At 66.0% G+C, this 57,671-nt stretch carries 38 protein-coding genes and 2 pseudogenes (2 of these 40 only partly in view); 14 read left to right on the forward strand and 26 right to left on the reverse strand.

Annotated elements, in window-relative coordinates; all coding sequences use genetic code 11:
• Positions 1 to 34, reverse strand: partial view of a tryptophan 2,3-dioxygenase family protein gene (locus J7360_RS00820; RefSeq protein WP_209033047.1) — the beginning only. Its footprint begins 863 nt before the window's first position; only the first 34 of its 897 coding nucleotides appear in the window; its start codon is at positions 32 to 34; its stop codon lies beyond the left edge, outside the window.
• Between the two features lie 488 nt (positions 35 to 522).
• Between J7360_RS00820 and J7360_RS00825 the strand changes: the two genes are divergently transcribed.
• The 6 genes from J7360_RS00825 to J7360_RS00850 all read left to right on the forward strand — a co-directional run bounded on the left by J7360_RS00825 (position 523) and on the right by J7360_RS00850 (position 10,077).
• Positions 523 to 4,104: a lamin tail domain-containing protein gene (locus J7360_RS00825; RefSeq protein ID WP_209033049.1), complete on the forward strand. Its 3,582-nt coding sequence runs from the start codon at positions 523 to 525 to the stop codon at positions 4,102 to 4,104.
• 177 nt (positions 4,105 to 4,281) lie between these two features.
• Positions 4,282 to 5,370, forward strand: a complete 1,089-nt coding sequence (gene pdhA / locus J7360_RS00830) for a pyruvate dehydrogenase (acetyl-transferring) E1 component subunit alpha (RefSeq protein ID WP_209033051.1) — start codon at positions 4,282 to 4,284, stop codon at positions 5,368 to 5,370.
• Positions 5,363 to 6,433 carry an alpha-ketoacid dehydrogenase subunit beta gene (locus J7360_RS00835; protein ID WP_057658773.1) on the forward strand — a complete coding sequence of 357 codons (1,071 nt, stop codon included), beginning with the start codon at positions 5,363 to 5,365 and terminating at the stop codon, positions 6,431 to 6,433. Before pdhA ends, J7360_RS00835 begins: the two co-directional genes overlap by 8 nt.
• A 1-nt stretch (position 6,434) precedes the next feature.
• Complete coding sequence (locus J7360_RS00840; RefSeq protein WP_003486396.1) at positions 6,435 to 6,818, forward strand: SH3 domain-containing protein; 384 nt, start codon at positions 6,435 to 6,437, stop codon at positions 6,816 to 6,818.
• The gene (locus J7360_RS00845; RefSeq protein ID WP_057658774.1) at positions 6,815 to 8,332 is read left to right on the forward strand and encodes a dihydrolipoamide acetyltransferase family protein; all 1,518 of its coding nucleotides are present in this window, start codon (positions 6,815 to 6,817) and stop codon (positions 8,330 to 8,332) included. Before J7360_RS00840 ends, J7360_RS00845 begins: the two co-directional genes overlap by 4 nt.
• A 452-nt stretch (positions 8,333 to 8,784) precedes the next feature.
• Entirely contained in the window at positions 8,785 to 10,077 is a 1,293-nt protein-coding gene (locus J7360_RS00850) for a DEAD/DEAH box helicase (RefSeq protein ID WP_209033053.1), read from the forward strand.
• 361 nt (positions 10,078 to 10,438) lie between these two features.
• On the opposite strand, the gene J7360_RS00855 is transcribed toward J7360_RS00850, so the two are convergent.
• The 5 genes and pseudogenes from J7360_RS00855 to J7360_RS00875 all read right to left on the reverse strand — a co-directional run bounded on the left by J7360_RS00855 (position 10,439) and on the right by J7360_RS00875 (position 16,839).
• Complete coding sequence (locus J7360_RS00855; RefSeq protein WP_007967804.1) at positions 10,439 to 10,774, reverse strand: DUF6172 family protein; 336 nt, start codon at positions 10,772 to 10,774, stop codon at positions 10,439 to 10,441.
• A gap of 169 nt (positions 10,775 to 10,943) precedes the next feature.
• Positions 10,944 to 11,884: pseudogene (locus J7360_RS00860) on the reverse strand (oxidoreductase).
• Between the two features lie 15 nt (positions 11,885 to 11,899).
• Positions 11,900 to 14,998 (reverse strand): efflux RND transporter permease subunit, encoded by a 3,099-nt coding sequence (locus J7360_RS00865; protein ID WP_057658779.1) that lies wholly within the window; start codon positions 14,996 to 14,998, stop codon positions 11,900 to 11,902.
• Positions 14,995 to 16,144 (reverse strand): annotated as a pseudogene (locus J7360_RS00870) (efflux RND transporter periplasmic adaptor subunit). Before J7360_RS00870 ends, J7360_RS00865 begins: the two are co-directional and overlap by 4 nt.
• 77 nt (positions 16,145 to 16,221) lie before the next feature.
• The gene (locus J7360_RS00875; RefSeq protein WP_057658784.1) at positions 16,222 to 16,839 is read right to left on the reverse strand and encodes a TetR/AcrR family transcriptional regulator; all 618 of its coding nucleotides are present in this window, start codon (positions 16,837 to 16,839) and stop codon (positions 16,222 to 16,224) included.
• An 86-nt stretch (positions 16,840 to 16,925) separates the two neighbouring features.
• On the opposite strand from J7360_RS00875, the gene J7360_RS00880 reads away from it, so the two are divergent.
• Entirely contained in the window at positions 16,926 to 18,440 is a 1,515-nt protein-coding gene (locus J7360_RS00880) for an efflux transporter outer membrane subunit (RefSeq protein ID WP_057658786.1), read from the forward strand.
• A 123-nt stretch (positions 18,441 to 18,563) separates the two neighbouring features.
• On the opposite strand, the gene J7360_RS00885 is transcribed toward J7360_RS00880, so the two are convergent.
• The gene (locus tag J7360_RS00885; RefSeq protein WP_017156537.1) at positions 18,564 to 18,995 is read right to left on the reverse strand and encodes a VirK family protein; all 432 of its coding nucleotides are present in this window, start codon (positions 18,993 to 18,995) and stop codon (positions 18,564 to 18,566) included.
• A 227-nt stretch (positions 18,996 to 19,222) separates the two neighbouring features.
• Positions 19,223 to 20,632 (reverse strand): FAD/NAD(P)-binding protein, encoded by a 1,410-nt coding sequence (locus tag J7360_RS00890; protein WP_057658787.1) that lies wholly within the window; start codon positions 20,630 to 20,632, stop codon positions 19,223 to 19,225.
• A 383-nt stretch (positions 20,633 to 21,015) separates the two neighbouring features.
• On the opposite strand from J7360_RS00890, the gene J7360_RS00895 reads away from it, so the two are divergent.
• A complete protein-coding gene (locus J7360_RS00895) occupies positions 21,016 to 21,774 on the forward strand; it encodes an SDR family oxidoreductase (RefSeq protein ID WP_022558072.1) in 759 nt (252 codons plus the stop codon).
• A gap of 371 nt (positions 21,775 to 22,145) precedes the next feature.
• Here the strand turns inward: J7360_RS00895 and J7360_RS00900 are convergent, their stop codons facing one another.
• The 8 genes from J7360_RS00900 to glgA all read right to left on the reverse strand — a co-directional run bounded on the left by J7360_RS00900 (position 22,146) and on the right by glgA (position 35,405).
• Positions 22,146 to 22,778, reverse strand: a complete 633-nt coding sequence (locus tag J7360_RS00900) for an NAD(P)H-binding protein (RefSeq protein ID WP_007974855.1) — start codon at positions 22,776 to 22,778, stop codon at positions 22,146 to 22,148.
• A 16-nt stretch (positions 22,779 to 22,794) separates the two neighbouring features.
• The gene (gene glgX / locus J7360_RS00905; protein WP_057658791.1) at positions 22,795 to 24,957 is read right to left on the reverse strand and encodes a glycogen debranching protein GlgX; all 2,163 of its coding nucleotides are present in this window, start codon (positions 24,955 to 24,957) and stop codon (positions 22,795 to 22,797) included.
• Between the two features lie 117 nt (positions 24,958 to 25,074).
• Entirely contained in the window at positions 25,075 to 25,260 is a 186-nt protein-coding gene (locus J7360_RS00910; RefSeq protein WP_008575499.1) for a DUF2934 domain-containing protein, read from the reverse strand.
• Between the two features lie 21 nt (positions 25,261 to 25,281).
• Positions 25,282 to 27,891, reverse strand: a complete 2,610-nt coding sequence (treY, locus tag J7360_RS00915; RefSeq protein ID WP_209033055.1) for a malto-oligosyltrehalose synthase — start codon at positions 27,889 to 27,891, stop codon at positions 25,282 to 25,284.
• Positions 27,888 to 29,837, reverse strand: coding sequence for a 4-alpha-glucanotransferase (locus J7360_RS00920; protein ID WP_209033057.1), 1,950 nt, complete (start codon positions 29,835 to 29,837; stop codon positions 27,888 to 27,890). The genes treY and J7360_RS00920 overlap by 4 nt, the downstream gene beginning before the upstream one ends.
• A complete protein-coding gene (gene treZ / locus J7360_RS00925) occupies positions 29,834 to 31,591 on the reverse strand; it encodes a malto-oligosyltrehalose trehalohydrolase (RefSeq protein ID WP_057658795.1) in 1,758 nt (585 codons plus the stop codon). The genes J7360_RS00920 and treZ overlap by 4 nt, the downstream gene beginning before the upstream one ends.
• A 2-nt stretch (positions 31,592 to 31,593) precedes the next feature.
• Positions 31,594 to 33,825: a 1,4-alpha-glucan branching enzyme gene (locus J7360_RS00930; protein ID WP_209033059.1), complete on the reverse strand. Its 2,232-nt coding sequence runs from the start codon at positions 33,823 to 33,825 to the stop codon at positions 31,594 to 31,596.
• On the reverse strand, positions 33,822 to 35,405 hold the full coding sequence (glgA, locus tag J7360_RS00935) for a glycogen synthase GlgA (RefSeq protein WP_209033061.1): 1,584 nt from the start codon (positions 35,403 to 35,405) through the stop codon (positions 33,822 to 33,824). Before glgA ends, J7360_RS00930 begins: the two co-directional genes overlap by 4 nt.
• Positions 35,406 to 35,892: 487 nt before the next feature.
• On the opposite strand from glgA, the gene J7360_RS00940 reads away from it, so the two are divergent.
• Positions 35,893 to 37,521: a GGDEF domain-containing protein gene (locus J7360_RS00940; protein WP_007974842.1), complete on the forward strand. Its 1,629-nt coding sequence runs from the start codon at positions 35,893 to 35,895 to the stop codon at positions 37,519 to 37,521.
• A 79-nt stretch (positions 37,522 to 37,600) separates the two neighbouring features.
• On the opposite strand, the gene J7360_RS00945 is transcribed toward J7360_RS00940, so the two are convergent.
• Positions 37,601 to 38,542 (reverse strand): DUF808 domain-containing protein, encoded by a 942-nt coding sequence (locus J7360_RS00945; RefSeq protein ID WP_057658805.1) that lies wholly within the window; start codon positions 38,540 to 38,542, stop codon positions 37,601 to 37,603.
• Positions 38,543 to 38,784: 242 nt separating this feature from the next.
• On the opposite strand from J7360_RS00945, the gene J7360_RS00950 reads away from it, so the two are divergent.
• Positions 38,785 to 40,503: an AarF/UbiB family protein gene (locus tag J7360_RS00950; protein WP_057658913.1), complete on the forward strand. Its 1,719-nt coding sequence runs from the start codon at positions 38,785 to 38,787 to the stop codon at positions 40,501 to 40,503.
• Between the two features lie 426 nt (positions 40,504 to 40,929).
• Positions 40,930 to 43,038 (forward strand): phosphoglycerol transferase I, encoded by a 2,109-nt coding sequence (locus J7360_RS00955; protein WP_209033063.1) that lies wholly within the window; start codon positions 40,930 to 40,932, stop codon positions 43,036 to 43,038.
• 96 nt (positions 43,039 to 43,134) lie between these two features.
• Here the strand turns inward: J7360_RS00955 and J7360_RS00960 are convergent, their stop codons facing one another.
• Positions 43,135 to 45,525: a DUF3772 domain-containing protein gene (locus tag J7360_RS00960; protein WP_244667734.1), complete on the reverse strand. Its 2,391-nt coding sequence runs from the start codon at positions 45,523 to 45,525 to the stop codon at positions 43,135 to 43,137.
• Between the two features lie 351 nt (positions 45,526 to 45,876).
• Here J7360_RS00960 and J7360_RS00965 point away from each other — a divergent pair, with 351 nt between their 5' ends.
• On the forward strand, positions 45,877 to 46,218 hold the full coding sequence (locus tag J7360_RS00965; protein ID WP_057658809.1) for an HPF/RaiA family ribosome-associated protein: 342 nt from the start codon (positions 45,877 to 45,879) through the stop codon (positions 46,216 to 46,218).
• 1,110 nt (positions 46,219 to 47,328) lie between these two features.
• Entirely contained in the window at positions 47,329 to 48,888 is a 1,560-nt protein-coding gene (locus J7360_RS00970) for a hypothetical protein (RefSeq protein ID WP_209033065.1), read from the forward strand.
• A gap of 464 nt (positions 48,889 to 49,352) precedes the next feature.
• Here J7360_RS00970 and J7360_RS00975 read toward each other — a convergent pair whose 3' ends face one another.
• The gene (locus J7360_RS00975) at positions 49,353 to 49,916 is read right to left on the reverse strand and encodes a lytic transglycosylase domain-containing protein (RefSeq protein ID WP_057658816.1); all 564 of its coding nucleotides are present in this window, start codon (positions 49,914 to 49,916) and stop codon (positions 49,353 to 49,355) included.
• Between the two features lie 381 nt (positions 49,917 to 50,297).
• On the opposite strand from J7360_RS00975, the gene xopA reads away from it, so the two are divergent.
• Positions 50,298 to 50,657, forward strand: coding sequence for a XopA/Hpa1 family type III secretion system protein (gene xopA, locus J7360_RS00980; protein WP_209033093.1), 360 nt, complete (start codon positions 50,298 to 50,300; stop codon positions 50,655 to 50,657).
• 727 nt (positions 50,658 to 51,384) lie between these two features.
• Here xopA and sctC read toward each other — a convergent pair.
• The 7 genes from sctC to sctJ form a co-directional block, all read right to left on the reverse strand.
• Positions 51,385 to 53,208: a type III secretion system outer membrane ring subunit SctC gene (gene sctC / locus J7360_RS00985; protein ID WP_057658820.1), complete on the reverse strand. Its 1,824-nt coding sequence runs from the start codon at positions 53,206 to 53,208 to the stop codon at positions 51,385 to 51,387.
• An 81-nt stretch (positions 53,209 to 53,289) separates the two neighbouring features.
• On the reverse strand, positions 53,290 to 54,120 hold the full coding sequence (sctT, locus tag J7360_RS00990; protein ID WP_057658823.1) for a type III secretion system export apparatus subunit SctT: 831 nt from the start codon (positions 54,118 to 54,120) through the stop codon (positions 53,290 to 53,292).
• The gene (locus J7360_RS00995) at positions 54,117 to 54,626 is read right to left on the reverse strand and encodes a type III secretion protein HrpB7 (protein WP_057658825.1); all 510 of its coding nucleotides are present in this window, start codon (positions 54,624 to 54,626) and stop codon (positions 54,117 to 54,119) included. Before J7360_RS00995 ends, sctT begins: the two co-directional genes overlap by 4 nt.
• Complete coding sequence (gene sctN / locus J7360_RS01000) at positions 54,619 to 55,947, reverse strand: type III secretion system ATPase SctN (RefSeq protein ID WP_057658827.1); 1,329 nt, start codon at positions 55,945 to 55,947, stop codon at positions 54,619 to 54,621. Before sctN ends, J7360_RS00995 begins: the two co-directional genes overlap by 8 nt.
• The gene (gene sctL / locus J7360_RS01005) at positions 55,937 to 56,638 is read right to left on the reverse strand and encodes a type III secretion system stator protein SctL (protein WP_057658828.1); all 702 of its coding nucleotides are present in this window, start codon (positions 56,636 to 56,638) and stop codon (positions 55,937 to 55,939) included. Before sctL ends, sctN begins: the two co-directional genes overlap by 11 nt.
• Positions 56,623 to 57,252 carry a type III secretion protein HrpB4 gene (locus tag J7360_RS01010; protein ID WP_057658832.1) on the reverse strand — a complete coding sequence of 210 codons (630 nt, stop codon included), beginning with the start codon at positions 57,250 to 57,252 and terminating at the stop codon, positions 56,623 to 56,625. The genes sctL and J7360_RS01010 overlap by 16 nt, the downstream gene beginning before the upstream one ends.
• Before the next feature lie 7 nt (positions 57,253 to 57,259).
• Positions 57,260 to 57,671: the 3' portion of a type III secretion inner membrane ring lipoprotein SctJ gene (sctJ, locus tag J7360_RS01015; protein WP_057658833.1), read on the reverse strand. 350 nt of this gene lie beyond the right edge of the window; 412 of the gene's 762 nt are visible here — the last part of the coding sequence; the start codon falls outside the window, past its right edge — the gene reads right to left on this strand; the stop codon is at positions 57,260 to 57,262.

Genomic DNA, 57,671 nt, shown 5'->3' on the forward strand with positions numbered 1-57,671 from the left:
GTTCCAGGTCACGCAGGTTCTTGTCGACGGGCATGGCATCGCGCTGAAGATCGGGCCACGCAGGGTAGCGCAGCGGCGGGGATTCGGGATTCGGGATTCGGGATTCGGGATTCGGGATTCGGGATTCGGGATTCGGGATTGGCGGATGGCGGATGGCGGATGGCGGATGGCGGATGGCGGATGGCGAAGCGTATTCGGCCACGCCATCGCCGGCCCTGCCTGGCTGCTTGCAGCCCCGGCGGGATTGCCTGAGGGGATCGGGGCCCGCGAGATACCTGCGCAGGTGCCTCGTAGAAAATCCGCATGCACCAGCGGCCCACCCAGGTCCCAGCGTCGGGCCCGCTTCTTTCACCTCTGAACCACTCAGCAGGCGCGCGCTGCGGTCTCAACCACTGCGCAGCTGTCACCATATCGTCAACCTAGGTCTGCAAATTCATGCAGAATCGAACGGCGCTGCCGGCCAGGGACGTGGCCGGACCAGGGGAGCGTTTCACGTCTCAAGGATCAGGGGACTCTCATCTCATGCATGTGTTGCAGCGTCGTGCAGCCGTATTTTTGTGTGCGCTGGCCATGGCCGGCCACGCCAATGCCCAGGTCGTCATCAGCCAGGTCTACGGCGGTGGCGGCAATAGTGGCGCCACCCTCCGCAGCGATTTCATCGAGCTGCACAACATTGGCAGCACCCCGGTCAGCCTGGATGGCTGGTCGGTGCAATACGCCTCGGCCGCCGGCAGCAGCTGGCAGGTCACTGCGTTGGCGGGCACTGTGCCGGCCGGCGGCTATTACCTGATCAAGCAGGCCGATGGCAGCGGCGGCAGCGTGGCGCTGCCCACACCCGATGCCACCGGCACGCTGGCCATGAGCGGCACCGCCGGCAAGGTGGCGCTGAGCAATAGCACCTCCGCGCTGAGCGGCACCTGCCCCACCGGCAATGCCGACCTGGTCGGCTACGGCAGCACCGCCAGCTGCGCCGAAGGCAATGCGCCCACGCCCGCCCCCAGCAACACGCTGGCGGTGCTGCGCGGCAACGACGGGTGCACCGATACCGACAACAACGCGGCCGATTTCGCCACCGGCGCGCCGGCCCCGCGCAATGCCGCCAGCCCCGCGCGCCTGTGCAGCGGCGGCAGCCAGCCGGTCGCCACGCTGGCCGATGTCAGCCAGGCCGAAGGCAATACCGGCACCCGTAGCTTCGTGTTCACGCTGAGCCTGAGCCAGCCGGCCGGTGCGGACGGGGTGAGCTTCACCGCCGCCACTGTCGATGGCACCGCCACCGCCGGCAGCGACTACATCGCCCTGCCCGCCACCACCCTGCGCATCGCCGCTGGCGAACGCAGCGCCACCATCTCCGTCGATGTCCTGGGCGACACCACGCCCGAGCCGGATGAAAGCTTCAGCCTGCAGATCAGCGGGGTCACCGGCGCACTGCCGGCCACGCTGAGTGCGACCGCCACCATCCTCAACGACGACTTCAGCCTGCTGCCGATCCACGCCATCCAGGGCAAGGGCGCACGTTCGCCGCTGGAGGGCCAGGTGGTCGCCACGTCGGGCATCGTGACCGCTCGCCGCAGCGCCGGGTTCTTCCTGCAGGCGCCCGATAGCGAAGCCGACGCCGACCCGTCCACCTCCGAAGGCGTGTACGTCTACACCGGCAGCGCACCGCCGGAGGCGGCCGCCATCGGCAACCGGGTGCGCGTGCAGGGCACGGTCATCGAATACGTGCCCACCGCCGACCCGACCCAGCCACCGCTGACCGAGATCGGCGGCAGCGTCAGCGTGCTGGCCGATTCCACCGGCAACCCGTTGCCGATGCCGGTGGCGTTGAGCGCGAACTTCCCCAACCCCAACGGTGCCTACGACCAACTCGAAGCGCTGGAAGGCATGCGCGTGGCCGCCGCCAGCCTCACCGTCAATACCCCCACCGGCGGCAGCGTCAACGAGACCAATGCCACGGCGACCAGCAATGGCGTGTTCCATGCCGTGGTCACCGGCGTGCCACGCGCCTTCCGCGAGCCGGGCGTGCAATTGCCCGACCCGCTGCCGGCCGGCTCGCCTGCCGGGGTACCGCGCTGGAATACCAACCCCGAAGTGATCGCGGTCGGCAGCGCCGGCGTCGGCGCCGAGCGGCTGGACCTGGCCTCCGGCTGCCAGGTCCTCAACGTGGTCGGCCCACTGGATTACAGCTTCCGCCGCTACACGCTTTACCCGGAACGTACCCCGCAGGTGAGCTGCAACGGTGCCGACCAACCACGCCCCGCACCGATGCCGCAGGCCGACGATGTGGCCGTGGCGACCTACAACATGGAGCGCTTCTTCGACGACCAGAACGACCCGGCCATCGGCGAACCGGTGCTGACGCCGGCCGCCTTCCAGGCCCGCCTCAACAAGGCCTCGCTGGCGATCCGCAACTACCTGCACACGCCCGACATCCTGGGCACGGTGGAGGTGGAAAACCTCAGCGTGCTGCAGACCCTGGCCGCGCGCGTCAACGCCGATGCGGTGGCCGCCGGCCAGCAGGATCCCAGGTACGTGGCGTACCTGCAGGAAGGCAATGACGTTGGCGGTATCGACGTCGGCTTCCTGGTCAAGACCGCAGACATCGCTGGCGGCGTGCCGCGGGTGGAAGTGCTCTCGATCGCCCAGGAAGGCAAGACCGCGACCTGGACCGAGCCGGCCGGCGGCGTGAGTCTGCTCAACGACCGCCCGCCGCTGGTGCTCACCGCCAACGTGCATCAGGCCGATGGCCGCACGCTGCCGCTGACCGCCATCGTGGTGCACCAGCGTTCGCTCAACGGCGCCGAGACCGACGATGCCGCCGGCACCCGCATCCGCGCCAAACGTCAGGCGCAGGCCGAGTATCTGGCGCGTCTGCTGCAGACCCGTCAGCAACTGAATCCTGACGAAAAAGTGCTGGTGATGGGCGACTTCAACGCCTTCGAATTCAACGACGGCTATGTGGATGCAATGGGCACGGTCACCGGCAAACCGGCGCCGGATGCGCAGACCGTGGTGAGCGGCGATGGCGCCGATCTGGTCAACCCGGATTACACCGACCTGACCTGGTTCAACACGCCCGATCAGAGCTACTCGTACGCGTTCGACGGCAACGTGCAGTCGCTGGATCACATCCTGGCCAACGAGGCACTGATGCGCGCGCCGCAGATCGCCTCGTTGTCGGTGGGCCATGCGCGCATCAATGCCGACTTCCCCGGCACCGCGCGCAACGATGCCAATACACCGACGCGGTTGTCCGACCACGATCCCACCGTGGTGCTGTTGCGCATGCGCAAGCAGGTCAATGCGGACCTGGGTGTGGCAGTGACTGCTGCGCGTGATCAGGTCGTCGAAGGCGAGCGCATCGACTTCAGTGTGGACGTCGAAAACCGCGGCCCCGACAGTGCGGCGTTCGCTGCGGTTGCCTTGGCGTTCGATGCCGCCGTGAGCCCACGCGTCACCGCAGCACCTGGCTGGGTCTGCCAACCGCCGCAGACCGGCACCCAGACGGTGGTCACCTGCACCATTGCATCGTTGGCAGCCGGTAACGCGCAGAATTTCTCAGCGCAGGTGGAGGCTGGTGCGGCGTTGGCCGGACGGACGTTGACCCTGGCCGCATCGGTGGCTTCGCAAACGCCCGATCCGCAGTCGAGCAACGACACCGATGCGGCCAGCGTGGCCGTACAGGCGCAACCCCGCAGCGACCTGGCGGTACGTTTGGACGGCCCAAGCAGCCTGCCGACCACCGCCTTCAACGCCACCTACCGCGTGCTGGTGGGCAATGTCGGCGCCGCACCGGCGCAGCGTCCCAGCCTGGTGATCGAAGGCAACACGGTGTCGGCGTTGTCGCTGCTGGTGCCACCGCCGGGCTGGCGCTGCGACAAGCAGGTGCAGTCGCTGCGTCGTGCCCGCTTCGTGTGCAGCACGGCTGCGGTGGTACTGCCCGGCGCGCAGGCTGCCTTCCAGCTGACCGTCGCTGCCAAGCCGATCCCGGCCGAAGGCGCGGTGCGGGTACAGGCCACGGCGACGTCCAGTTCGCCCGATGCCAATCCGGCCGACAACACTGCGCTGATCGTGACGCCGATCGGCGGAGGTGATGGGCGCCGCTAATCGCAGTGCAACACGTCGCAGTTCTCTACTGCGACAAAGGGCGCGGCTCGGTCCGCGCCTTTTTTTTTGTGCAAGCCAGCATGATCGTCTGCTGCGGTGCAGGACAGCGTTTTGCTTCGCCGTCCTTAACATGGCAACTCATATCATTTGAAACTTCTTGATGAAGGTGTCGTCGCAATGAGCGTAGCCGCGCAGTTCCAGATCGACTATCTGCACTACATGGACGCGGACGGCCAATGGGTCCGCGACGACCTTCCGGCCGACGCCGCCAACCCGCAACAGCTGCTCGCCCTGTTCAAGCGCATGTTGTTCGTGCGCACCTTCGACAGCAAATCGGTGGCCCTGCAGCGCACCGGCAAGCTGGGCACCTACGCGGCCTGCATCGGCCACGAGGCCACGCATGTGGGGATCGGCGCTTCGATGCGCAGCGGCGATGTGTTCGCACCCAGCTATCGCGAATACGGCACCATGTTCGAACGCGGCGTGCGCCCGCGCGATGTGCTGCTGTACTGGGGCGGCGACGAGCGCGGCAGCGACTATCCGCGCGATGCCGATGCGGCGATCGACTTCCCGATCTGCGTCCCGATTTCCACCCAATGCCTGCACGCAGCCGGCTCGGCGCTGTCGTTCAAGCTGCAGGGCAAGCAGCACGTTGCGGTGGCCTGCTGCGGCGACGGTGGCAGCTCCAAGACCGACTTCTATGCCGCGCTCAATTCGGCCGGCGCCTACAAGCTGCCGCTGATCCTGTGCGTGATCAACAATGGCTGGGCGATCTCGGTGCCGCGCTCGGCGCAGACCGGCGCGCAGACGCTTGCGCAGAAGGGCCTGGCCGGCGGCCTGCATTGCCTGCAGGTGGACGGCAACGACCTGGTTGCCGTGCTCGAAGCCATGCGTCAGGCACGCGTGCGTGCGCTGGCCGGCGAGGGCGGCACGGTGATCGAGTTTTTGACCTATCGCCTGTCCGACCACACCACCGCCGACGATGCGCGGCGCTACCGCGGCGAAGAAGAGGTCAAGCAGGGCTGGGCGCGCGAACCGCTGCTGCGCCTGCGCCGCTATCTCACCGCGCAGGGCCTGTGGGACGAGGCGCAGGAAGACGCCTGGAAGGCCGAATGCAGCGCGCGCGTGGACAAGGAGGTCAACGCCTATCTCAACACGCCGGTGCAGCCGGTCGAAGCGATGTTCGATTATCTCTACGGCGACCCGCCGGCCGAGTTGCTGGCACAGCGCGCCGAAGTGATGGCACTGGAGTCGCGCCATGGATGAGCTCAAGCATGTGTCCGCAGACACCTCGCAGCACGCCAGTGCCCCTTACAACGCTGCGGCAACGCGCGGAGAGATCGCCATGAGTTCGCCCATCACCCTGATCGAAGCCATCACCCAGGCCTTGGCCTGGGAGCTGGAACACGACCCTGCGGTACTGGTGCTGGGCGAGGATGTCGGCGTAAACGGCGGGGTGTTCCGCGCCACCGCCGGCCTGCAGCAACGCTTCGGCAGCGACCGCGTGCTGGATACGCCGCTGGACGAAACCACCATCGCCGGGCTGAGCGTCGGGCTGGCCGCGCAAGGCATGAAGCCGGTCGCCGAAGCGCAGTTCGACGGCTTCGTGTATCCGATGGTCGACCATCTGATCTGCCACGCCGCCCGCCTGCGCAACCGCACCCGCGGCCGCCTGCATTGCCCGATGGTGCTGCGCGTGCCGTGGGGCGGCGGCATCCGCGCGCCGGAACATCACAGCGAAGCCAACGAAGCCATCTTCACCAACGTGCCGGGCCTGCGCGTGGTGTTGCCGTCCTCGCCGCAGCGCGCCTACGGCCTGCTGCTGGCCGCGATCCGCGACCCGGATCCGGTGATCTACATGGAGCCCAAGCGCATCTACCGCCAGTACAAGGAAGTGGTGGCCAACGATGGGCAAGCGCTGCCGCTGGATGTGTGCTTCGTGTTGCGCGATGGCACCGATGTCACCCTGGTGACCTGGGGCGCGCAGGTGAAAGAAGCGCTGGAAGCGGCCGACAAACTCGCCGGCGAAGGCATCAGTGCCGAAGTCATCGACGTGGCCACGTTGCGCCCGCTGGACTTCGACAGCATCGCCGAATCGGTCGCAAAGACCGGCCGCTGCGTGATCGTGCAGGAAGCTCCGCGCACCGCCGGTTTCGGCGCGGAAATCGCCGCGCGCCTGGCCGAGCAGTCGATGTACGACCTGGTGGCGCCGGTCGAACGCGTTACCGGTTACGACACGCATATCCCGCTGTTCCGGCTGGAAATGAAGTTCCTGCCGAGCGTGGAGCGCATCGTCAGCGCGGCACGTCGCGCGGTGGCTGCCGGCTGATATGCGCGCCCGTCTGCTTTGCGACCATCGCGCCGCCTACGCCAACCCGGTCCGCTTCCAGGCAGGCCAGCAGGTCGGCTTAGGGGTGCGCGACGAAGAATGGCCGGCGTTTGCCTGGGTCACGACCGATAGCGGCCGCGCCGGTTGGGCACCGTTGGCATGGTTGCGCCCGTTGGGGGACGGCCGCGCCGAAGCCCTGCGCGACTACGACGCACGCGAACTCGATGCCCAGACAGGCGAGGACGTGTTGCTGCATCACGAACACGGTGGCTGGTGGTGGTCCGAGCGTGCCGACGGCACGCAGGGCTGGCTGCCGGCCGCCGACCTTGAACTCCTCGACGACACCACGCCGCAGCTGCCTGCCGCGCAAGAGAATCTGCCATGAGCGACAACAAGAATTTCCACCTGCCCGACCTGGGCGAAGGCCTGCCCGACGCCACCATCGTTGAATGGTTCGTCAAGGAGGGCGACACCGTGCGCCTGGACGACCCGCTGGTGTCGATGGAAACCGCCAAGGCGGTGGTCGAAGTGCCCTCGCCGTTTTCCGGCACCGTGGTCAAGCTCGCCGGCGCTGCCGGGGATGTGATCGTGACCGGCTCGGTGCTGGCGCAGTTCGCGCTGGATGCCTCGCAGCCGCAGCGTGCCGATGGCCAGGACACCGGTCACGCACACGGTCCGGCGCCGACGCACTCCCCCACACCCAGCACCGGCGACAGTGCGGCCGGCCCCACTGCGCGCGTGGTCGCCTCCGACAACGGCGGCGAGATTGCCGATGCCGATGCTGGCGACAGCCAAGGCAATGGCGATCGCGACGATGCCGGCACCGTGGTCGGCGCAATGCAGAGCTCCAACGCCGTGCAGAGCGAGCAGGCCATCGCCGTCGGCGGCGTGCGCGCCATGCCGGTGGTGCGCGCGCTGGCGCGCAAGTTGCGCGTGGAGCTGGCACAGGTGCGCGCCACCGGGCCGGACGGCACGGTCACGCTGGCAGACGTCAAGCAGGCAGCGGCCGCCGGCACCGCGCAGCCCTCACCCGGCGTGCAGGGCGCGCCGACCTCTCCCGCCAGCGGGAGAGGTGGTCCGATCGGTGACGGTGCGAGAGCCGCGGGGATCACTGCCGACGGCAGGGATCGCCACGCAACAGCGGCCCTTCTCCCGCCGGCGGGAGAAGGTGCCCGCAAGGCGGATGATGGCGCCACTGCCCGCTCGCCGCTCTCGGCCAGCGGCAAGCCGATGCGCACCCAGTCGCCCGGCATCACCGCCAAAGGCCAACCCGAACAGCTCAGGGGCGTGCGTCGCAACATGGCACGCGTGATGGCCGATGCACACACCAAGGTGGTGCCGACCACGCTCAACGACGATGCCGATCTGCACGCCTGGCAGCCCGGCAACGATGTCACCGTGCGTCTGGTGCGTGGCATCGTGCGCGCTTGCCAGGCGGTGCCCGCACTCAATGCCTGGTTCGACGGCGATGCCCTCAGCCGCACCCTGCACCACCAGGTCGACATCGGCATTGCCGTGGATACCGAGGAAGGCTTGTTCGTGCCGGCGTTGCGCAACGCCGACATGCTGGACGCGCATGGCATCCGCGAAGGCGTCAACCGGCTGCGCCAGCAGGTGGAAAGCCGCAGCATCGCCGCGTCCGAACTGAGCGGCTACACCATCTCATTGTCCAACTTCGGCATGTTTGCCGGCCGCTACGCCACCCCGGTGGTGGTGCCGCCCTGCGTGGCGATCGTGGCCGCCGGCCGCGCGCGCTACCAGCTCACCCCGGTGATGGGCGGGGTGGAAACCCACAAGGTGATGCCGCTGTCGCTGACCTTCGATCATCGCGCCGCCACCGGCGGTGAAGCAGCGCGCTTCCTGCGCGCCTTGCTGGACGATCTGGCGTTGGCGAATTAAGCGGCGCGGCTCACGAACGACTGCGCTCACCGCCAGGTGGGCGCAGCCGGCCTTGTATTTCCATCGCCACACGAACACCTTGGCGGGTGCGGTGCCCTCGCCGATGATGTGGTCGTAGGGCGGCATGGATACGCCATCGAGCCCCATGGACGGGTTCATGGCATGTCCCGCGGGCGGTGAGAGCATCGCCCCCTCGACCAGCTCAGCGTAGGTGCGCAAGGGCCTGTCGAGATGGTCGGTACTTGTTTATGGGCAGTACACGACGCCCTGGCGCCCAATGACGCACTGATTCGCTCTTTTCGATTTACCCGCCCATCGATCAATGTCGCCGTGCTTCCCGACATGGCGGCGGGTGCCACCGTGCCGCCGCGGATGATCAACGCGATGCTGGGCAGCAGCCTCGCGTGACGTACCACCGATCATTGCAGTACGAATGCCTGGATAATCGGTGCATGTCATTTTCCGATCTCTCGCTGTCGCCGCAGCTGCAGCCGTTCTTCGATACCGCGCTGGCCAAGGCCGGTCTGCGCACACCCACACCCATCCAGCAGCAGGCGATCCCGCCGATGCTGGCTGGGCGCGATCTGATTGCGATGGCGCAGACCGGCTCGGGCAAGACCCTGGCCTATGCGCTGCCGCTGCTGCAGCAGCGCTGCCTGGCGCCCGACACCGCCCCGCGCGTACTCGGCACGCTGGTGCTGGTGCCCACGCGCGAACTCGCCGCGCAGGTGGAGGACACGCTGCGCCAGCTGGCCGCGCATCTGCCGCGTCGCCTGAAGAGCGTGGTCGTCACCGGCGGCAGTTCGATCAATCCACAGCTGCTGGCGCTACGCGGTGGCGCCGACATCGTGGTGGCCACGCCCGGCCGGCTGCTGGATCTGGTCGAGCACAACGCGCTGCGCCTGAGCGAGGTGACCACGCTGGTGCTGGACGAAGCCGACCGCCTGCTCGAGCTGGGCTTCGGTGCCGAACTCGATCGCATCCTGGCCTTGCTGCCCGCGCAGCGGCAGACCGTGCTGTTTTCAGCCACCTTTCCGCCCGCCATCGCGTCGCTGGCCAAGCGTCGCCTGCGCGACCCGTTGCGCATCACCATCGACGCCACGCCCGAACAGGCACCGGCGATCGCGCAACGCGCCATCGCAGTGGATGCCGGCCAGCGCACGCAGCTGCTACGTCACCTGCTACTGGAACACGCGTGGCCGCAACTGCTGGTCTTCGTCGCCAGCCGCCACAGCGCCGAGAAGGTTGCCGAGAAATTGAGCAAGACCGGCATCGCCGCCTTGCCGCTGCACGGCGAATTGAGCCAGGGCCGCCGCGAACGCACGCTACGCGCCTTCAAACAGGCGGACGTGCAGGTGCTGGTCGCCACCGACCTGGCCGGACGCGGCATCGATATCGACGCCTTGCCGGCGGTGCTCAATTACGATCTGCCCCGTTCCACTGTCGACTACACCCACCGCATCGGCCGCACCGCACGCGCCGGTGCCAGCGGCGTGGCGATCAGCTTCGTCACGGCAGACAGCGCCCAGCAGTGGCGGTTGATCGAGAAACGCCAGGGTCTGCGCGTGCCGACCAGTGTGATCGAAGGTTTCGAGCCGATCCCGGTCGAAGCGCCTGCCTCCGACACTGCGCCCGGCGCAGCGATGCGTGCACCGAATGACAACGGCGGCATCAAGGGCAAGCGACCGAGCAAGAAGGACAAACTGCGCGCCGCGGCGCAGGCGCAGGCTGACAGACCGCACTGAGCACGGCCACAACACGGCACAAGCACACCATCAACCGGTTGTGCACGGCTCACCCGGGCCGATGCGTGCTCGCGGCACTGGCCGCCATCTCGCGCAAGCAGGCGGGCGGCTGCGCACGCGATCGCCAGCGGCCCGAGCGCATGCCCAAGATCGCGACACTGCAGCCGACGTGCGCGCCGTACCATAACCGGCACAGCAAGCGCTTCATCCGTCCGATACAGCGCAGATCACGCGCTACGCGTCGTCGGCCGGTAACGGTCTGGACGGTGGTGGAGGGTCAGGTGGCTGCGGCAACGGCTCGCAGCCACGAGATGAAACGCGTCGCCATCGGGCGGTATGCCGCGCGGTGGCGACGAAAGCCTCAATCCTGCTCGAAATCCAGCTCGCCATCACCGAGCGCATGATCGCTCTCTGCGCGTGGCGTGCGCTTGCCCGGCTTGCGCAGGATTTCGACGAAGAACTGCTCGCCACCGTCGGCAACAAGCGCGTTGATCGAGCGGATCAGCTCGGCCGGCGGCAGTGCCACGGCATTGGCCTCATCCACACCGAAGCGCATGTCGAAGTCCCAATAGTCCGCGCCGGCCGGCAGCTCCTTGCGGCGCTCGCGGCGGATGTACTTGCGGATATCGTGCTTGCTGGATTCCAGCAGACGATCGCGGTTCTTGCCTTCGAGGTTGAGCTGGTAGGTCTTGCGCATGGCGACATCGGTGGTGGGGACTGGCCGCCTATTGTGAGGCCAAGGCGGCATCCTCGGTGAATCCAGCATCGAGTGGCGCTGCAGAACAGCCAAATGGCGGCATGCGCGCCTGCACTGACGCAATCACGCGGCACAGCCCAATCGCCGCGTTCTCGGCCGCATCGGCGCCCTACCCGTCCCGCCGCATCTCACCGCAGCCGAGCTGCTTGCGCAGGCTGCCGTCCACCGCGCTGGCGGGCAGGAACCGGCGCAGCTTGCTCAGCAGCGAAGCCTGCCCGGCGGGTGTGCGGCGCATGCGCCACCTGCCCAGCGCCGCCTCCACCACGGTGGCGGCCACACCATGCGGTTACGGCGCGGTGTCGATGCTGTGGGTGACTGCCCGCGCCACCACGCCGCGCTCGCGGTCGTAATCGGCAATGGTGGCCTGCGCCGCCGGCGAATTGCTGCCCAGGCTGGTTTTCGTATACGCAGGCTCCACCAGCGTCACGCGAATGCCGAATTGACGCAGCTCGTGATCCAGCGTTTCCGACAGCCCTTCCACCGCATGTTTGGAGGCGGCATACACGCCCATGTACGGCGCCGGCAGGAACCCCAGCACCGAGCTGAGATTGACGATGCGGCCCTGGCCGCGTGCACGCATGTGCGGCAGCACGGCCTGCACGGTGCGCAGGATGCCGAGTACGTTGACGTCGAATAATGCGGCCGCTTCGTCGACGCTGGTTTCTTCGATGGCACCGACAAGATTGGCGCCTGCGTTGTTGACCAGCACATCGATGCGGCCCGCGCGGGCGATGATGCCATCGACCGCACGCTGTACCGATGTGGCATCGCGGATATCCATTTCCACCAGCTCCACAGCCGTCAACGGTGTGGCGCCGGCCAGGCAACGCACGCTGCCGTAAACGATGCAGCCGGTTCGGGCGAAATGTTCTGCGGCGGCACGGCCAATGCCGGACGACACGCCAGTGATCAGCACAACGGTCTGCTGTTGCATTGCGGTTCCTTCAATCAAGACAAAGACATCGGCGATACGCGTGCGGCTGCAGGGCATGCGTCTGGAAGGCGGTGACGATGGAGCGCGACATTGCGCTGCGACGGCACCGTGGCCACCGTCACAGAAGTGCTTCATGCCAGCCGGGCAATTGCCGGCGCGTTATTCCCTTTGCCGGGATCGGGCCGGATCTTGAACCAGATCGAATACATCGCCGGCAGGAACACCAGGGTCAACACGGTGCCGGCCAACGTGCCGCCGATCAGCGTGTAGGCCAAGGTGCCCCAGAACACGGAATGGGTGAGTGGAATGAATGCCAGGATCGCCGCCAGTGCCGTCAGAATCACCGGACGCGCACGCTGCACGGTGGCTTCCACCAACGCATGGAAGGGATCCAGACCCTCGGCTTCGTTGTGATGGATCTGTCCGATCAGGATCAGCGTGTTGCGCATCAGGATGCCCGACAGTGCAATCAATCCCACCAGCGCATTGATGCCGAACGGCTGCTGGAACAGGATCAAGGTCGGCACCACACCGATCAGGCCGAGCGGGCTGGTGAGAAACACCATCACCATCGCCGAGATCGAACGCACCTGCAGGATGATGATGAGCAACGTGGCCGCCAGCATGATCGGGAACAGCGGCAGCATCGCAGTGGTGGCCTTGCCGGATTCCTCGATGGCACCTGCTTGGGTAATTTGATAACCGCTGGGCAGTGTGGCGATAAGCGGCTGCAGCTGTTTGCTGATCGCCGCCGATACGTCCGGCGGCTGCAGTTGGTCGTCGACATCGCCGCCCACCGTGATGGTCGGCACGCGGTCGCGGCGCCGCATGATCGGCTCTTCCATGCGGATATCCACCTTGCCCACCTGCGCCAATGGCACGCGTTGGCCATTGGCGCCGGCCAGGGTGAAATCGGCGATGCGTGCCGGATCCAGGCGGGTATCGCCGGCCGAGCGTGCCACCACCTGCACGCTGCGGATATCCTCGCGCACCAGCGTGATCGGCACGCCGCTGAGCAGGAACTGCAACTGCTGGGCGACCGCGGTCGAACTCAGCCCCACCGCCTGCAGGCGGTCTTGATCCAGGCTGAAATGCAGCGTTGGCGTGCGGACACCCCAATCGGTGTTGACGGTGCGCAGCATCGGGCTGCCGCGCATGACCTGTTCCACCTTGCCGGCGATGCCACGCACGACCTGCGGCTCGGGGCCGCTGACGCGGTACGCCACCGGAAAGCGCGAGTACGGACCGAAGGTGAGCTGGGTCACGCGCACGCGCGCTTCGGAGGCCAGGCCTTCGGCGACGGCCTGACGCAGCCGCAACTTCAAGATGTCGCGTTGGTGCTGGTCGTCGGTACGCACCACGATCTTGGCGAACGACGGGTCCGGCAACTCCGGCCCCATCGCCAGGAAGAAGCGCGGCGCACCCTGCCCGATGTAGGCGGTGACGATCCTGGCTTCGTCCTGCTTGGCCAGCCACGCTTCCACCTTGGCCGTGGCCGCGCTGGTCTGGTTGATCGAGGTGCCGTACGGCAGTTGCACTTCGACCAGCACTTCGGGGCGGTCGGAGATCGGGAAGAACTGCTTCTTGACGATGCCCATGCCAAGGATCGCCAGCACGAACAGGCCCACCACCGAGCCTGCCACCAGCCACTTGCGCGCAATGACCCGCGCCAGCGCATCGCGGAAGCGGTTGTAGCGCGGGGTGTCGTACATCGCGGCGTGGCCGCCTTCGATCTTCTTCATCTCCGGCAGCATCTTCACGCCCAGGTACGGCGTGAACACGACCGCCACCACCCAGGACACGATCAACGCAATGCCCACGATCCAGAACATGTTGCTGGTGTATTCGCCGGCAGTGGAAGCGGCAAAGCCGTTCGGCATGAAGCCCACCGCAGTGACCAGCGTGCCGGACAACATCGGTGCGGCGGTATGGCTCCACGCATACGCCGAGGCGGCAACCCGGCTATAGCCTTCTTCCATCTTCACCACCATCATCTCGATGGCGATGATGGCGTCGTCCACCAACAGGCCCAGCGCCAGGATCAAGGAGCCAAGCGTGATGCGGTCGAAGTTCTTTCCCGTCGCCAGCATCACCACGAATACCGCGGCCAACGTCAGCGGCACCGCGGCGGCCACCACGATGCCCACGCGCCAGCCCATGCTGACGAAGCACACCAGCATCACCACCAGCAACGCGACGAAGAACTTGGTCATGAATTCGCCGACCGATGCATCGATGTTGACGGCCTGGTCGGTGACCTTGCTCAGGCTCATGCCCAGCGGCAGCTCGGCATTGATCGCGCCCACTTCGGCGTCGAACGATTTGCCCAGGTCCAGGCCATTCCAGCCATCGCGCATGATGATGCCCAGCAACAACGCCGGTTCGCCGCCGCTGCGGATCATGAAGGTGGACGGATCTTCGTAGCCGCGTTCGACGGTGGCGATATCGGACAATTTCATCGTGCGGCCCTGCACCACCAACGGGGTGTCGCGGATCTTCTGCAGGCTGTCGAGCGCGCCATCCAGGCGAATGAACACCTGTGGCCCGCGCGTTTCCACCGAGCCGGCCGCATTCAACGCGTTTTGCGCGTTGAGGGCGGCAAACACGTCCTGCGGGCTGACGCCCAGCGTGGCCAGACGCTCGTGCGAGAACTCGACAAAGATGCGCTCGGGCTGCTCGCCGATGATGTTGACCTTCTTGACGCCTGGCACGTGCAGGATGCGCTGGCGCAGGGTCTCGGCATCGCGTGCCAGCAAGCGCTGCGGCTCGCCCTTGGCCTTGAGCGCGAACAGCGCGAAGGTGACGTCGGCATATTCGTCGTTGATCAGCGGCCCGATCACGCCTGCCGGCAGGTTGGCCACTTCATCGCCAGCCTTCTTGCGCGCTTGGTAGAACTGCTCCTGCACCTTACCAGGCGGGGTGCTGTCCATCAAGGTCAGCGTCGTGAACGCAAGACCCGGGCGCGTGTAGGTTTCGGTACGGTCGTACCAGCGCAGCTCCTGCATGCGCTTTTCGAGTTTCTCGGCCACCTGGTCCTGCATTTCCTGCGGCGTGGCGCCCGGCCAGGCGGTCACGATCGTCATCACCTTGATGGTGAATGCCGGATCTTCGGCGCGACCGAGCTTGAGAAACGCGACCAGGCCGGCCAGCGAAATCAGGAAGATCAGAAACAGCGTGATGGAGCGCTCGCGCACGGCAAGCGCCGACAGATTGAATCGGCCCTCGCTCACGGTTGCGCTCCTGTCGCCTTGACGGTGCTGCCAGCACTCGGCCGTGCTGCGACCGGCCGCGCTTTCGCCGGCAATGCGGACCTGCTCGCCTTCGCGCAACAGATGCGCCCCCAACGCCACGATGCGCTCGCCGCGTGCCAGCTTGCCGGTAACGTTGGCGTGGTCATCGTCCAGGCCCAGCACCGTGACCGGCCGCCAGCTCACCTTGGTCGGGTTGCCGGCAATCACCCACACGCCCGGCCCCTTGCCGGCGCCGAACAGCGCGGCCAGCGGTACCTGCAGGCCGGCCTGGTTCGCCGAGGCGGTGCCGCCGGGTACGCGCACGCTGACCGTGGTGCCGAGCGGCGCCTGCGCCAGCGCGCAGTCCAGCACGTAGCGTGCCTCGAAGGTGCGCGTGAGCCGGTCGGCACTCTCGGACAGCTGGCGCAAGGTGGCCGGCACGCTGACGGCGGCGTTGCCGAACAGCGTGGCCTGGGCCACCGAGCCGACCTGCGGGCGCAGGGTTTCCGGCAGCTGGATCACCGCCTCGCGCGGGCCGGCGTGCGCCAGCCGCACCACGGTCTGCCCGGCCGCGACCACCTGGCCCGGCTCGACCAGCGTTTCCATCACCACGCCATCGGCATCGGCCAGCAGGTCGGTGTAGCGGTTGGCGTTGCGCGCCACGTCGGCCTGAGCCTGGGCGGCGCTCAGCTGCGCCTTGGCCGCATCGGCGGCGGCCTTGATCTGGTCGTAGGCCGAGGCCGAGATGGCGCCGGTGCCGCGCAGGTCGCGGTAGCGGGCCTCATCTTCGGCGGTCTGCTGCGCGCGGGCGCGCGCGGCGGCCACCGCGTCCTGCTGCGCACGGGCAGCCAGCTGCAGATCCACCGGGTCGATGCGCATCAGCGCTTGCCCGCGCTTGACGCGCTGCCCGGCATCGACCAGCCGCTCGGACACCTTGCCGGCCACACGGAAGCCCAGATCGCTCTGGACCCGCGCCGCGACCGTGCCGGAGAAGCTGCGCGCCGCACTGCTGGCGTCGCCCACCGTGGCCGCCCGTACCAGCGGTGCGGCGGTGCGTGGATCGGTCTGCGCCTTGCCACCGCAGGCGCTCAGCGCCAGCGGCAGGACACAAAGGAGGGTAGAGGCGACAAGGCGGCGGCGACGCATGGCAATCCCGGAGCGATCGGATGAAGGCTCGCATCCTGAGACTTGTGACTAAATCAGTCAATAGTCACAAGCGGTTTTTATGGCGACAGGCTCCGCAATACCAGGCTGGACAACAGCAGCGGCACGTCGCCGGCATGATCCAGGCTGTGCTGCAGCAGCACCGGGTTGATGTAAGGACGCATCACCAGATAGGTGGCCTGGGTCAGTTCGTCCAGCGGCGTCTTGCGCTCGAAATCACCGTTCTGGCGCCCTTGCACCAGGATCTCCTGCAGCAGTGCCTGGATGTGGCCCTCGTACGCGATGACTGGCGGCCAGCGCTCGGTCGCGGCCGAGGTGGCGATCTCGTACAACTTGCGCTCGCGCGAGTACAGTCGCAGGCTCGCCTCGATAATGGTCTTGAAAAGGCTACGCAATTTCTCTGGCGGCGACGCCGCAGCAGACACCGCGGCCAGTACTTCGGCCTCGATCTCCCCCAGGCAGTGCGAGCAGATCATCTCGCCGATGGCCTGCTTGGACTCGAAGAACTTGTAGATGTAGGCCTTGGAAAAACCGATCTCCCTTGCCAGGTCGGACACGGCCGTCTTTTCGTAGCCATAGCGGCTGAAATGCTCGGTGGCGGCCACGACGATCTGGTCGCGGACATCATGGTCGGCCGGGCCGCGGCCCGACACGGGATAGTTGGATGCTTTGCTCATCGCGACAGCTTAGCGCCGTCGTGTGCGACTTACAAAAGTGACTATTTCGTACTATAGTCACTCACCATCCGTCACTCGGCCCCGCCATGTCGTCACTCCGCACCCTCGCAGCGCTCGTTGCCGCCAGCCTCGTCACAGGCTGCGCGGTTGGTCCCGACTACGCCCGGCCGGAAGCGCCACTGCCGGACCGCTATATCGGCCAGGCAGACATCACACAGCGCCAGGCCGCAGTGCCCACCAACCTGCCGACCTGGTGGGACGGCTTCAACGATCCGGACCTGAGCCGCTACGTCAACGCGGCGCTGGCGCAAAACCTGGACCTGGCCCAAGCCGGGGCGCGCGTTGCCCAGGCGCGCGCCGGGCTGAGTGCCGCCACCGCCGCGCTGCTGCCGGCCGGCAACATCAGCGGCAGCGCCACGCGCGCCTACCAGTCGCTGGAAACACCGCTGGGCCAGGTGCTCGACAGCACCCCCAGCTTCGATCGCTACGCCAGCATCTACGAAGCCAACCTGGGTGCCAGCTGGGAGCTGGACCTGTTCGGGGGGCTGCGCCGCGGCCGCCAGGCGGCCTTGGCCGACTACCAGGCCACCGAAGCAGGTGCTGCCGCCACCCGTCTGGCAGTTGCCGCGCAGACCGCCGATATCTACATCAGCGTCCGCGGCTTGCAGGCGCGACTGGACGTGGCCCGGCGCCAGGTGACCACCCAGCAGGGCCTGCTCTCGATGGTGACGCTGCTGCACGGCAAGGGCCTGGCCGCCGAACTGCAACTGCAGCAGGCCCAGGGCGCGCTCGCGCAGGCGCAAGCCGGCGTGCCGCCTCTGGAAGCAGGCCTGGCTGCGGCAATGAACGCGCTGGACGTGATGCTTGGCGTGCCGCCCGGCACGCACCGCACCGAGCTGTCGGCGACCAGACCCATTCCGCCGGCCCCGCAGATCGCCGACAGCGGTACCCCCGGCGACTTGTTACGGCACCGGCCCGACCTGATCGTGGCCGAGCGCCGGCTGGCCGCCTCCAACGCGCGCATCGGCGTGGCGATGGCCGAGTACTACCCCAAATTTTCGCTCAGCGGCCTGCTTGGCAGCGCCACGGCCATCTCCGGTGCGAACCTGTTTACCAGCGACGCCGCGCAATCGACCGGCGTGCTCGGCCTGCGCTGGCGGCTGTTCGACTTCGGCCGCATCAATGCGCAGATCGCGCAGGCCAAGGGCCAGCAAGCCGAACAACTGGCGGCCTACCGCCTGGCGGTGCTGCGCGCCACCGAAGACGTCGAAAATGCGTTCACCGCACTGATCAAACGCGAGCAGCAAGCAGCGGTGCTGACGCAGGGCGTGGATGCACTCGGCAATGCGCGCAGCGCCTCTGCGCTGGCCTACGAAAAAGGGACCGTCAGCCTGATCGAAGTGCTCAATGCCGATGACAGCCTGCTACGCGCCTCCGACGCGCAGGCGCAGGCGCGCACCGAGGCTGCGCGCAGTGCGGTTGCGACCTTCAAGGCGCTGGGCGGCGGTTGGCAGGTCGGCCGTGCGGGTGAGGGTGAAGGTCCAATTGCTGTCGCCGTGGACAGCAACCGGCGCCACGACGACACGACAGCACCCGAGTGAATGACGCGCCACGCCGACGTTGATGGCGTCTGCGCAGGTCGCACCCACTGCTGCCGATGTTGCCGGGTGCACGCAACCGCAAGCGCTGGCCAACCGCCTCAGCGGATGGCTTGCCAGCCGTGCTCAATCGGCATGGAAGCGCACACCTGCATTGATCTTGCACTGATATGCCAACACCGGCCCGCGTTGCTGCAGTCCCGGCAAGTCGTACATGTAGGTGGTGAAGCGCAGCGTGTCATCCGGGCGCAATTGGTAGCGCATGAATTGCTGGATCGGCTTGCCGTCGTTGGCCACGGTGAAATGCGCATCGGAAAAGGCCAGGGTGCCGTCTGCGGTGATGCGATAGGCATCGATGTGGCGGCCGCCGCGGGTCTGGGTGGCCGGCGTGCCTTCTTCGGGCGTGCACCGTGCAAGGTCGGTGCTCACACTGACGTCGTAGCCGGCGTCCAGGGCAGCGACAACTTCGGCACGGTTATTCAGCGATTCGGTGGCCAGCGCAGGCAATGCACACGCGCACAGCGTGGCGAACAGCGCGGCAGGAACAAGACGTGGCATGGTGGACTCCAGGCAGAGAGGGATGCGATGGCTCGGGCGTGCATGCGCCCAGGACCGCCAACATGCCCCAGTTCGGCCTACGTGCGCGCGCGACACTACGCATCGCGCGGCATGAGTGCGCTTGCCGGCGGACGCCGCGCACAGATCCAGATGTCGGCCATCACGGCGCACGCGCAGGCGGCGCGATACGCGGTCGAGATCGTCAAGGATCTCGTCAATTGCCACACCTACAAACGCGCATTGACCTCGCGCGGCACGTGCTCGGGCGTGGGCTGTAATGCTGGCGTTGCGCCCAGCAACAAGCGGTCGGCCAATGCGCGCGTGGCCGCGCGCAGCTCGGGCACGGCGGTGATTTCCCAGTAACGCCCCCGCAAAAGTGGCCCGACGCAATACAGTCCCGGCACGATCTGACCGGCGCTATCGCGCACACGCAGTTGCGCATCGGTGTCCACGCCCAGGCCCAAGGGATCGGCACGCAACAGACCGGCTTCGCGCATGCCGGCGATCAAGGGATCGCTGGTGCGATCGATGTCGGTATCCAGTCCGGTGGCGCGAATCACTGCATCGTAATGACCGGTCTGCGCGTCGGCAGCACCACGCGGGCGGATCACCGCCTCCACGCCATCTGGCACCCAGCGCGCCCGCAGCAAGCGCGCAGAGACGATCTGCAACTGGCCCGATGCCTGCAGTTGCGCCAGCTGTTCGGCCGCACCGGGCGCCACGCGATGGCGCGCCACTTCCCAGTACGGGCGCAGATGGCGCAAAAAGCGTGCACGCTGGGGAAGTTCCAGGCGCTGCCACAGCGGCTGCAAATGCGGGCGCAGCGCATCCACCACGCGACGCCAATCGTCGACCACCGCACTGAGCTGACGCACCCCGCGCAGCAGGCCGCGCAGGTCGGCGTCCTTGAGCGCACGCTGCAGATGCGGCGGCAATTCCAATGCAGCGCCGGGCTGGCGCAGATGCGCCTGCGGTGCCAGCCCGCGCCGCGAAATCGCCAGCAGGCGGCCGCGATGACCGCGCGTGTGCAAGGTCAGCGCCACGTCCACCATGGTCAACCCGGTACCGACGATCAACACATCGTCGTCTGGCGACAACCGCGCCAACGCATCGCCCTGCCACGGCCACCCGATGTAACGTGGATGCACGCTCAAGCGCGGGCCGATACCCGCCAGCGCCTGCGGTTGCAGTGCGCCCACCGCCAGCACCACGCGATCGCTCTGGAAGGCATCGCCATTGGCCAGAAACACGCGGAACCCCTTGCGCACGCGCTCCACCGCTACCGCTTCCTGCGACAGCCGCATGATCGAGGCCTGCGCGCCGCTCACCGCCGCATCCAGCTCGCTACGCAGATAGTCGCCATAGGCCAGCCGTGGCAGGAACTCCAACCGGCCGCTCTCGCCCAGATGCAGGGTGTCGGCGAAGGCACCGGGCGCCTGCGCGTCGATACCCAGATCCTTGGCACGCACGTTGAGCAGATGCTCCGGCCGCGCTGCGCCGTAGGCGATCCCGCTACCGAAGGTCTCGGCCACGCCGACCAGCGTGATGCGTACCTGCGCATCGGCCGTCTGCGCCAGTGCACGGACCAGCGCGGTGCCGCAGAAGCCGGCGCCGATCACGGTGATATGGGTTTCCATGTGCAAATTCCGCTTGATGACTCGCACGTTGTGCCCGCAGCGCGCCGCCGGTGTGTAAACGTTTGGTTAGCGCCAAGCAATCAAAAACGCATGAGCTGATCGCCGGCAGTGATGAGGCAGGCGGGGCAGGCAATGCCGATCGCACGTGGCAGCGATATGACAGCGGTCGCCACCGTACGCGGTGTTGCTGCGTGCGTTTGTGCATGCCTGTTTTCTGCGGCGCTGCGCAATGTGGCAATGCGGCAATGCAAACCGCTGCAGCCAATGCCGATACAGCGCAAGCGTGCAGAGCGATCGTCGTCCGTGCCGCACTGGCGATACGCGTGGCGACCCCGTGGCGCGCGGCTATCGGATAATGCGGCTTTCCAAACCGAGCAGCCGCCATGTCCAACACCGCACTTCGTCCGCAACGCGTGTTGATTGCTGGCGGCAGCCGTGGCATCGGCCTGGCGATCGCCGAGGCGTTCGTGCGTAATGGCGCGCAGGTTTCGATCTGCGCGCGCAATGCCGCCGGTCTTGCACAAGCTGCAGACGCACTGGCGGCGCAGGGCGACGCGGTGCATACACTGCCTTGCGACCTGGCAGACGCCACGCAGATCGATGCCTATGTGCACGCCGCAGCACAAGCGCTGGATGGGCTGGACGTGGTCATCAACAACGCTTCCGGCTTCGGACATGGCAACGACGATGCAAGCTGGCAGGCCGGCCTGGAGATCGACCTGATGGCCGCGGTGCGCTGCAACCGCGCCGCGCTGCCGTATTTGCGCCGCAGCGCGGCTGCGGTGATCCTCAACATCAGCTCGATCAATGCGCAACGCCCTACCCCACGCGCGATTGCCTATTCCACCGCCAAGGCGGCACTCAACTACTACACCACCACCCTGGCTGCAGAACTGGCGCGCGAGCGCATCCGCGTCAATGCAATCTCGCCTGGATCGATCGAATTTCCCGATGGACTATGGGACACGCGCAGCCGCGAGGAGCCGGAACTATATGCGCGCATCCGCGACAGCATCCCGTTCGGTGGCTTCGGACAGGTGCAGCATGTTGCCGATGCGGCCTTCTTTCTGGCATCGCCGCAGGCGAGTTGGATCACCGGGCAAGTGCTTGCAGTGGATGGCGGGCAATCCCTGGGGGTGTAAGCACGATCTGCTGGCGGAGATACCAATCGGCTGTACGCCGATTCGTAGGAGCGTGCCTGCGCGCGATAAAGCGTCATCGGTAACCCCTCGTCGCGCAGGCACGTTCCTACATACAGCAGGCAATCAGTTCTTCCATGCGCAACGTCCTTGCGACGAACGCAGGTGCTGATGGATAGTGGCTAGTCGTTGGGAAAGCGAGCACGTATTAGGGCTGGCGCGACGATGCCCGTCGACTGCACGCGGATCCGTAGGAGCGTGCCTGCGCGTGGTCAGGCTCCCTCGGCAACCCGTCGTCGCGCATAAGTACGCTCCACGACACGGCGGCTTGTCGCCTGGATCCGACGCCCTTGCGATAAAGGGGCGAGACAGCCTTAGCCAGCCAACTCCGCCGCCTCGACGTTGTGCTCACCCCGCGCCGGTGCCAGCGCAGCAGACACCATCGCCGCCGCAATCCGCTCGGCCGGATTGATGCGGAACCGGCGCGGCAGGACCGGGCCGAGTGCGCCAAGGACGAGACTGCCGATGTGCTCGCCGGTGCGAGGTTCTTCGCGTTCGCCGCCAATCAGCCCGGGCCGCACGAAGGTGAGCGAGGGGAAGCCGATCTCGCGCAGATCGCGTTCCAACTCGCCCTTGACGCGGCTGTAGAAGATGCGCGACTGCGCGTTGGCGCCTGCGGCCGAGTTCAGCACGAAGACCGAGGTGCCTTGCGCGCAGGCGGCGCGTGCGATGGCGAGCGGGTAATCGTGGTCGATACGATAGAACGCATCGCGCGAGCCGGCCTGTTTCATCGTGCTGCCCAACGCACAGATGGCCGCTTCCATGCGCGGTGCCGTCCAGTGATCGAGCCGTTCGAAATCGACCACCTGGTTGCGCAACTTGGGGTGGATCTGCGCCAACGGCCGCCGCGTGATCGCAACCACGCCGGTGCAACGCGTATCGCCCAGCAATTGCTGCAGCACGTGCTTGCCGACCAAGCCGGTCGCCCCTGCCAACAGGACATCCATCAGGCCATCCTCGCCATCAGCGCGCTCCTTCGGAGACGATCCGCGCACTGCTGACGATGCGGTCGCGCTCCACGGCCAGCAGCGTCAGCGAATGCGCCGGGGCCTTCCATTCGCTGCCACCGGCCACCACGCGGCCGCCGTGGCGTGCGGTGTCCACCAGCACGCGCCAATGTTCGTCGTGCATGGCCGGCAGCGTAAACGACACGGCAGTGGAGGCGGCATTGATCAGCATCAACAGCGTCACGTTGGCGGCAATCTCGCGCAGGCCGGTAGTCGGCGAGCGGCCATCCAGACGTAGCATCAGCGCGCGCGCTTCCGGGTCGTGCCAGCCGGCTTCATCCATCTCGGTGCCGTTGGGCGCGAGCCAGGTCAGATCCTTCAGGCCCAGCGCTTCATCGAACTTGCCGTCGAAGAAACGCGCGCGATGCAGCAGCGGGTAGCGCTGCCGAATACGAATCAATCGGCGCACGAGTGCGGCCTGGTCGGCGGCGGCCGCCTTGGTGGCGGCGGTCCAGTCGATCCAGGTCAGCTCGTTGTCCTGGCAATAGGCGTTGTTGTTGCCGTTCTGGCTATGGCCGAACTCATCGCCGGCCAGCAGCATCGGCGTGCCCTGCGACAACAGCAAGGTGGCGAGCAGGTTGCGCATCTGCTGGCGCCGCAGCTGCTTGATCGCCGGGTCGTTGGTCTCGCCTTCCACGCCATAGTTGGACGAAATGTTGTGGTCGCTGCCGTCCCTGCCGTCTTCGCCATTGGCGAGATTGTGCTTGCCTTCGTAGCTAACCAGATCGCGCAGGGTGAAGCCGTCATGCGCGGTAACGAAATTGACCGATGCGGTTGGGCGGCGGCCGCTGTGATCGAACAGGTCCGCAGAACCGGTGAGGCGCGTGGCCAACTCGGCCAGCTGGCCGCCGTCGCCGCGCCAGAACGCGCGCACGTTGTCACGGAACTTGTCGTTCCATTCCACCCAGCCCGGCGGAAAGTTGCCCACCTGATAACCGCCGGGTCCGATATCCCACGGCTCGGCGATCAACTTGGTCTGGCTGAGCACCGGGTCCTGGCGCACCGCATCCAGGAAACTGCCGGACGGATCGAAGCCATAGCGTTCGCGGCCCAGGATGCTGGCCAGATCGAAACGGAAGCCGTCCACGTGCATTTCCTGCACCCAGTAACGCAGCGAATCCATCACCATGCGCAGCGCGCCGACGTTGGTGAGGTCGAAGGTGTTACCGGTGCCGGTGTCGTTGATGTAGAAGCGGCGATCGTCGGCCAGGCGGTAATAGCTGGCGTTGTCGATCCCCTTGAACGAGAGCGTGGGCCCGAGCTCGTTGCCTTCGGCAGTGTGGTTGTAGACCACGTCCAGCAGCACTTCCAGGCCGGCGTGATGCAGGCGCGCCACCATCTGCTTGAACTCGGCCACGGTGCGCGTGGACATGTAACGCGCCTGCGGCGCAAAAAAGCCCAGCGTGTTGTAGCCCCAGTAATTGCGCAGGCCTTTTTCCAGCAGATATTGATCGTCGACGAATGCATGTACCGGCAGCAATTCCACTGCGGTGACGCCGAGCGAACTGATGTGGTCGATCAATTCGTCGGTTTTCAGTGCCGAGAAGGTGCCGCGCTCTTCCGGCGGCACCGCCGGGTGCAACATGCTCAGGCCGCGTACATGCGCTTCGTAGATCACCGTGCGGTTCCACGGGGTCTGCGGCGGGCGGTCCTGGCCCCAGGTGAAGGCCGGGTCGATCACCGCAGACTTGGGCATGAACGCGGCGCTGTCGCGGCGGTCGAAGCTCAGATCCTTGTCGCGATGACCGATGGTGTAGCCGAACAGGTGTGGCGCCCATTTGAGTTCGCCAACGATCTGCTTGGCATACGGGTCCAACAGCAACTTATTGTGATTGAAGCGGTGCCCGGCATCGGGCGCATATGGGCCGTGTACGCGGTAGCCGTACAACTGGCCAGGGCGTGCATCGGGCAGGTAGCCGTGCCAGACCTCGTCGGTGTATTCGGGGAGCGCGATGCGCTCCTGTTCGCGGCCACGTTCGTCGAACAGACACAGCTCCACCCGGGTGGCATTGCGCGAATACAGCGCGAAGTTGACGCCCAACCCATCCCAGGTGGCGCCGAGCGGGTTGGGACGGCCTTCGCGAATGCGCGAGCGCTGGGTGAACTTGCGAGTGGCCATCGGTGACTCCTTAGAACGGTGAACGCAAACGGTGCGCGATTTTGCACTGGCGGAGCGATCCGCCGCACATGGGCCGGCCCGCAACCGGCAGGCCCATGCACGCTGCCAGACACGCCGTTACTGGCGTGCAGCGATCGGTGTGGCCGCGTATTCGGCGGCCTGTTCGGCGGCGCGCTCTTCGGCCTCCACCAGCCGCTCGGCCATGGCCCAATGGCGGTCCGCGTGCCCGTCCGGGCGGCCCTCCGCCTCCCAAATTTCCCGTGCCAACTGGGCAAGCCGCGCCTGCCGTTCCATGTCATTCATTGCGTACGTTTCTCTCGGGGGTCAATTGTCTTGGGACAGCAACACTGCCACCGGCGCACGTGCAAACAGCGTAGATAGCGCCACGCGGCCGCGCTGCGACTGCAGCGTGCTGCCATCGAGCACATTACGGTATGTGCCCTCGCCCAATGCCAACGACGCCTGACCCCAGGTGGCAGGCGCCACCAGCAATGGCAGATCGCCCTCGCCCTCAACGCCAGCGCCCAGCCGCGTGACGGCCACCACCAGCGACTGACCGCGATACTGGCGACGGAATGCCAGCACCTGTGCATCGCCGCTGATCGCGATGTTCAAGGGCTGGTAGGCGCCCTTCGCAAACAGCGCTGGAAATTCGCCGCGCAACTGCAGCAACAGCGCCGTCAGGCGGGCCTTGACCGCGCCATCGCGCCAGCTGCGCAGCAACCCGGTGAAGTCGCGCGCCTGCTGCAGCCATTGCTGGCGCTGGGCGTAATCCACCGGACGGCGGTTGTCCGGATCCACCAGCGACAGATCCCAGCCTTCGGTACCCTGGTACAGGTCGGGCACACCGGGCACGGTCAGGCGCAAGGTGGTTTGCACCAGGCTGTTGCGTGCCCCAGCGGCAGCGATGTGGTTGCTGGCGCGCAGCAGCGCACGCCGCAGCGGCAGCCCGGCACGGCTGCACAGCACCTGCTCCACGGTGGCCTGCACGGCTTGCTCATAGGCCGGCGAGCCGTCGGTCCAGCTGGTGTGCAGCTTGGCTTCGCGCACCGCCTTGAGCAGCCATTGCGCAATGCGCTCGGCGTAGTCGGCAAGCGGTTCGGTCTGATCGGCGCCCAGGCCGATCGGCCACGCCGCCACCAGGGTCTGCCATAGCATCTGCTGGTCGCCGCCAGCCAGGGCCGGCGATTGGAGCGCGTCGGCCAGCGCATCGAACTGGGCGCTCTGCTCGATCCACCAGCGCGGTTGCTCGGACAATACCGCCAACCGCATGCGCAGGTCTTCGCCACGCTTGTGGTCGTGGGTGGCGGTGGCCAGCAACGCGCGTGGGTAGTGCTTGGCACGCTCGAGATTCTGCGCGTGGAACTCGGCCGCGTCGTTGGCGAAATGGGTGGGATGGCTGCCGACCTCGTTGCGCGACAGCAGCACGCCATGCCGGTAGAACGCGGTGTCTTCCACCGACTTGGCATTGAGCGGTGCGGACAGCTGCTCCACGCGACGGCGCAGGATGCGCCGCAAGGCGATCTGCGCACGGTCTGCGCCGGCATCGTCGAGCAACCACCGCTCGATCGCATCCACGGCCGCCACGATCGACTCCGGCATCCCCTCGCGCGCCTTTGCCGCGGTGGCGCGCAAACGCTCCGCCTCGCTGCCGGTGATGCCCTTGGCACCGGCATAGGTGCGGTACACCGGGAACCAGCGCAGCAACACGCACAAGCCGCGCGCCAGCATCTGCGGGCTGAACTCGCGCGTGGGCGGATCCAGCCGCGCCAACGCCGACAATGCACCCACGGCGCGATTGAATTCGCTCTGCAGCGGGCCACGCAGGATTTCATCGCGGGCGGTGCGTTCTTCCTGCGCGAAATCGCCACTGCGTCCGCTCACCTTCTGCCATGCACGCGCCAATGGCTTGAAGCCGGCGGCGCCGTGCAGCAGCCCGCCCACCTGGTCCATGAAGTCGTAACCGGTGGTGCCATCGCACGGCCAGTCGGCCGGCAGATGCTCGCCCGGTGCGAGGATCTTTTCCAGGTACAGGCCCAATGTGCCGGGCTTGAGCCCACGCGTGCGGCCGGCCGCATCCAGCCGGCTGCGCAGCTTGCGCACGTAGCCGGTGGGGTCGGTGAGCCCATCCACGTGGTCGATGCGCAAGCCGTCCAGATGGCCTTCGGCCACCAGCCGCAGCGGCAACGCGTGCACCGCGTCGAACACCGCCGGCAATTCCACCCGCAAGGCCACCAGCGAGGTGATATCGAAGAAGCGGCGGTAGTTGAGCATGTCGTTGCCCACGCGCCACCAGTTCAGGCGATACGGCTGGCGTTCGATCAACTTGTGCAGGCGGCCGTCTCCGCGTTTGGCGCCGTCGTTGTAGTCGCGCAGCCACTGCGCACGTGCGGCTCTTTCGGGGATGTCCAGCGTCTGCGGACGAATCGGGTAACGCTGGTCGTAATGCGCCAACGCCGCGCTGCCGTCGTCTTCGATCACCAGCGTGATCAGGCCTTCGGCCAGCGCCGTCGCATAGGGGCGGTCCAGGACTGCCAGCCACAGTTTGCCGTCGCGCCCAGGCGCGCGCCAATCGATGTCGAACCAGTCGGCGTGCTTGGCGCTGCGGCCATTGCGCAGCACATCCCACCACCACGAATTCTGCGCATGCGTGGCCATGTGGTTGGGCACGATGTCGGCGATCAGGCCCATGCCGTGTTCGCGCGCGGCCTGCGAGAGCGCCACCAAGGCGTCTTCGCCGCCGAGTTCGGGATTGACCACGGTCGGGTCGATGTTGTCGTAGCCGTGCGTGGAGCCCGGCACGGCCGTGCCGATCGGCGACAGGTACAGGTGACTGATGCCCAGGCCTGCGTAGTACGGCACCTGCGCGAGCGCATCGTGCAGGGTGAAGCCGGCATGCAGCTGCAGGCGGGCGGTAGCGCGGAGGTCGATCATGGATGCGGTTCCGAAACGGCCGCGACGCGACGCGCCTCGGCAAAGCCCTGCAGCGCCGAACTCAGGCGCGCATGCGGCAAGGGATCGGGCAGGCGTCGACGCCAGTTGGGATGCACTTCGACGGTGCCCGGCAGGTTGGGTTGTTCGTCCAGGGCCAGTGCGTCTTCCACCGGCAACAAGACCAGCGGCGAGACACTGGTGGCGGTGAAGCGCAACGCGCCCAGCAGCGGGTCGCGCGTACTGCTCAGGCCGGCGTGTTCGACAGCGGCATCCAGCCGTGCCACATCCTTGTCGCGCGCGGCGGCATCGTCGCTGGCCTGTGCAGGCTGGATCAATTCCAGCTTGCGCCGCCATTCGATATCGCGGCCGGTGCGCCAGCCGGTGAGCGTGGGCAGATCGTGCGTGGTGGTGGTGGCGATGGCGTCCGGCCGCCACAGCGCCGGCGAGACGAATGCGCCATCGTCGTTGCGGGTGAACATCAACACATCGATGCCCATCACCCCCCGCTGCGAGAGTTCTTCGCGGATGCCCGGCGGCACCACGCCCAGATCCTCGCCGATGACGATCGCCCGGTGCCGCCACGATTCCAGCGCGAGCAGGTTGAGCAGATCATGCAACGGGTAGGCCAGATACGCACCTTCGTTGGAGCTGGCGCCATCGGGCACCACCCATAGCCGCATCAGGCCCAGGATGTGATCGATGCGGATGCCGCCGCGGTCGCGCAGCACCGCGCGCAACAACGCGATATACGGCGCGTAGCCGCTGCGCCGCAGCGCAGTGGGCGAATACGCACCGATGCCCCAATGCTGACCATCGGCATTGAAGGCATCCGGCGGCGCGCCCAGCACCAGACCGCGCAATACGGTATCGGCGGCCGCGGCGGCTTCGGCGCCGTTGGGGTCGAAGCCCACCGCCAGATCGGCGATCAACCCGATCTTCATGCCGCGCTCGTGGGCCTCGCGTTGCGCATCGGACCAGCTGCGCGCTGCCAGCCACTGCGTGAACACATGCAGCTGCGGATCGTTGTCGCCGAAGTCCTGCGCAGCAAAGCGTGCAAAGCCCTGCAGCGCTGCGCCGCCTGCGTTGCGGAAGGCGACCAGATCGGCATGATCGGGCGAAACGCGTGTGTACAACTGGCGCAGCAATTCCCACTTGGCGTGCGCCGAGGCCTGCCAGTCGATCAATGCAGCGTTGTGCAAGCCATCGAAACGTTCGCGCAGGCCGGGCACCGCATTGATTGCATCCAGCGCCAGTTCGCCAAGGATGCGCACCGGTGCGGCATGCAAGGGATCGAGAAAGCGCCGATCGCTGGGCGAATACGGGCTGTAACCGCCCGTCACCGGGCGCGAGGCGTGCACCGGACTCAATGCCAGGGCGTCGGCGCCGGCCAAGGCCGCGTGCCGCAACCATTCCACCGTGCCGGCGGCATCGCCGATACCGCCGTCGTCCAGGCTGCGTGCCGAATACACCTGCAGCGCCATGCCCCAGGCACGCGGCGATGGCTGGCCACAGGCATCGGCCACGCTGAAGCAGCGTGGCGGCGCCACGGCCACCTGCTGGGTGATCGCGCCGATCTGCAGCGTCCAGTAACCGAAACGCTGCGGCGCGCGCACGTGCCCTTGCGCATCGGCGCGTGCGTCGTCGCTGGCACCGCTGTCGTCGGTCCAGCGGCCGCTGGCATGCGCCTCCACGCGCAACGGCAGCGGCTCGCCCACCTGCACCGTCAACAGCGGTGCGGCTTCAGCAGCCTGTGCCTGGCAGCGGCGCAAGCTATCGGCGCGTTGCGCCGCGGTGGCGGCGGGCAATTCCAACGCGCTGAGTACCGCATGCACCGATTGCTCGCAGACCTGCCGCGGCTGGTCGCTGGCATCCACCCAATCCACCATGACCCCAGCCGCGGCGGCCAGGGTGCCGAGATCGTCCCCGCCGGGGTCGCGCGCACTCATGCCTGCGCCTCGTGCCAGGCGACGAAGCCATCGACCGGCAAGTGCTGCGCATCGGCAGCCACGTTTTCGACATGCGCCACGCGTCCGCGCACCGGCGGCAACGGCACAGACTGGTTGCCCACGTTGAAGGCGATATGCCACAGCCCGCCCGGCAGCTCCCACGTGGCCGTCACCGCGCCATCGGCCAGCACGCTGGCCCGCACCGCACGCGCTTGCGCCAGGCCCGGCACCAGCCACTGACGACGCACGTCCAGCAGCGCCTTGAACCAGCTTGCCCACTGCGCGCCGTCGCCATGCGCGGCATCGGCAATCGGCGAACGCGAGGCCGCGAACGTGGAATGGCTGTTCGGGTCCGGAATGGTGGCGCGCTGGGCTTCATCGGCGAACGCGGCAAAGTGCGCGAACTCGCGCCGGCGCCCTTCGCGCACCGCCTCGTCCAGCGGCGGGCCGAAGTCGGTGAAGAACAGGAACGGTTGCTTGGCGCCCCACGGTTCGCCCATGAAAAACAGCGGAATCATCGGCGTCAATGCCGTCAGCGCCAAGGCCGCGCGCAAACGTTGTGGCGACACCAGCACGGTCAGCCGCTCGCCGCGGGCGCGGTTGCCGATCTGGTCGTGATTCTGCGCAAACACCACGAACTTGTGCGGCGGCAAGGCGCCACTGGGTTCGCCCCGCACATGGCCGCGCGGGTCCGGCTCGCCCTGATAGGCAAACCCTTCGCCCAGCACGCGTGCCAGGTGTTCAGTCGGCTTGTCGGCGAACGCAGCGTAATAGCCTTCCTCTTCGCCGGTGAGCAGCACATGCAGGGCGTTATGGAAGTCGTCGTCCCACTGCGCGGTATAGCCACGCTGCAGTTGCGAGGCCTGGTTGGCCTCGTTTTCCAGCACCAGATGCACATGCCGCCCGGCCGGCAGGCTGGCCTCGATGGTCTCGCGCAAGGTATCCAGGAACGCGTTCGGCGATATCGCGTGCACCGCATCCAGGCGCAGGCCGTCGAAGCCGTATTCGTGCAGCCACATCAATGCGTTGTCGAGAAAATACCGCTGCACCGGCGGCTTGCGGAAATCGATCGCCGCACCCCACGGGGTGGGCTTGTCTTCGTTGAAGAACGGCGCGGCGTAGCTATGCAGGTAATTGCCGTCCGGGCCGAAGTGGTTGTAGACCACATCCAGCAACACCATCAGGCCGTGCCCGTGCGCGGCATCGATCAGCGCCTTCAGTTCGTCCGGTGTGCCATAGGCTTCCACCGGTGCATACGGCAGTACGCCGTCGTAGCCCCAGTTGTGCGCGCCGGGAAACGCGCTCAACGGCATCAGTTCGATGGCGGTGATGCCCATTGCCGCCAGCTGCGGCAATTGCGCCTGCACACCGGCATAGCCGCCGCACGTGCCGACATGCACTTCGTAGATCACCGCCTCGTCCCACGGCCGCCCCTGCCACTGGGTGTTTTGCCAGGCATAGCCGTCGGTTGGCTGTACCGCGCTGGGGCCGTGCACGCCTTCGGGCTGCCAGCGCGAGGCTGGGTCCGGGACCGGCTCGCCGCCGTCGACGCTGTAGCGGTAACGCGCATCGGCGGCGCAGTCGATGAGGGCGCTGAAGAAACCGTCCTGTCCCGCCTGCAGCGCGCTGCGCGCGCCGTTGGCGAAGACCACATCCACGTTCTTGGCCTCTGGAGCCCAGAGCGCAAAGCGCACCTGTCCCTCACCCGCCGGCCAGGCGCCCCAGGCCGGTGTGATCGCATTGCGCTGGTTCATCGTTATTTCTCCGCTTGCAGATAGATCGTGGCCAGCGGCGGCAGGGTCAGGCGCAGACGTTGCGCATGCCCATGCATGCCCACCGGCTCGGTCGCCAAGCGACCGCTGTTGCCGAGGTTGCTGCCGCCGTAATGGGCACTGTCGGTGTTGAGGATCTCGCGCCAGAGGCCGGCACGCGGCACCCCCACGTGATAGTCGTGATGCGGTTGCGGGGTGAGGTTGCTCACTGCCAGCAACGGTGCGCCACCGTCAGGATCGTGGCGGACGAACGCCAGCACGCTGTTGCGCGCATCGTCGGCCACACTCCAGTCGAAGCCTTCAGCGCGATGGGTGCCGCGATACAGCGCCGGCGTACGACGCAGTGCGGCGTTGAGATCGCCCACCAGTTGCTGCATGCCGCGATGCCGCGCGCCGTCCAGCAGGTGCCAATCCAGCGACTGGTCGTGATTCCAGTCGGCCCACTGGCCGAACTCGGCGCCCATGAACAGCAGCTTGTCGCCCGGGTGCGCCCACATCAGCGCCAGATACGCGCGCAGGTTGGCGAAGCGGCGCCAGTCATCGCCCGGCATCTGCCCGAGCAGGCCACCGGTGCCGTGCACGACTTCATCGTGCGAGAGCGGCAACACGAAGCGTTCGTCGAAGGCGTACACCAGCCCGAAGGTGAGCTGGCTATGGTGCTGCGCACGTTCGGCCGGGTCGCGCTGCATGTAGCCCAGCGTGTCGTGCATCCAGCCCATGTTCCATTTGTGCGTGAAGCCCAGGCCGCCATCGCTGATCGCGGCAGTCACGCCCGGCCAGGCGGTCGATTCTTCGGCAATGGTGAGCACGCCGGGGAACTGCGCGGCGATTTCGCGGTTGAGCTGGCGCAGGAACGCCACCGCCTCCAGATTCTCGCGGCCGCCATGCGCGTTGGGCACCCACTCGCCTTCGGCACGGCCGTAGTCGCGATACAGCATCGAGGCCACCGCATCCACGCGCAGGCCGTCGAGGTGGTAATGCTCGATCCATTCCAGCGCGCTGCCCAGCAGGTAAGCGATCACTTCCGGCCGGCCGTAGTTGTAGATCAGCGTATTCCAGTCGCGATGCATGCCTTCGCGCGGGTCGGCATGCTCATACAGCGCGGCGCCGTCGAACTGGGCCAGCCCATGCGCGTCATCGGGAAAGTGCGCGCTGACCCAATCCAGGATTACGCCGATACCGGCGCGGTGGCAGGCATCGACGAACTGCGCAAAGCCGTCCGGGCTGCCATGGCGCGCGGTGGGCGCATACAGGCCCAGCGGCTTATAGCCCCAGGAACCGCCAAACGGGTGTTCGGTGATCGGCAGCAATTCGATATGGGTGAAGCCGAGCTGCTGCACGTAGGGAATCAACTGCTCGGCCAGGGTTGGCCAGTCCAGCGGTTGGTTGTGTCCGTCGCGACGCCAGGACGCGGCATGCACCTCGTAGATCGACAGCGGCGCCGGCACGGCGCCGGGGTCGCGGCTGGCCATCCAGGCCGCATCGGTCCAGGCGAATGTGGCGGCGCTGGGCACCACCGATGCGGTTGCCGGCGGCAATTCGGTCTGCCGCGCCACTGGGTCGGCCTTGAGCAGCACCCGCACATCGGCCGCGGTGACGGCATATTTGTACCGGGCGCCGGCGTCCACGCGCGGCAGGAAGAGTTCCCAGAAGCCACCGATGCGCTGCCGCATCGGATGCCGCCGCACGTCCCAGCTGTTGAAGTCGCCGACCACCGCCACGCGTTGGGCATGGGGTGCCCACAGCGCGAAGCGCACGCCCGGCACGTCGCCACAGTGGACATGCTGCGCGCCCAGCGCACGGCGCAACGCCTGGCCGTCGCCGGCAGCGATCTGCAGCAACAGCGATTCGTCCAGCGTGGCCGCGAACGCGTACGGGTCTTCGACCTCCTGCACCCGGTCTGGCCACACGATGCGCAGCCGGTACGGCCCATCGACCGCCAGAGTGCCTTCGAAGACGCCATCGATGGCGCTGGCCTGCATGAGCGCGAGTAGCTTGCCGCGTGGGTCGATCAAGCCCATCGCCTCGGCGCCCGGGGCCAAGACGCGCACCTGACGGCGGCCATCGGCGAGCGGCTTCGGTCCAAGGACCGCAAAGGCATCGGCCGGCAAGCCATCGGCCAGGGCTTGCAGGGTCTGCGACATTTCCGAGATCCCTTCCGTGGTCATGCCGTCCGCTTGCGCGCGTTGCTCCTGCCCGCCCTGCCGTTCGCTCATGGCACCGTCGCGAGCGCGGGCGCGGTGGCAGCGGTGTGTTCGTAGAGCGAGAGGTATTTCTTGCCTGCCACGTCCCAACCGCTGGGGCGCAGCATGGCTGCGCGCCGCATCGCAGACAGCAGGCTGGGCAGGCGGAAGGTGCCGAAGGCGCGTTCCAGGCAGCGGCGCAGGGCTTCGACGCTGGCGTGCTGGAACAGGAAACCGGTCACGCCGTCGTCCACGGTGTCGATCAGCCCGCCGGTCGCGTGGGCGATCGGCAGGCAGCCAAAGCGCTGTGCATACATCTGGCTCAGGCCGCAGGGCTCGAAGCGCGAGGGCATCAGCAGGAAGTCGGCACCGGCGAACATCCGCCGGGCCAGGCCTTCCTCGAAGCCGATGAAGGCGCCCACCTGGCCGGGATAGCGCCTGGTCAGCTCGGCCACCTGCTGTTCGATCTCCGGCTCGCCGCCGCCGATCACCGCGATCTGGCCGCCAGCGGCCACGATTTGCGGGGCCACCTCGCAGATCAGGTCAAGGCCTTTCTGATGCACCAACCGCGACACCACCGCAAACAGCGGGCCGGTGCTCTCGCGCAGCCCGAATGCCTTGCGTACCTGCGCTGCGTTGGCCTGGCGGCCCTGCCATTGGTTCACGCTGAAGTGCGAATCCAGGTATTGGTCGGTGCGCGGGTCCCAGCTGGCGTCGATGCCGTTGACGATGCCGGTGAGCGCGCCCTTGGCGGCGCGCCCGGCCAGCAGCCGGTCCAGGCCGCAGCCCTGTGCCGGGCCGGTGATCTGCTTGGCGTAGCTGACGCTGACCGTGTTGACGTGGTCGGCATTGACGATGCCGCCGCGCAGGAACGACATCTGTCCGTAGAACTCCAACTCGGCCACCCGCTCGGCGGGGATGCCCAGCGCGGCGGCCATCGAATACGGCACCAGGCCCTGGTAGGCCAGGTTATGGATGGTCAGCAGGCACGGCGTGGTGCCGCCGGACCAGCGCACATAGCCAGCCGCCAGCGCGCAGGGCCAGTCGTTCAGATGCAGCAGGCGCGGCTTCCAGCCCAGGCCGGCATGGCCGGCCGCGATCTGCGCGGCGGCATGCGACAAGGTGGCAAAGCGAATCGCGTTGTCTTCGAACTCCGAACCGCTGGTGCTCACATAGGGCGAGCCGTCGCGCTCGAACAGTTCCTTGGACAACAGGATGTAGATCGGCAGCCCGTCCGATTGCACGATGCGGCCGATATCGCAGGCCGGCAGCGCGGCATGCGCCAACACGCGCCCCACGATCTCCACCTTGCCTGCGCGCTCGAGCACGGCACGGTAGCCGGGAATCAGCACGCGTACGTCGTAGCGGTGGCGCAGCGCGCGCGGCAGCGCGGCCGCCACGTCGCCCAACCCGCCAGCCTTGATGAAGTCCGCCATTTCCGACACCACGAACAAGGCGCCGCGCGTGTCTGCCAACGAAACCGGCAAGCGCTCGTGGTGGCGGATGAAGCGGCCACGCGCATCGCGCGGCCGCCCGCTCTTTTTCAGAGTCGGGAGCAGCGTACTGCGCTCTAAGCGTGCGGTGGTAGCGTGAAGCGGCATCATGGCAACCATCTAAACGTCCGTCGTAATGTGGGTGGAGACGGAAAAACGGCGAAGCGAAAACCGCCGTCTGCCGATTCAGCCAGACGACTTGCTACGAGTGAGGAGCGTGGGCAACGCGCGGACTCCACGTCGCCCTTGCAGAGGAATCTACACCCCGACCAAATAAAATATGCGTGAACACGTGCTGACTTTTCTGCGACAGCCCACATTCCTTTACGCACAGTTGCGCATGCCGCAAGGCATAAGCGCCACATTGCAGTGCAATGACATCCCCGTATCGGTGCGTGTGCCGTGACATGCACCGAATACGGGAACGTTCGGCCGCGCTCGCCCTCATCTGGGTAACCGGTTCATCGACGCCTCACTCCGTTGATCGCGACCGCGCTTCGCGTTTGGCCTGCAGGCCGTCGGTGCGCGCTACGGCCCGGCTTGCTCAAGCGCCCCTGCCGCGCGCCGATATCGAGCGTTAGCACAAGACCTCTCGAGACCCTGGCGCATGGCAGACCAGCCCGAACACCCAAGCCGCCCCCGTGGCGGGCTGCGCCGCCTGTTGCCCTGGGGCGGCACGGACACCGCGCGCCCTGCCGCTGCCCTGCCGACGGTGATCAATGGCGAGCGCAGCGGTCACGGCCTGGCCGCGCACCAGCTGGTGCCGGCCAAGGCGAAGTCCGGCGCACACGATCCGGCCGCTGCCACTGCATTGCTGATACGGCTGTTCTCGCATGCCGCGCATCCCGAAGCGCTGCTGCTCGCGTTCGCCGAAGGCATCGCCAGCCTGCATGGCGAGCTCGGCGACATGGGCGTGCGCCTGAGCGCGGCGTATGCGGCCGGCGATTGGCCCGGCTATGGCCGTGCCTTGCGCCAGCTCATCGACAAATACATCCGCACCATCGACATCGGCGATTCGCTGGCCGAAGGCCGCACGGAGGCCGAGCAACTGCGCGACCTGCTGCGCCACGCGCTGGGCAATGCCCTGGCCACGCTGCTGCAACGCAGCCCCGAGCTTGCCGAAGAGGCACAAACGCTGGCATCTGCACTGCGCCACTGGCGCCCGGGACACGAGCTGATCACGCTGGAACAGCGCCTGCGCGAACTCAGCCACCAGATCGGCCTGCGCGCCGAAGATGCCAGCGAACAACAGAACCTGTTATTGGGCTTGTTCGACCTATTGCTGGAGAACGTCGGCGAACTCCTCGACGATCGCAGCTGGTTGCAGGGACAGATCTCGGTGGTGCGGCAGCTGATTTCCGGGCCGCTGGACGTCAGTTCCATCGAACAGGCACGCGGCACCTTGCGCGAGGTGACCTACAAGCAGGGTCTGCTCAAGCAGGGCATCGCCGAGTCCAAGACCGCCATGCGCGAAATGATGGTGTCCTTTGTCGACCGGCTGGACGGCATGGCCACGAGCACTGGCGAATACCACGACCGCGTTGCCGGGTATTCGCAGGCGATCGGCGAGGCGCGCGGCATTCCCGACCTCAACCGGCTGCTGCAGGATCTGCTGCAGGACACCGCCGGCGTGCAGGCGCAGGCCCTGGCGGCGCGCGACGAACTGCTCGCGGCACGCCGGCAGGTGGAAGATTCCGAACAGCGCATCGCCTCGCTCGAACAGGAGCTCAAGGACGTCGCCGGCCTAGTGCGCGAAGACCAACTCACCGGCGCGCTCAACCGGCGCGGCTTCGAAGAACTGTTCCAGCGTGAGGCCGTGCGCACCCAGCGCAGTGGCCAGCCCTTGTGCGTGGCGATGCTGGACCTGGACGACTTCCGCCGCCTCAATGAGACCCATGGCCATGCCGGCGGCGACGCCGCGCTGCGCCACACCGTGGAGGTCGCCAAGGCCGTGCTGCGCACCACCGACGCCATCGCCCGCTTCGGTGGCGAGGAATTTGTCCTGCTGCTGCCGGACTCGACCATCTTCGAAGCCAGTGCGGCAGTGATCCGCCTGCAACGCGCCCTGTCGCAGCGCTCGCTGCTGCATGACGACGTGCGCGTGTTCATCAGCTTCAGCGCCGGCGTGGCGCTCCGCGGGATCGACGAGACCCAGGACGAGGTCATCCGCCGCGCCGACCGCGCCATGTACGACGCCAAGGCGGCCGGCAAGAACCGGGTGATCAACGCCGATTAGATCGGCGGCGAACCCGGGGCGCCCGAGCAATCGCCGCGCGGCGTTTACCGTGCGGGCTTGTCTGGCGACTCGCTGCGCATCAATGCGCGGGCTTGGTCCCGCGCAGCTTCTGAAACAGCATCACCGCGCCCAGCACGACGGCACCGGCGACCACGCCAACCAGCATGTTGCCCAGCGCTTCGACCAGCCAGCCCATGCCGCCGGCCGACTTGGCCAGATCCACCACCAGATGATGCAGCGCCGGGATGTTGTGCACCAGGATGCCGCCGCCGACCAGGAACATCGCCAGCGTGCCGGCCACCGACAGGAACTTCATCAACCACGGTGCCGCCACCAGGATGCCGCGACCCAGGGCCGCCAGCGCGGCGCCCTTCTTGGTCAGGTACAGGCCCAGGTCGTCCAGCTTCACGATCGCGGCGACCACGCCGTAGACGCCGATGGTCATCGCCAGCGCAATGGCCACCAGCACCGCCACCTGCTGCCCGAAGGACACCTCCGAGACCACGCCCAGCGAGAGCACGATGATCTCGGCCGAGAGGATGAAATCGGTGCGGATCGCGCCCTTCACCTTGTCCTTTTCCAACGCCACCACGTCCACGTTCTGGTCGGCCAGCGCGCGGGTGCGTTCGGCATGCCGCTGCGCTTCCTGCTCATCGTTGTGCAGAAACTTGTGCGCCAGCTTTTCCACGCCCTCGAAGCACAGGTAGGCGCCACCGATCATCATCAGCGGCATCACCAACGGGACGTTGTAGCCGCGCCCGCGCAGCCACGCTTCCAGCGCGCTGATCGCCAACGCCGCCGGCACCAGGATCATCTTGTTGACCAGCGAGCCCTTGGCCACCGCCCACACCACCGGCAATTCGCGGTCGGCCGTGACGCCGGTGACCTGCTGCGCATTGAGCGCCAGATCGTCGCCCAACACGCCTGCGGTCTTCTTGGCCGCAACCTTGGTCAGGATGGAAACGTCGTCCAGCAGCGTGGCGATGTCGTCGAGCAGGGTGAACAGGCTGGCACCGGCCATGCGGAGGTCCTTCTAGGGTGGTCGCAAATTCTCGCCGATCCCGCACCCGCGTGGGGTGATGAGCGGCCATTGCGCGGTCGTTGCACGCTGTTGGCGGAGCGATGCAGGCACCGCAGCGCCTGCGCTTGCGGCCGTTCGTACTCGCCTTGGGCAGGTTTGCCTGCGGTGCGCGGGAGCGCGCGGATTCACTACGCGACGACCCGTCGCTGGCCACACTCGCCGCCTGCATGACGCCCTCGGAGATGGCCTTGAGTCAGAACGACCCGTACCGCGCCCCGGCCACAAGCCCGGCAGATCATGCCGTGGTTGGCGGCATGAGCCGGCGCACGCAGATCCTGCGCTTGTTGTTGCGCTATCGCGGCTCGGGCGTGTTCGCTGGCATGAACCTGGACCCGGCGGCCATCAACGAATACGAAGTGCCCGCAGAAGGCACCCCGGACCAGTTCGTCTCAGACCTGGAATCGCTCGGGCCCACCTTCGTCAAACTGGGCCAGATGCTGTCGACCCGGCCGGACATCGTGCCGCCGGAATTTGCCACCGCGCTGGAGCGCATGCAGGAGAACACCAGCTCGGTGCCGGTGGAGCGCATCCGCCAGATCATCGAAGAAGAGCTCGGGGTCTCGGTCAACAAGGCGTTCTCGTTCTTCGACCCGGTCCCGTTGGGCTGCGCCTCGCTGGCGCAGGTGCACCGCGCTGCGCTGCGCGATGGCACGCCAGTGGCGATCAAGGTGCAGAAACCCGAAGTGGCCGCGCAGGTGCGTTCGGATCTGGACGTGCTCAAGAGCTTCGCCACCGCCGCCGACCGCCTGACCGGCATCGGCCGGCGCGTGCGCTTTGCCGACTGGCTGGGCGAATTCGGCAAGACCCTGCGCGCCGAGCTCAACTACGAAGACGAAGCCGAAACCCTGGCGCGCTTCGGCAAGCACCTCAAGCCGTTCCCCTTGCTGTGGGTGCCGCAGCCGGTGTGGGACCTGAGCAGCCGCAAGGTGCTGACGATGCAGCTGGCCGAAGGCGTGCGCGTGGACAAGATCTCCGGCCTGCGTCGCACCGAACAGCCGATGGACGACCTGGCCGCGGAACTGGTCAAAGGGTATCTGGACCAGATGTTCGTGCATGGCGAAATCCATGCCGACCCGCATCCGGGTAATTTGCGCGTACTGCAGGACGGGCGCCTGGCCATCTTCGACCTGGGCATGGTGGCGCATGTGCCGCCGCGCCTGCGCGAGCGCCTGCTCAAGTTGCTGTTTGCCGCAGTCGATGGGCGCGGCGAGGAAGTGGCCGAAGAGACCATTGCGCTGAGCACGCGGCTGGAGGATTACGACGAGGAGCGCTACCAGCGCGAAACCGGGCAGATGATCGCGCGCTACGCAGCGCACGATGCCACCTCCGAAGGCCGGGTGGTGCTGGATCTGGTGCGCATCGCCACCTCGACCGGCCTGCGGACGCCGCCGGAATTGAGCCTGCTCGGCAAGACCTTGCTGAATCTGGAAGGCGTGTGCCGCGCGTTGTCGCCCACCCTGGATACGCGTCGCATCGTCGAGCGCCATCTGCAGCACGTCATGCGCGCGCGCCTGAAGAAGTCCCTGTCCGCCGCCAACCTGGCCAGCGAGGCGATGGAACTGCAGCACCTGGTGCGCGAAGGACCGCGCCGCATGTCCGAGATCCTGTCGCTGGCTGCGGAAAACCGCCTGCAGATGCGCGTCACCGGGCTGGAAGAATCGCACCTGATGGAAAGCCTGCAGAAGATCGCCAACCGCGTTGCGGCGGGCATCGTCACCGCCGCGCTGATCATGGCGTCGGCGCAGATGATGCGCATCGAAACCGGCCTGAAGCTGTGGGGGTATCCGGCCATTGCGATGGTGCTGTTCCTGCTCGGGGTGGTACTGGGCCTGGGCATTGTGGTCAGTGCGCTGCTGTTCGACCGCCGCGTGCGCGCGCGCGAAGAGCGCGGGCACCGCTAGTCGTCAGCACGGGCTGCAGCAAGTGGGCGCCTTGGTGCCCCGCAGTCAGGTGCTTGTGACCATCGCGCGTTGCATCGTGCTCGGTGTAACTGACTGCAAGCGTCCTGCGCGCACCATGGCTTGCGCACATCTTCTCGCTGAGAGTGGCAACGCCGCAGCGAGCACAACCACTATCGCGCATGGGCGCACTGCATCTCGGCGCCACCTGCGTTTCAGCAGCGCCGTGCGGCTTGGTGCGCGGAGATGCGTAACCGCTGTCCGGCGATGCGGGGTCAGAGGTCGCCGGGTCTTGGCCACAACAAACATTTCAGTCAGCTTGGGCGCGGCATAGTCCGTCATCCGGGTGTCACATGGCAGGTGGCGCACAGGACATGGCGAGCAAGGCGTCCGGTACGCGCTCGCATCATTCCCCCACGGACGCTGCGCATGCATTGGATGTTGTTGGTTTCGTTGTTGCTCTTGCTGTGGCTGTTGGTCGCCTCTCCGCGTCTGGCATGGCTCAAGGCTGGCCTGTTGTCGCTCTTTCTGCTGCTGCTCAGCGCCTGGGGATTGGTCGACAGGCTCAGTGGCGACGGCATCAATGCAGCCACGCTGTATCACCTGCGCGCCGACATGGACGGCGCTGGCGTCAGCGATTTTTCCGGCTATATCGCGGTTTTCGTCGGCATGCTGTTGCTCTCGCTGAGCCCGCTGTTGCTGGTGCGGGTACGACGCTTCCAGCATCCGCGTGGTGGCGGCGCCGTGTTCGCAGGCTTCGTGGGCATGTTGCTGGTCGGCATCGCCGCAAGCCCGCTGTATCGCGATGGCAAGCGCCTGTACTACCAGCTGCGCCCGGTCGATTACGCCACCGTGGTGCCGGAATACCAGGTGCCGCAGCAACCGTTGCAGAAGCGCAAGAACATCGTCTGGATCTATGGCGAAAGCCTGGAGCGCACCTACTTCGACGAACAGGTGTTTCGGGGCCTGATGCCCAACTTGCGCGCGCTTGCGACCGAAGCGGTGGACGTGCGCAATCTCGCCTCCACCGAAGGCAGCGGCTGGACCATCGCCGGCATGGTCGCCTCGATGTGCGGCGTGCCGCTCACCACCGCGCCGGGCGATGAAAACAGCATGGACCGCATGGGCATGTTCCTGCCCGAAGCGCGCTGCCTGGGCGATTACCTCAAGGACCAGGGCTACCGCAACCATTACGTGGGCGGCGCCGATGCCAGCTTCGCGGGCAAGGGGCGTTTCCTGTCCAGCCACGGCTTCGACGTGGTGCATGACGTGCACCATTTCCACGACAAGGGCGTCGCGCAGAAGCACTTTTCCGCATGGGGCGTGCACGACGACGTGTTGCTGGACGATGCGTGGGACAGCTTCCAGACGCTGTCGCGCGCCGGCCAACCCTTCATGCTGACTACGCTGACCATGGACACGCACCACCCGGCCGGCCACCTGCCGTTGGCATGCAAGGGTCAGCACTACGACAGCGCACTGGGCGATATCGGCCTGCTGCACGCCATCAAGTGCAGCGACCGTTTGATCGGCGAGCTGGTCGCACGCATCCGCAACAGCCGCTATGGCAAGAACACCATCATCGTCATCGCCTCGGATCATCTGGCGATGCCCAACGATTTGAGCGACGTATTGGCCAAGCACAAGCGCGAGAACCTGCTGCTATTCCTGGGCAAGGACATCGCGCCACAACAGGTCGTCACGCGCGCGGACAGCACGCTCGATTCGGGCGCAACGCTGCTGCAGTTGCTGGAACCGGGCATGCGCACGCTGGGCTTTGGCCGCTCGCTGCTGGCCAGCGATGCCCCGCCCAGCGCCAGCGTTGCCGCCAGCCGCGACAGCGGCAAGGACTATCCGCGCTATCTGGCCTACGCGCGCACGCTGTGGACCGGGCGCAGTACGCGCATGCTGCGCATCAATGGCAATGGCGATGTGGTGGTCGGCGTGCAACAGGTGCGCCCACCGGTACTGCTGGAATACGACAAGGACACCAACCTGAAAACGGTGTACCTGGAAAACACCTCGCGTCAGTTCGACCGCACGCATTCCAAGGGCACGCTGGCCTATGTGGATCGCTGCACGGCGTTCGAAGACGGCTCGGCCGATGGCGACTGGTGCGCACTGGTGGTGGACCGCCACCAGAGCATGAAGCTGTATCGCGACCCGGACCTCACCCGCGGCATCGCCGTCGACGCGCCGCTGGAGGCCACCCAGCAGGGCCCGCGTCCACGCGTACGCCAGCCCATCATGCTCACCCAGGAAGCGCGCAAGACCGATGCAGGCCGCTACATGCTCGAGCTCTACGCCAAGCGCCGGCCCACGCGCGCGTTCTGGGTGGAAGCGGTGTCCTCCGAACGTAAGGTCGTGCTGGCACAGCAATGGGTGGTGCCCGACGCCGCCGGGCGCATCCGCATGCCGGTGGGCCTGGAACATGCGGTGGAAGACCTGGAAATCCGCGCCTGGCTGGACTACACCGAAGACGTCAGCGTAGACGATCTGGCCTTGGTCAAGGACATCCCGGTGGCGGATCGCTCCTGATGCGCCGAGATGCATCCAGCGATAGTCAGGCATGGCTGCGCAATCAGCGCAAGCCGACCGACTCACCGCTGCGCAGCCCTCGCAGCCCTCGCCAGCTCAGTCATCCGACGCAGCCGCACCGTCTCCCGTCTCGCGCGCCACGGCTGCACCTGCACGACTGAAGCGGATCTCCTGCGGCGACTGCAATGCAATGCCCACCGTCGCCATGCGCTGCAGCAGCGCGAAGAACAACTGGCTGCGCACGCCATAGGAATCGCGCGGGCTGCTCACGTAGGCGAACGAATTGAAATTGACGTGCCCGCCGGCCAGCGAATCGATGAACACCGATGGCGCCGGTTCGGCCAGCACCTTCTCGTGCTCGGCAAACAAGGCCAGCAACATGTCGCGCACCTTGGCCACGTCGGTTTCCAGCGGCACCGAGAACTGCAACTGCACACGGCCCATCGGATTGGACAGCGTCATGTTGCGCACGCTCTTGGTGATCAACTCCGAATTGGGCACGATCAACGTGGAGCGGTCGCCCACCTGGATTTCGGTCGCACGCACGCTGATCTTGCGCACGTCGCCTTCCTGATCGCCGATACGCACCCAGTCGCCGATCTTCACCGGCCGCTCGGCCAGCAAGATCAATCCCGACACGAAGTTCTGCGTAATCGCCTGCAGACCAAAACCGATACCCACCGACAGTGCGCTCAATACCAGCGCCAATCGCTTCAAATCCAGACCCAGCGCCGTGAGCCCCCACACCGCCACGATCAACCAACCCAGATAACGCGCCACCGTGCTGATCGAATTTCGCGCTCCCGCATCCAGTTCGGTCTTGGGCAGATACGTGTTGAGCAGCCACTTCTGCACGATATGGACTAGGCCCATGCCGAGCAGGAACACGCATAGCGCCCTGGCCACGTCGCCGGGCGTGATGACAAGTTCCTTGCCAATCGCAATCCCGTGCGAAACGTTTTCCAACCAGCCGGTCACTGCGGCGAGGTTGGCGCCGTACGGTGTCACCAGCGCGGCAATACCCAGCAGCACCAGCAGCACGCGTACTGCCGCAGAGATCAATAATCCCACCTGCACCAACCGCCCGCTACCGACATTCAGTGCATGCGACAGCGCACGGCTGAAACGGCTCTCCGGCTTGAACACCCAGGTCGTCAGGTCGTCGGCAAACATCACCAGTAGCGCGAGCACGCTGCACACCAGGGTGATCCAGATGATCTGCTGCTCGACGAACAGTGCCAGATTGATGTAGCCGAACAGGGCCGCCACCAACGCGAAGATCACTGCCAGATGGCCCAGCAGACGGATCAGCACGATGTAACCGCCGCCACGCGACACCACCGGCGGCGGTGCGCTGCTGTCCGCATCGGCCGCACCCACGTTTGCGGCATGCGCGCGCAACGACAGGGTCAGGCCAGCCAGTGCCGACAGAATCAATCCCGCATACAACAGCGCCGCAACCGCATCGGTAGCGATCGTCAATGCGCCGCTGCTGCGCGCCACGTCGTTGATTCTGATCGCCATACCGCTGAACCAGCTCACCGCGGCCGTGGCAAGACAATGCACGCGCAAACGATCGACGGTTGCATCGTCCAACGGGAACAGACGCCAGGTGGGCTGGTGCTTCATCAACAGGCTGGCGCTGAGCGAACCGACGAAGGCCGACACGCAACTGATCACTACAAATGCACTCAGCAGCTGCTCCAGATCCGTCGGCAGCTCACTCAGTGCGCGGACGCTCTCGGCCAATGCCCATGCCGCCATGCCCAGCGTCAGGGTGCCGACCAACAAAAACCACAGTGCAAGGCCGGAGCGCCGCAAGCGGCCACCGGGCGCACGCGAGGCCGCATACCGCCGCCCCAGATGACGCAGGAAGATGCGCAACGGAAATGCCAGCATCAATGCCGCCAGCGTCCCGATCACCAGACCGGCGATACCGTTGGTCGCCGTGCCGGTGCGCACCGCCTGTACGGCCTTGTCGGAAAGCGCCTGCAGGCGCGTGCGGTCGTCGGGCCATTCCTGCGCGATCTCATTCCACAACGCGGGCGACAGCGGCGAGGCAGCGCGCGCGGAGAGTTTCTCGCTGAAGCGCTGGGCGCGCTCGCCTTCGAGCCGGTCGGCGAGATCCTTGGCATCCAGTGCCAGCAGGTTCGCCCGCTTGAGCTCGGCATCCAGCCCGTTGCGCTCGCGCGTGAGCGCGCGGCGTTGGTCGCGTAGATCTGGTGGGTCGGTCTTCTGCTCTTCGCCAAGGCCGGCCAGCCGGACGGACAGCTCCTTCAACGGAGGCTCCAGCGAGCGCGCCAGATCCTGGGCCTGGCGCTGCGTGCCGGTGACATCGTCAGCCAGCTTGCGCAACTGGTCGGTGTCGGATTTTTCCATCCCCGCTTCGGCTTGGGTCAGCACTTTTTGCATGCTGTCCAGTTGGGTCTGCGCGGTCTCCAGCACCGTGTCCTCGTCCTGGGCCACAGCCGCGCCAATACAAACCATCCACAGCGCGGCCAGGAACAATAGACGCCGCAACAAGCCCTGGCGGGCACCACAGGTAAATCGGAATTCGGACACAGGCAGGCATCGAACAGGCGCGGGCAACCGCGGGTGCCGGCATCTTAAGGCACCGCCCTCGATCGAGCCGATCGCTGGCGCCGGTGGTTCAGCCGCGGCAGGTCCGCGACCGCGAACCGATCGGACGATCTCCCCGCACCGCGACGATGGCGGCAAAGGACCCTGCTAGCGCATGAATGGGCATGCCGCGTTGTCACTTTGCGACAACACGCCGCTGACGCAGAATCAAGCCACCGCTGCGGCAGACGCAGCGGATGACCGCGAAGGAGATCCTCTATGCAGATTCAGATCCAGACCGACAAGCACGTGCCGCACGATCCGTCTGTTGTGGCGCATGTCGAAAAGACCTGCACCGCCCAGCTGGCGCATTTCGCCAGCGACATCACCCGTGTGGAAGTGCATTTGCGTGATGAGAACGGCCAGCGCGGCGGCGCGGGGGATCGAACCTGCAGCATCGAAGCACACGTCGCCGGCCTGCCGCCGATTGCGGCCACCAACAGCGCCGAAACGACGGCCTCTGCCGTGACCGGAGCTGCGCGCAAGCTGCGCACTGCCATCGAACATGCACGCGGCAAGCAGCACTCCAAGGCCACCGCCGCGCCGCCGGACATGCTCTGATCTGGAGGTTGGCTTATTACCTGAGCTGCTGCCAACCGTTGCAGCATTGGCATCGCGGCACGCCACCTAGCGATGCGCGAAGCGCTCCTCAAAACGCTGTGACCCTTGAACGGCATTCGGCCCGTCGCACTCACCCTGCGGCGGGCCGACTGCTTTGAATCTACTGGCGCTTGCGAAACGTCAGCCCCTCGGATGCGGGTCACCTCAAGGTGCGTCAACCGCATTTGCAACTTTCCAAAAAAAAGCCAACTGCTGCCCCTTTATTCCGTGATCCCAGCAAGGCATCGCTCGACAGCAGCCTAGCCACGGACCGACGCATTCACTCGATTCACCGCACTCAATCAGGCTCGACCCGGTCCGCAGGATTAGGCAGGAGGTACCTTGCTTGCGAGTAAGGATATGGGCAGCAAGCAGATAGATCGCAGCGGTGGTAGGAAAACGCGGCCAAGGCAGCTGCCTGGCACCTTGGTGCGGTTGCACCTTGTTGGCTTCGCGGACTTGGTGCTCGGAGATGCTGTCGCCTGCTCTACGGCCACACCACGCGCCCTGGGCGATCGCTCACGCAATCTACCCCCACCGTTGCGGCATCGCTCTGTACGTGCACCAATGTCTACTACAACCCATGTCGCAGCGCTGCCGGTACGCGCGCACCCGTCTTTGCCCGCGCAAAGACCGCCGCAGCAGAAAACATAATTGACCCGCACGTACGAATTGATTGTTCGGATCCGGAATGATCGCTTCGCCAAGCACGCGTCGAGATTCCGTGGATTTATGCGAATTTTAAGTTCGCCGGAAACGATGACACATACCGCGCAGGGTTGCCGTGGATAGCAGGAACGCCTTGGCGCTGCGAGTGCGAGCGAAGAAGTCACGCTCCAGTTGCACGGGCAGCTGAGCGCAGCATATGCACCATGCCGGGTCGGCGTGCCACACATCACGCTTGATTCTCCGGTCGACGCGTCCGACTGCCAAGGGCGATCCCGACGCTGCAATCACGACGCTCGCCACCACGCCCGTCTTGCTGCGGGACCCATCGTCCGGCGCCATCGATCAATCACCCTGCACGCCTGGACGAAGCGTGCCGATACCCCATCAATGCGAGGACATGCCGTGATGAAGATCCCTTCAGCCAGTACCTCCCAGCAATCGCAAGCGACAAGTGGCGACGTCGTGATCGAGATGCCGGCACAACGAGGCAGCGATACATCGACGCACGAGATCGGGTCTCCTCTCTCCGGCCTGCCGTCCAGACCTTCGGCACGACGCAATAGCACGGGAAGCGACAGCGGGTATGAAACCGCCAGCGACGCAGACCTACCGTCCCAAGGCAGTCCGCAGCTGCATGCTTCGCTGCGTAGGGAACAGAGCGGTAGCGAGCGATTCTATGACGCTGAAGACTCTTTCGAACCATCAGCCCCGCCGTCGCTTGGCACCGAATACGCTGCACAACACGGTTCCCAAGCGCAGGCATCCACCTCGGCGACGGCCGCTGCGCGCTTGGGCACGCTGGCTGCGTCAGTCGGGGCAGGTGCAACACATGGAGTCACGACCCTCCTTGGACCCACCGCGACAGCGGTCGCCGCTGCGGCGCGCGGTGTCCTGCCGATCAGCTTCGACAAACAATACCTGGGCGCTGCGCTGGGACATCTCGTGCACCAGACCACCTCCGTGGGCCCGACCACGTTCGTGCGCGAGTTGATCGGCGAAGCGCTGTTTGCCGCGTTTCGCCAGCTCCCACCCGAAGCGGTCGTCGCCATGCAGGCAGTGTCGGGCACGCTGCATCTGGCGCTGCATACGCTGCGGCGCAACCGCGAGAACCGCAACCCCGACGCCGCCGCCCGAGGCTTTCACAACCTTAATCTTGAACAGTGGGAAGCGCTGTCCGAAGACGAACGTCATCACAAGAGAAGCGAGCAGCAACATTATTCGGATCTGGTCACCCGGCTCGCGCTGGCCGGCATCTTGAGCAATATCGCCATCGGCGCTGCCGGCAAGGCTTCTGGCCGACCTGAGATGGCGGCCAGACTGCTGGCCAGTGGGCTCAAGGTCGCCCCTTATGCGGCGGCCCGTGACGCCATCCAGGCGACATTCCGCATGGTGGGAATGCGGGCACCAACCAACGGTGGCGTCAGCGATCCCCACGTCACCAGTGCAGGCAGGTTTTACGGCATGGCCAACGTCCTGACCAACCTGGCATCCAATGAGCTGGAGGCACCAGACTTTGCATCGGCCAGGCAGCGCTGGGCAGGACTGATGTCGCCCTTCAACATGGGAAAGGCGACCAGGGTCGTCTTTCAGCAAGCGGCGGTGAACGCGGCCTTGAATGTCGGTCTGGAGACAGCCGACTGGCTCAATGTCACCCAACACGAAGCAGACGAAGCCGGGACGCAGCAGATCTGGGAACCAAGCTGGAAGGCCAAGCGCGAAGACTATGAGCGGGTCATGGATCAGTCTGTGGCGCGCACGGCCGCCATCAATTCCAACATCGCATTTGGTACAGCAGTCAACATGATTGGCCACTGGCTCGGTTTGTCGCCGGCACGCAGCGCATTGCTCTCCAATACGTTGGCGGGCATGGCCGCCGGCATGCAGTACAAGGTCATTGCCGGCACCTGGCAGGCTGCAGCGGCAGTTCGCGAAGCCGAGGCCGCTCGCATGCGAACTGAGTGAGCGCGACCGTGCGTCGCGCCGGCTATCGCGCAGCCATCGGCGAGTGCAAGCACATGGTGGTCGCACACGCACTGACGGCTTACCCGCAGTGCGTGTGCGACAGCTGTTGGCGGCTCCATGCGCAGCCTCCAGCAAGTGCTAAAAACCGACCGGCAGCGGCGTACAGCGGGAATCGATCGAGAGCTAGGCTGCGCATGCCAATTCTCAGCTCAGGTCTCGGCTAGCTGGTCTTTGCACAGCGGGTATCCAGCCGCGCTACGCACATTGTCGACACATGATGACGGATGCTGCTATGGCGATGATCATTTCAGTCACCGTATGCGCAGTAACTAAAACATACGCGCTATTGTCCGCAGATAATTCCGTCGCGGCGCTCCGTCGCTTTGTACAGTCCTACGCCATCCCACCAGGGAATTCCTGCGCAAATCCGGCTACACCTACGCCCTCCTGCAGTGGCGCACGCGCTATTCATCAATCACGCCGCGACTTAGCAGAATCGAATGGATGGCATGCGCATACTTATCGCGCTCACCTGGGGTTTCGGAATGGTAGGCCCCTACCGCGGCCCAGGTGTTTCCGTACTTGTTGGTCATTTCGCGCAAGCGCCATGCCGCGACATACACACTGATGCACGGATGCATCAACGCATCCCTGGAGATTCCATAGCTGGATAATCGCCGCAGGTGGATGGAGTTGATCTGCATCTTTCCATAATCCACCGTGCCGTTGTTGTTGCGATGGATCGCGTCGGCACGACCGCGCGATTCCTGCCAGGCAATGGCACGCAGCACCCAAGGGTTCACGTGCTGATATCCGGCAGCCTCTTCAAAGCAATCCGCGCGTGCGAACGGCGATGCGCACGCCAATACCGCTGCAAATAGAACGCGCTGTGGCCCGGCGCCTGCTCGACGACCACATCCGGACCTTCTCGCGCGCATGTGTCGCTTTGGTAAAGGCCCGGACGCGGACTCAAACTGGAAATTGGATACTTTATCGACATGCCGGTAGACGATCGTTGAACCGATCATTTGTCGTTACCTCGATTTCGGTTGAATACAGGTCTCCAGGTGAGTAGAGCGCCGGCATACAACGACCCACGGCGCTCGACGGCGGCAACATAACGCCACCTGTACATGATTTACTCGAAACCGACGAAACACTTAACATGCAAGCGAAAAAACGCCAACTGACGACGACTTCTGGATTTGCGCTCGCTGCGAAATCATTTTGTCGTTTATTTCCTTCGCACGCACAAGCGCAATTTCGCAAACTCTCTGGCGACGATCGATTGCCGCTTCTACTGTTCCGTCGGGGCGTAAAACACGCCCGGCAACGGCCGTTGCGCAAGCATGGCCGTTGAGCGAAACCAAACCCCAGTTAATCAGAGAGGAATCGTCATGGTTAATTCTTTGAACCCAGCGGCGCAGACCGGCTTCAACTCGTCCTTCTTCCAGGTTGGCTCGAACCAGGGCCCGCAATCTTATTGGAGCCGGGGCAACCAAACCAATCAGTCCAACCAGGGCATCTCGGAAAAGCAGCTCGACCAGTTGCTGACACAGCTCATTATTGCCCTGCTGCAGCAGAGCAATAATGCCCAGCAAGCTGGGCAGTCCAATGGCTCCCCGTCGCAGTACACGCAGATGCTGATGAATATCGTCGGAGACATTCTGCAGGCACGGAATGGTGGTGGCTTCGGCGGCGGGGCCGGCGGTGACTTTGGTGGCGGCCTCGGCGTCAGCCTTGCGAGCGACACCGGATCGATGCAGTAACGAACTGTTGGTCGCCCCTACCGGCCACGACCTGCAGGCTGCCGCCTCATGCGTCAGCCTGCAGGCACCACTCTTGCTGTAACCGCGAGCCTTCGCCACCCACATCGGCACGCGCTTGTCTCTTTTGCGCCGCAAGTGCCTGACATACGGCCATCGGCATGCGAGCAGGGCCGTTCCGGCTTCAACGCGGCACGCGATCACCAGATTCTTGTTCCAGACACGCCTTCTCCAGTGGGCTTTCGCTGCTGGCGTGACGTTGGTTGAACGTTCAATCGCACGCCATCGTCGCTCGACTAGAGCCTCCATACCTTCGCACCGGCCATGCACACTGCTGCCGGCCCAGGCATGTCGCTGCAATCGGGCGCAATCGCTGCCAGTCAAGAGCGTAGACGCCGCTCTGCCCTCGTGCCGTCTAGCGCAGATGCCGAGCTGACTGGCAGGATCTTGTCTTGCGCAGGCGAGAAGCCTGCCAGGTGATCGCCCAGGCAGGCTTGGGCATCGCATCAGAACCAACATGTGCGAGTGACACATGCTGATTCCAGGCAACACCGATGCCCATCCAGGTGGCGGTCTCAGGCGCCCTGGGTCGATACCCATCCGCACCAATCACTTGGCCCGCCTGATGATCCCTCAAACAATTCCTGCAGGATTCGGCCGATGGCATGCGCCCAATGTCAGGCCATCACAGCGAACCTCTGATCGCCCACCGATGGTTGTTCGCGAACCATCAGGGCGACACCACGTGCGGGGTCAGCAGAAACAGCCGTTGCATGCGGGACCCGCTTTTTTGCCGGTGTTTGAACAGGTTACCGAGCAACGGAATCTTCGACAGACCCGGCACCGCATTCAGATCGGTCTCGTCGGCATCGTAGGCGTAGCCTGCAATCAGCAGGCTTTGGCCTTCATTGACGAAAGCCTGGGTCGTGATCTCGCTGGAGGTAATGACCGGAATGCCGTCCACGGTGTTGGATCCAAGCTGGCCATCCTCGATACGCACATCCAGACGCATCTGACCGTTCGGCGAGCCTGGCACCACGCTGGGCAATACCCGCAACGACACCCCGGCGGAGAGGTTGTAGAGATCTGCCGATGCGTATCCGCTGACCCGGACGAATGCCTGTTGCTTGTGGTCCATGACCGCCTCGACGTTGTCCAGCGTCGCCACCTGGGGCGAAGACACGATCTTGGCCTTGTTGGTCGTCTCCAACGCCGACACGCGCGTCATCAGGTAGCGTCCGGCGTCTCCCAGCACGGCCGTCAAAGTGCCCCCAGCCGGGGTGGTCGCGCCATCGGTGGCAGCGCCGCTCAATGCGCCGTTGAAGCCCAACTGGCTGCCACTGCCGTTGCCGGTCTGTATGTCCGTGTGCTGGCTGTGGAAGCGCCAGTCGACACCGAGATCCTGCATGGCGCCATCGCGGATCTCGATGATGGTGGCATCGATCTGCAGCAACTTGGGCCGATTGTCCAACTGTTGGATCAGGGTGCCATAGCTCTGCATCCGCTCGGGTCGATCGCGGATCAGGATGGCATTGGTACGCGGGTCGGCTTCGATCACCGGCGCATCGGAGGCCAGCTCTGCTCCACCACCGACGTCGATGGGAGTGGATTCATCGCGCCGTCCCTTACTGAGTTCCGGCCAGACGCTGGCGGGCGACCCCGCAGCCGCAGCAGCTCCGCTACCGGGTAGCGGCGGGCTGACCGGCACGCGATCGGACGACGAGGCGCCGCCGAACCAGGACGAAGGCAGCCCGAGGATGCCGCTGGCTCCGCCGCCTTGACCCTGTGCCGCATTGCCGAATGTATTGGAGGACCCACCGCCGATCGGCTGTACCCGGCCAAAGTTGGCGCTAGGCCCCGCTATCGCCGCGACCGGCGCGCCGCGTGCGCCGTACATGCTGCGCAACAGGCTGGCCATGCCTGGAATCTGCACATCCTGACCGCCGATGCGCGTCGTGTGGTCGGCCGCTTGCGCGTAATGCAGCTGAAACACCTGCACTTCGGTGGCATCGCGCTGACGCGCGCCCTGCTCGACCTGCTTGGCAATGGCCGAAACGGTATCCACATACCCTGGCGGTCCGGAGACCACCGCCACATGCGCGGCCTCGTCGTAACGCACCGGAAAGCGCGGATCGTCCAGGCGCATGCGCGCAAGTGCGTCGCGCAGCGACTTCGTCGATGCAGTCCCCAGGCTCAAGGTCGCGCTCTTGGATTCGTTCGCACCCCAGATCCTGAGCACCGCGCCATCGTAGTACCAGACAAAGCCGTAGGTGGCCGCCAGGTCGTCGAGGAATTTCTGTGGAGATGTTTCAAATTTCCCGCTCAGCGTGCCGGTCACCTCCGGCGAGATCCAGGTGGCGATGGACTGGCTGGCGGATAAATCGCGCAGCACCTCCTTGAGATCCTTGTTGTCGGCGACGTATTTGAACGTGCGCGAATGCCACGGGACCTGGGCGGCGTCGGCATGTGGCGACAGCAGCGGCAGCAGGCTGAGCATCAGGACGGCGGCCATTGGAGCACGTCGGCGGTGGGCGGTGGTACAGGCAGGAGCCATGGCGTTCCCTCTGCTAGGCAAGTGAAAAAGTCGGTAACGACCAGTGTAGGAAGTGCAAAGCCGGGAATGTCTCAATAAAGATCAGTGCCTCGCGCCTCCCTTACCACCGACGTTGGCGGCATCGTGCAATTGCTGCTGGAAATGCAGGAACCCAAGTGCTTCGCCAAATTGCGCGACGAAGACGCTGGTCAGCAAGGCGAGCAGCAATAACGCTAGCACCCCGCGGATTGGCTGACTCAGGTTCGACGGTTCGAGTTTGTCGGCCGCTCGCGCCACCAGGCCGATCGCAAGATCCACCAGCACAAGCACCAGCATCACCGGTGCGGACAGCTTGACGACGGCGGTCATCATGCTGTCCGATTGCTGGATCACGAACGATTCGGCAACCGACCCCATGTTCGGCCCAAGCTGGGTCAGCGGCCACCAGCGAAACGATTCGAATAACGCTCCCAGCAATAGCAACATGCCGCCCAATGCGTAGAACGACACGATGGCCAGTTGCAGCAGCACCGTAGACACCGGCGTGCTTTGCTGGCCGCTGAGCGGATTGGTCATCTGCACATTGTTGTAGCCGGCAAGGTCGTCGATCAGCAGGCCAACGCTCTCGGCGATCCAGAACACCGTCGATGCTGCGAACCCGATCAGCAGACCGATGAAGGCCTCCTTGAACACCACCCCGACCAGGCCGACCGTCTGGATCTTCGCCAGCGCATCGGCCGGTTGCCCATAGGCGATGAACGAGCTCAGGACGTAGATCACGCCGTTGCGTGCAATCCCGGGAAGACTGTCCTGCGCCGTTGCCGGTAGCACGATGAACATCACGAACACACGCACCCCGCACAGTGCCAGCAGGGCCAATAGCGACACGCCCTGCGAGGAAATGGCCAGCAAGGCATCGGTGGCGTCGTTCATCGCGCGCCCCTCTGCGTGGCGCGGTGCGAACGCAGCGCGACCAGTGCCTCGACTGCGTCTTCCTCTTCTGCTGCGTCGCGTTGCGCCTGTCGGGCGCGGCGCGCACTGGCGGCTTTGTCTGCGTATACCTGCGCCTGTGCCTGCAGCTTGCTCAGTGCCTGCTGCACGGACGCCAGTTCGTCGCGGGCGCTCTGCAACGACTGATCCGCCGCTGCCTGCGCCTGCTCCGCAGCGCGACAGGCCTCGACCAGCACGGTGCGAAAGCGTTCATGCTGGAGGATCGTATCAACGTCGATCGACGCCCCCACACCTGCCTTGTCCATCAGTGCGGCATCGCAATCGGCCAAGCGTGTGGTGCAAGCCTCTGCTTCCTGTCTGCACCTGGCAAGTTCGCGGTCGCAGTGTTCCAACGCACGCCTGCACTCGCTCAGGCGTTCCTGCATGCGCTCGCTGCGGCGCACCTTGAGCTGATGCAGCACCGACCAGGTGTGGGCAGGCTCACGCATCGTCGGTCACGCTGGCCAGCTGTTCCAGCGTACTTTCGTACGCACTGAGCTGGTCGGTCGGTTGGCTGAGAAAGTCGCGGATCGCATCGATCCTATCGATCGCCTCGTCGGCAACGGCGTCGCTCCCCTCGCGGTATTCGCCCACCTGCACCAGCGTTTCCACTTCGTTGTACTTGGCGAGCAGGCGCCGCAACCGGCCGGCGGCCTGGGAGTGGTCTGATGGGACGATCTGGCTCATCACCCGGCTCAGGCTGGCCAACACGTCGATCGCCGGATACTGGTTCTTGGCCGCGATCTCGCGAGAGAGGATCAGGTGCCCATCGAGGATGCCGCGCACTTCCTCGGCGATCGGATCGCTGCCGGTCTCGTCCTCGGCCAGCACGGTGTAGAACGCGGTGATCGAGCCGCTCTCGCCCATGCCCGCACGTTCGAGCAGGCGCGGCAACTCGGCGAACACCGATGGCGGAAAGCCCCGGCGTGTGGGCGGCTCGCCGGCGGCCAGACCGATCTCGCGTTGCGCGCGGGCAAAGCGCGTCAGCGAGTCCATCATCAGCAGAACGCGCAGGCCCCGATCCCGGAAATACTCGGCGATGGCGGTGCCGACATAGGCGGCCTTCGCGCGCTCGATCGACGAGCGATCGGAGGTTGCGCAAACCACGACGCTACGCGCCAGACCATCGGCGCCAAGAATGAGCTCGATGAACTCCCGCACCTCGCGTCCGCGCTCGCCGATCAGCACGATCACGTTGACATCGCACTGCGTACCGCGCGCGAACATTCCCATCAAGGTGCTCTTGCCGACGCCGGCTGCGGCGAAGATGCCCATGCGCTGGCCCTCGCCCAGCGTCATCAGGCCATCCACGATCCGCACGCCGGTCGGCATGGGGTGTTCAATCAGCCGCCGACGCATCGGGTCCGGTGCCTGCGCCTGGATCGGTACCCAGGTGTCGCAGGCGATGGCTCCTTGCCCGTCCGACGGCTCGCCCAGGCCGTCGAGCACGCGCCCCAGCAAGGCCGGTCCGACCGGCACCGCCAACGGGCGGCCCAATCCGATCACGCGCGTCTCGCGCGATAGCCCGATCAGCTCGCCGAACGGCGCCAGCAACGCCAGATCGCGACTGAAGCCCACCACCTCGGCCCGCTGCAACACGCTGCCATCGCGCTGGCGCAACTCGCACACCTCGCCCAGGCTGACCTGCACGCCGGCCACCTTGAGCATGGTGCCGACGACTTCGACCACCTTGCCATAGCGACGACCGAACGCGAGCGTGGCCAACTCGCGCTCGAGCGTTGTCTCCAGCAGGGGCGTCTCAGCCAGCATCCGCAAGCTCCTCCGGTGCAGCCAATACACGACGAATGACGCGCCGCAGACTGCGCAGCTGATCGCGCAGATCGGTCTCGAACACGCCCGTGTCCCATTCGCACACGCAGGCGCCCACGGCCAGGTCGGCATCGCCGCACAGCTCTATTTGCAGGGTCCAGCCCGCCTCGGTGGCGGCCGCGTCGAAGGCGCGCCGCGCAGCGTCCACCGCGTCGGGGTGCACGCTGACGCGCAGGGCCTTGGCCTCGTCCAGGGCACCTTCCAGGGCCTGCGCCGCCCGCGCATACAGCGCCGCAGGATCGTGTCCGAGGATGATGTGCTCGCAGGTGCGCGCCACAATCTCTGCCAGGCGCTCACGTGCCCGCTGCGCGGCCGTTTCGGCGGCAAAGGCATGGCGCAGGCCAGATTCGTTCCACTCATCAAGCTGGCGTCGCAGACCGGCTGCATACCCCAGGCGTGCGCTGCGCTCGGCCTTCTGGCGCGCATCCTCAAGGATCGTTTCGGCCTGCTGCTTGGCCTCGTCGATCAGCGTCTGTGCCCGTGTCTGCGCCTGGCTCAGGGCCTGCTCGCAGCGTGCGTGCACCTCGGCAGTGGCAGCATCCAGCGTCAACACCGAGGCCAGCGCCTCGCGCAGAATGACATCGCACTCCAAGCCGATCGCATCGGGCGTTGACCTCAACCACAGACGCATGACGCCTCCGGCATCAGGGTGGGAAGCGCGCTCAGGAAGGCATCGCTCGCCCCGTCTGCTGCGACGGTGGTCACCTGCGCGGCGTCCAGCGGCAAGGACAACGCCAGCAGCTTGGCAACAACCGGATTGGACCAGACGCCATCGGCCTGCATCCGACGCCAACCGTCGCCGACCCACGCTGCCTGGTCGGCATCGCGTGGCAACAAGGGCACGGGTAGGCCGGCGGACGCGTTCTGGCGCACATGCTCAAGCACGGCCGGCCCCACACACTGTTCGAGCCAGTCCAGACGTTCGCGCTCGATACAACGACGCACGGCCAATCCGCGCGAAAACAGCGCCCGCGCGATCAGGACCTGCGCCAATTGCGCGGGTGTCAGTAGGGCCAGTTGATTCGCCTGCAGGCCGAGTGCAGACGGCGATACTCCCGACCACCCCGACCACGCCTGGATTACCCGCTTACGGCAGTACACGGGCGCCACTGCCCAGCCCGACGCTGCCACCGGGCCAAGCCAATGCGCCACCCGTGCGGGGTCCAGCGATTCGGCCAGATGCGCCAACGCGTCCGTCCAACGCTGAACACATCGTGCTGCAGTGTCGATCCGCGTGTTGTCCATCCCGTGCTCACCCGGCTTTGCCTTTCGTCAACTCGCGTAGGCGTTGCCAGCCGCCCCAGCGGCCCGCCTGCGGGTTTGGCCACCAATACAGCGCCGCCGCAACCGCCAGACCCAACGCCAACGCACATCCGGCCAACCACGGCCACGGTGAAGATTTCGGCGGTGCCGAGACGGTGAACTGCGCATCGCTGTCCGCTCCACCCGGCACCAGCGTCACACTGACGTTTTCGTAGGTGAGTCCTTCCACGCTGTGCATGACCATTGTCTTGATGTTGGGCACCAGGCTGGTCAAGTCGCTACCGACGCGGAACTTGATGAACACCGCAGCGCTGGACGGTTTGACCGAAGTGGAGAGCGGGTCGTTGTTGGGCAGCACGATCTCCACATCGGCCGAGATCACCCCATCGATATTCGACAAG

The sequence above is a fragment of the Xanthomonas sp. D-99 genome (genome assembly GCF_017746145.1).
GTDB lineage: Bacteria > Pseudomonadota > Gammaproteobacteria > Xanthomonadales > Xanthomonadaceae > Xanthomonas > Xanthomonas cissicola.

Coding starts and splice junctions, on each gene's coding strand:
- J7360_RS00825 (WP_209033049.1), top strand. CDS start 523: ATGCATGTGTTGCAGCGTCGTGCAGCCGTATTTTTGTGTGCGCTGGCC.
- pdhA (WP_209033051.1), top strand. CDS start 4,282: ATGAGCGTAGCCGCGCAGTTCCAGATCGACTATCTGCACTACATGGAC.
- J7360_RS00835 (WP_057658773.1), top strand. CDS start 5,363: ATGGATGAGCTCAAGCATGTGTCCGCAGACACCTCGCAGCACGCCAGT.
- J7360_RS00840 (WP_003486396.1), top strand. CDS start 6,435: ATGCGCGCCCGTCTGCTTTGCGACCATCGCGCCGCCTACGCCAACCCG.
- J7360_RS00845 (WP_057658774.1), top strand. CDS start 6,815: ATGAGCGACAACAAGAATTTCCACCTGCCCGACCTGGGCGAAGGCCTG.
- J7360_RS00850 (WP_209033053.1), top strand. CDS start 8,785: ATGTCATTTTCCGATCTCTCGCTGTCGCCGCAGCTGCAGCCGTTCTTC.
- J7360_RS00855 (WP_007967804.1), bottom strand. CDS start 10,774: ATGCGCAAGACCTACCAGCTCAACCTCGAAGGCAAGAACCGCGATCGT.
- J7360_RS00875 (WP_057658784.1), bottom strand. CDS start 16,839: ATGAGCAAAGCATCCAACTATCCCGTGTCGGGCCGCGGCCCGGCCGAC.
- J7360_RS00880 (WP_057658786.1), top strand. CDS start 16,926: ATGTCGTCACTCCGCACCCTCGCAGCGCTCGTTGCCGCCAGCCTCGTC.
- J7360_RS00885 (WP_017156537.1), bottom strand. CDS start 18,995: ATGCCACGTCTTGTTCCTGCCGCGCTGTTCGCCACGCTGTGCGCGTGT.
- J7360_RS00890 (WP_057658787.1), bottom strand. CDS start 20,632: ATGGAAACCCATATCACCGTGATCGGCGCCGGCTTCTGCGGCACCGCG.
- J7360_RS00895 (WP_022558072.1), top strand. CDS start 21,016: ATGTCCAACACCGCACTTCGTCCGCAACGCGTGTTGATTGCTGGCGGC.
- J7360_RS00900 (WP_007974855.1), bottom strand. CDS start 22,778: ATGGATGTCCTGTTGGCAGGGGCGACCGGCTTGGTCGGCAAGCACGTG.
- glgX (WP_057658791.1), bottom strand. CDS start 24,957: ATGGCCACTCGCAAGTTCACCCAGCGCTCGCGCATTCGCGAAGGCCGT.
- J7360_RS00910 (WP_008575499.1), bottom strand. CDS start 25,260: ATGAATGACATGGAACGGCAGGCGCGGCTTGCCCAGTTGGCACGGGAA.
- treY (WP_209033055.1), bottom strand. CDS start 27,891: ATGATCGACCTCCGCGCTACCGCCCGCCTGCAGCTGCATGCCGGCTTC.
- J7360_RS00920 (WP_209033057.1), bottom strand. CDS start 29,837: ATGAGTGCGCGCGACCCCGGCGGGGACGATCTCGGCACCCTGGCCGCC.
- treZ (WP_057658795.1), bottom strand. CDS start 31,591: ATGAACCAGCGCAATGCGATCACACCGGCCTGGGGCGCCTGGCCGGCG.
- J7360_RS00930 (WP_209033059.1), bottom strand. CDS start 33,825: ATGAGCGAACGGCAGGGCGGGCAGGAGCAACGCGCGCAAGCGGACGGC.
- glgA (WP_209033061.1), bottom strand. CDS start 35,405: ATGGTTGCCATGATGCCGCTTCACGCTACCACCGCACGCTTAGAGCGC.
- J7360_RS00940 (WP_007974842.1), top strand. CDS start 35,893: ATGGCAGACCAGCCCGAACACCCAAGCCGCCCCCGTGGCGGGCTGCGC.
- J7360_RS00945 (WP_057658805.1), bottom strand. CDS start 38,542: ATGGCCGGTGCCAGCCTGTTCACCCTGCTCGACGACATCGCCACGCTG.
- J7360_RS00950 (WP_057658913.1), top strand. CDS start 38,785: ATGGCCTTGAGTCAGAACGACCCGTACCGCGCCCCGGCCACAAGCCCG.
- J7360_RS00955 (WP_209033063.1), top strand. CDS start 40,930: ATGCATTGGATGTTGTTGGTTTCGTTGTTGCTCTTGCTGTGGCTGTTG.
- J7360_RS00960 (WP_244667734.1), bottom strand. CDS start 45,525: ATGGTTTGTATTGGCGCGGCTGTGGCCCAGGACGAGGACACGGTGCTG.
- J7360_RS00965 (WP_057658809.1), top strand. CDS start 45,877: ATGCAGATTCAGATCCAGACCGACAAGCACGTGCCGCACGATCCGTCT.
- J7360_RS00975 (WP_057658816.1), bottom strand. CDS start 49,916: ATGATCGGTTCAACGATCGTCTACCGGCATGTCGATAAAGTATCCAAT.
- sctC (WP_057658820.1), bottom strand. CDS start 53,208: ATGGCTCCTGCCTGTACCACCGCCCACCGCCGACGTGCTCCAATGGCC.
- sctT (WP_057658823.1), bottom strand. CDS start 54,120: ATGAACGACGCCACCGATGCCTTGCTGGCCATTTCCTCGCAGGGCGTG.
- J7360_RS00995 (WP_057658825.1), bottom strand. CDS start 54,626: ATGCGTGAGCCTGCCCACACCTGGTCGGTGCTGCATCAGCTCAAGGTG.
- sctN (WP_057658827.1), bottom strand. CDS start 55,947: ATGCTGGCTGAGACGCCCCTGCTGGAGACAACGCTCGAGCGCGAGTTG.
- sctL (WP_057658828.1), bottom strand. CDS start 56,638: ATGCGTCTGTGGTTGAGGTCAACGCCCGATGCGATCGGCTTGGAGTGC.
- J7360_RS01010 (WP_057658832.1), bottom strand. CDS start 57,252: ATGGACAACACGCGGATCGACACTGCAGCACGATGTGTTCAGCGTTGG.